We start from the raw sequence: 57,671 nt of genomic DNA, 5'->3' as shown, positions 1-57,671 counted from the left end.
GATGGGAACTGGAACATCCCGTTAAGAATGGGCGCCGGGATAATATCCTTTTCCAGTAAAGTTTGCCGGGACAGATATATTATCTGCCCCGGTGGTTATTTTATACTATAACCGTTCCCGGTATTTTTACTCATATCCGTTTTTCAGCACCAGCACCGCCCCGGGAGCAGCGCTGAGTGAAAGGAATCCATCTTCCGTATTGTGTATTTCAAATCCTTTATTACTGGCGGCGAAGAAAGTTTTAAACGGCAGCTTTAAGCGGGTTTTTCCACCTTTCTCCGCCACTATTTTTACTTCATCCACCTGGCTGCCTTCTTTCCTGGCGCTTACCAGGAAAGCGCCTTCTGCGCGCAGTTTTTCAAATGATACATTATTCCAGGCGGCAGGTATGGCCGGCATGATCTCAATAAAGCCCGCATAGCTTTGCAGCAGCATTTCCTGTAATCCTGCAGCAAAGGCAAAGTTGCCCTCCAGTGTGAAAGGCCGGTACTGGAATTTCGACAGGCCGGATTTAGTTTGATCGCCGTTCAGGTGAAAACTGTTCACAGAACAGAATGCGCGGGCAAATATCTGCAGGTCTTTTGCTGCGCCATCACTGTTTTTCGCCCTTGCTTTGAGATTAGCCATCCAGGCATAGGAATAGCCGCACCAGTAATCAGGTCCTATGCTGTCGGTCAGGTGTATGGTGTTGCTGATAATGGCTTGTGCACGAGGGCCGTCTTCCCATTTGATAAGCCCCAGCGGGTGAATGGCCATCATGTGTGAAAAGTGGCGGTGCGACTGGTTATAGGCCATACTCGGAGCAAACATCAGCTCGTTTCGGGGAGAGAGCGAAAAGTCATCGAATTCTGCCAGTATCTTTTGCCAGTGGGCCGATTCTTTGCTTAAACCTAATTCAGTGGCCAGTTCTGCAGCTTTGCTGAAAGTGAACTTCATCAGGGCCAGGTCGTAGTTGGTGTTTTGAGGGAACCATGCCTCCAGGCGGTTATCATTTATTTCAGGGCTGGAGCTGATGGGCAGTTTACGGTGGGCACGGGCATCTTTTACGGTGATGCTTTCCAGGAAGGAGGCTGCGCCTTTTATCCAGGGGTAGGCCTTTTCTTTCAGGAATTGCCTGTCCATGCTATAACGCCATTGCAGGTAATAGTGCTGGGCCAGCCACGACGATACCGTAGGGGAAAGTGAGTACTGGATCCATCCGCCCATTTCTGTGCCATCGAGGGTAGTAACGCCTGGCACGGCAATGCCTCCTGCGCCGAAATACATTTTCGTATAGCGTTGGTAGTTAGCTTTGTTGGCTTCAAGATGATTGATATAGCCCATGGCTTCGTCGAGATGATTGCCGCTGTAAGAGGGCCAGTAACTGAGTTGGGTGTTAAGATCATGGTGGTAGTCGCCTTTCCAGGGCGCAATGCGGCCGTTATCGGCCGTCCATACCGCCTGCAATGAAATGGGGGGTGCATTTTTCCTGGCGGCAGCGCCAAACTTATATTGCTCAAGGTACCATTGCTTTTCGATCAGCGTATCCGGAACATGAATGGCCGATTGGGCCCAGAACTTTTGCCACCAGCTGCTGTGCGCCAGCAGCTCCCGGTTAAAATCGCTGGCAGCAGCTTTGGCGGTCATCTTTGCAGCAGGCTCGTTCATTGGCTTGCCGGGATATTGGGAGGAAATACTCCATACGCCTTCTACAGTGGTTTTATTTATCTTCTTCCAGCGCACATTGATCTCATAGGTAAATCCGCCCCATCCTTCCTGCCGGTAAGTAATGCTGTTGCCGTTCTGCACAATGCTGCCCTGTTTGTAGCCCAGCCGGGAGAGGTCGTCCCCGCCCACAGGATCGCCGGAGTTTTTTACAGTGCCCTGGTATTGTGGCGCCAGCAGCTGCGGCACAAAATGATCGTCCACGTTTTCAAAACGGAACCAGCCTGCGGGCTTTACAGCATCTACAAAGGTTTTGAGACGGGTGCCACCGGCCCAGGTAACCTCACATAAGGCGTTGGAAAGGGTAAGATGAACTGATTGTACGGCGCCCCAGTTCCTGGTATCAAATTCCAGCGCGCCGCCGGGAATCTTTGATGGCGCTGCTTCCCGGTCGTAGGGGGCATCAAAATATTCCTGTACAGGCTTGTAATCTTTTTTATGCACCTGGTCTGTCACCCATCGATAACTGAACTCTTTACGGTGCAAGCCCTTCATCGGCCGCATGTCCCAGAGGTCGGCCCTGTCCAGCGAAATTCTCAGGTGATCTTCTTTCTGCCATACAAGCGCACCAAGTAAACCATTGCCAAGTGGAATAGCCTCATCCCAGCGGGTAGCAAGGTGGTTGAATTGCAGGTCGTGTTGATACGATTGCCCGGTGCTGTTCAATGCCAGCAGGGAAAGCGACAGCGCCGCAATAAGTTTGTTCATCAGTTCTGTTTAGTAATGAATATAGCAGTAACAATTTACCTTAAAAAGGTAACACTTTATAGCATGTTGAGAAACCCAACAATGCTTTTGTGGCAGATCATAATTATTTCCTGAAAACGTAATGCAATTTTCGCAACTCCTGTTGTTTTTTTCTCCCGGTTCAATATTGCAGTCACCCCATCCGGATAAGGCTGGTATGTACATGAAATCTACAAACCTCAGCACCTGAACCCTGATGGTACAGACCCCGACAAGAACATTGGTTTCCTGGTGAATATGCAGTTGATTGTTGATAACGATGCGAAACAGGATGACCCCTTCTGGCAGCCGGTAATATCACAGGGTGTGATCAGTAATACGTCCATGCCAAAGAATACACTGGATACCACTTTTGAGTTGGAGGAAGATGCAAAGAACGTAAGGCTGCAGCTTACTACTACCGGCCATGGTGCAGCATGGCCCAGCGGAGAAGAGTACACCAGCACGAATTAAAGATAGAAATACCCGATCTCAGCGCCAACGGGGAATATCGTTTAAAAGGATACCTTCTTTATAACTAGGGCAACGAAGTATATAGAATAAAAAAGTGCCGGGTCTTTATACAGTTAAAAATTGCATGAAGACCCGGCACTTTTTATTTAGTTTATGCATCTGCACCATCAAGCACCGGTGCACCGGCCACTTTCTCCACAACGGCTGGCGGCAAATAAGGACGGCCACCAGTAGCAGGCACGCAGGTGCCGGTGAACACCGCTTTCGTCATTACTTTTCCGTTCAGTATAATAGATTGTTTGAAGTGCAACTGCGGCCCGCCAGACGGGTCTGCAAATAAGTTACAGGTAACGGTAAAGCGGTCTCCTTTTCTCAGGGACCTCAAAAACTGGATCTTATAACCCGATAACACCATGTGAACACCATTCCTGGCCTGCTCTTCAAAATCAAATCCCAGTATTTCCCTGATATAATCGTGACGGCAATACTCCATATAGAATGGGTAATACAGGCCGTCCATAATATCCTGGGCATCGATATGTTCTTCTTTTGCGACGTATTCCTTTGTGTATTCCATTATCTCTTTAAATTTAATTATTTCGGATCGCTGTTGCCCGCCCAAAATAGTATTAAATTGTGAATCATAAATGAATACAGCATCTTGAAATTGAAATTCCTGATAATAATTGGATTGTTAACCGCTATCACCAGCACGGCCCGTGCACAGGCCGATAAATGGACCGGTATATGGAAAGCATCCCTTCGCCCATGGGGAGTGGGAACGCCCATCAATATGCAGCTGCATATTGGCGAAGCCCGACAGGGCGTGTTATATCCTGCGGTGATCACATTGGAGTACGGGAAGTTTACCGGCATTTATGAACTGCTGCTGGCAAAGAAAAACGATAAGCAGCTGGGTATAGGGCGTAATAAGTTTCCGTTGAAAGAAACACCTTTTAAGCTCGGTATCTGGATGTGGTATCTTAACGGCACCATGGATTACAACCATGATACGATTGCCCTGAGCCGCATGTGGATCAATAAAGCCAGCTTCTGGATGCGCGGGCTGGATGAAGGCGATGAAATTTATGAACAATCGAAAGTAGCGTTGCGCAACTTTTTGTACAACGGGAATTTCAAACTAACGAAAAGCAGGAACAAGCCTTTGCCGGATTCAAGTATACAAAGGATCATGTACCCTGAAACCAGCCAGATCTATTTTGGTATTTACGACAGCATTGTATCAAAAGACAGCGAAATTCCACTGGAGATCGACGACCAGGAGAAGTATGATGAAGATACCATCACCCTCCTGCACAACGGGAATACTATTTTTGCAAGAGAGCAGATCAACGATCATAACCGGCGCCTGAAAGCCAGGCTGGATACCGGCCGGAATTACTTTGTGCTGTTTGCCGATAACTATGGTGGTCTTCCTCCCAATACAGGCCGTATCCGTACTACCATTAACGGCAGGCCTTACGGTTTTGATTTCAGCGACCGCTCCAATGCCTGGGCCACTTTCCTGGTGGCAAACATTTATCACACAACTATTAATAACAGGGTAGATACTATCACCAGTAATGTGATCAAAAGAACCGCGGTGCCGGTGGCCACCATACCAGTGCGCACGGCAGATATTATACTGGAGCTGAAAGATACCCGGATCCAGGACGGCGACAGTATTTCCCTTCGCCTGAACGGGCAGTGGGTTGTTACCGGTTTCCCTGTAAAAAAAGCGGTGCAGCAGATTGCCATCAAATTACAACCGGGTGAAAATATTTTATTGTTTACCGCTGACAATCTGGGATCCATTCCACCCAACACCGCGGAGCTGCGGATCAGGTTTGGAAAAGAATCGAGAACACTGAATCTCAGCACCGATATGAAAAGAAATAATGAGATCCGCCTGGTGCTGGAGTAAATGAACTACGCATTAAAAAGTTTCATCAGCAGGCTTAACCCTATGCCTGAAATAAAGCAGCGTTCCTTGTTATTCCCCAGCAGTTGTTGTGTCCAGTCGACCAGCCCCCCGTCTGCAATTTCTATTTCATGTTCTCCTGCCTGTATTACCGCTTTGAACTGTATGCCTTTGTAGTAATTGTTTTCCGCCGGCGTTTCATCAGCAATAATTTTATACGGGAGATGAGCAGAAAGATAATCCATTAATGACTGCATCAATGCGCGGCCGTTGGAGTAACCGTTGCGGGGCTGTATTTTAAAGTAAATAATTTTTATGCCGAAGAGCGTATGCAGCAGCGTGTAAATGTGCTGCAACTGTTCTGTGCAGGTGCTCAGCTCAAATTCAAAATTGCCTGTATCCCTTCCTGCTGCCGCCATACAGGCAATTTTGAAATGCGGCGTATAGCCTTTGCCGGGAGGAAGCTGCATAGCCCTAACATGGCTGTGAACCGTGCAGTAGCGTAATAGTTCTCCTGCGCCTATGCCTTGCTGTTTCATATCAGCGATGTGAAGTGCCAGTGAATTGGTGGCATCCGCCAGCACTTCTGTATGCCGTACCGCAGTGATTATTTTCTTCTGGTTAACGGTGCCCACTGCCGCGCAACTGCCAAACTGCGCTACCGGTGATAGTTCTACTGGCTCATACTGCTGCTGTCTTAAGAACCGGAGCAGCTGTAATTCCTTTTCCAGCATTTCGATCATATCGGTATCTGCAGGCTGTACGTAAATATTCTGCCGGTATTGTTGCAGCAGGGCAGCTGCGTGCAGGTCTTCCGATTTCCGCTGGTACACTTCCAGCAGCAGCGATGATAACTCAGAACTGCTGAGTTGTTTGCGCAGCACTTCCACCAAATCTGGGATGCCTGTTTTCCTGGCTGTTTTTTTTGAAATGAAGTCCTCCATATATGACAACAGGTATTGATTGAATAACAATCAAATCTACGCCATATCTGCATATAATGCCGCCAATCTGGTGTGAGTGCTCCAGAAAGGAGGAGGGGTAACGCCTTCGAGATTGGCGATTAAAATGTCAAGATGTGTATGCCAGCCACCGCCCACGCTGCTGCGGGTTTTTGTATCATCGGCCAGTTTGCGGTGAGTGAGTGTCAGTAATACCCTGTCTTCTTTCTCCGTTAATTCCATAGTTACCTCCGATCCTCCTTCCCAGGTAAACGACAGCAGGCGGGGAGGGTCCACTTTCAGGATGGTGCCGGTGAAATGATGGCCATCTTTCATGTCGCGGTATTTCTCCGGGATATTATCAGGAAGGGGACTGAGTTGCTGGTGCATAAAATGCAGATGAACCTTGCCTCCTTCAAAGAGCTCCATATCGCCGCTCGCCAGCCATTTGCCGCGTTTTTCGGACTCTGTAAGATAGGCCCATACCCTGTCAACAGGGCCTGGCAAATTGCGTTCAAAACGAATGGTGCCGGGGGAGAGGATCTGTCCTGTTTTTTCCATGTTTTTTGGTTTTAAATATTTAGTGGGAAGCCACGCCTTTGGGAAATTTATCTGCAATGAGGTTAAGGTCGATATTGTGTTCCAGGTAGGCTTTCAGGCCATCAAGAACAGTGGTGAACCCGCCGGTATTGTTATTGATTTCACGCAGCAGCTCATCGCCGGTCTTGTCGAAGCCATAGTTGTTAATTACCACATAAGTGGAGTTGTCATCTACCGCCTGGAAATTGAAATCGATCGTAGTGGCAGGATCTCCCCAGGTAACGGTTATCTTTTTGTCCGGCACGATTTCCTTTACATTTACTTTTGCAAAAGCCTGGTACATTTCCCATTCCCAGGTAACTGTTTTTCCAACAGCCAGTTTATCGCTGCCTTTGGTAAACCAGAAGTGCCGGGTGATTTCAGGATCAATAAAAGCGTTAAATACAGTTGCAACCGGTTTGCGTATCAGCATTTGGGCATTTACCCAGGGTGTTTCATTGCTTGCCATCGTATAAAATTTTATAGTTAATAAACAACGTTATTCTTCTTCGTTCAATAGTTGTTCCAAAGTATCCAGGCGGTCTGTCCAGAAACGGCGGTACTGTTCCGCCCATTGCGCTACCTCTTCCAACGCTTTGAAACTTGCCGTACAATGCCGTTCCCGGCCTTGTTTTACGATGATCACCAGCCCGCATTCCGTAAGGATACGCATATGCTTTGATATGGCCGGCTGGCTCATGCTAAAGTTTTCCGCCACCGTGTTGAGGGTAAGGGTCTGCTGCGCCAGCAAGCCAATGATGGCGCGCCTGGTAGGGTCTGCGATCGCCTGGAACACATCTCTTCTTGCTTTCATTCTGCTATGATTGTGATACTAAACCATTTGGTTTAGTAAAAGTATGTATAACCGTTTGGTTTAGCAAATATTTTTTTGGGGAGGGGGAAGAGTAAAGGCAATAACTTGATACCTGATGAGATATTATTCTGCTTTTTGAAATGAGTATTTCTCCCGGGAATAATGGTGTATAAGTTTGCCGATGTATCGGGAATTAAGTGTCAGCGCTAAAAAAACGCAATCACGAATATAACGTTGGGGAGCTTCAATGTGTATGAATTAATGGATTACTGAACGAAGTGTAAATGCAATATGATCTTAGACATAAAGCATTTGACGGTGAATTATATTTTTAATTGATAACCTATTATGTAAATGGAAAAATCAAAACAATCACTGATTGTTCCGGAGGAAAAAATCATAAAACGAATAGTAATGCTAAGAGATGAGAAGGTTATACTGGATCTGCATCTTGCAGAGCTATACGGTGTAGAAACGAGCGCCTTAAAACAGGCAGTAAGGCGTAATATGGAACGCTTCCCTGAAGATTTTATGTTCGGGTTGACTGCATAGAAGCTGAGGCTGTATCATAACTAACTTAATAGGTGTGAGAATCGCATATACGAAAATTTCCTCCACCCGGTACCCGAGTAAAATCGGGTAAAAGTTATTTATGATACAGCCTCACAAGAAGTATTTTGGTGGCGCAAAGCCTTTTGCTTTTACTGAAACAGGGGTAGCTATGTTATCTAGTGTGTTGAAAAGTGATGTGGCAGTAGAAATGTCTTTATATCATTACGCAAATTATCTGTTAATTATAATGAGGTAATGAAGGTATTAGAAGAAATGCGGGAGCAGTATGATAAAACCACTCCCTCACTCCCCCTCAATTTAATAGTGTTTATTATTATTGGATGAATCCTAATGTACGCCCGGCTGCTGCCCGCTCCCCGGTTTTCTCCGCTGCCTTCTCTGAAATATGATCCTCGTCAAACGCTATCCGCCCCAAACCTTCATTAATAAATACGCCGGTTCCGCCCTTGCTGTTATCAACATTAATAATTCCAACCCGCACATTTTTCAGGTTGGCTCCTTCTTTGGTACCGGTAAAGATCAGCGCAAATATAGCAGAGTGTGTACCATTTACTGATTTCACTTTACCATATACGGTGAAGTTATTGCCTGAGCCGGAAATAGCGGTGGTAATGCTGGTATCGGCATAGCTCACAAAATTTTTTCCGGTAAGCTTTATGCTGAAATCACTGGCGCTCTGCGCTGAAAAAGTAACGGTAGCATTACTGAAATAAGTTCCGGGTACATCATTCGGAACATTACTGGTATCCAGTTTATTGGGCGCTATGCTGTAAGTTCCTTCTACATTGGGAGGAGTTACACCCTGGTGAACATCCAGTCCAAGTATCTTTAAAGTGTCCAGGTATTTCTGCGGAATAATGTCCGCTATTTTCTTTGTAAGGATCTCCTCGTTGCTGGGGCCTTTGACTTTATCGTCTTTACTACAGGCAAACAAAACAATGGAAATGAGAAAGCTGATGGGTAGTATATGTTTCATAATTAAGATGATGGTTCCAGGTGCAAAAGTATTGCACACGCCATAAGATTAAAATACCTGGAAACAGGTATTTTAATCTTATGGTAATAATGGCTTTGCTATAATACAGAACGCGGCAGAAGCACTGAACTTTCCAAACGATGCCCTGTGCAACAGAACATATATTTTATTACGTTGTACGGCCATCCTGATCATGGAGGCCGACTGGTCAACGCACATTATGCTTCCGGTACTTAACTTACCGGCTATTAACTCCGCCAATAGGCCGGCGCCACATCCGATTCCCAGTAATACAGATGCGGGTTTGGGAGCAATGATATCAGCTGCCCAGGTGAACCGTTCATTTCTTTCCATCTCTTTTTTTTGAAGATGCAGATGTGAATTTACTGATAAATATGACTGAAGCTAACCCTAAGGTTAGTGGTAACCTTTAGCATAGTCCGGTTAAAGCAAATGGAAAGATGGATAGTTTTGCATCATCATCTGCAAAAAAATAGATCATGAAGAAAATACTGGAAATTATTTCAAGCGCAAGAGGTGCTGCATCTAACAGCACACAACTGGCTCATACGATTACTGAAAAATTAAAAACACAATACCCGGGAAGCACAGTAACACAACGCAACCTGGTGCACAAAAAATATCCACACCTGGAAGAGTCGCATCTTACAGCTTTCTTTACCCCTCCGGAAAGCGAAACCGAAGCTTACAGGGCAGCGGTGCAACATTCCGATGAAGCCATCCGGGAAGTGGAAGAGGCCGACATCCTCGTGATCGGCGTACCCGTTTACAACTTTGGTATTCCCTCTGCACTGAAAGCATGGATAGATCATCTGGTGCGGGCAGGCAAAACGTTCAGCTATGGAGCCGATGGCCCTAAAGGATTATTAAAAGATAAAAAAGTATACCTGGCCATTGCCTCCGGTGGCGTTTTTTCTGAAGGCCCGCTGAAGTCAATCGACTTTACAGAACCTCATCTCAAAACGGTTTTCGGATTTATTGGCCTGCACGATGTTACAACGTTCCGGGTAGAAGGAGTAAGTAATCCGGAGCTGCGGGAAACCGCCCTGCAGAGAGGTTTGGAAAGTGTAATGGTCTGACACATATAAACCAGGAATGGCCGGCAGTTATTCCCATCTGCCGGCTATTTTATTTAAACAGGATTAAGCTAACTTTATTTAAAGTTCACCTCATGCTGTTTAAACAAGCGCACCTTGAAGGAATTGTTTCCGGAGAAATATCACTGGCTTTCCGTAAATGGAAGAAGCCGGCTGTGAACAAAGGAAGCCTCATCAATACCAGCATTGGCGTGGTAGCAATCACCGGCATCAAAGAATATCCCGTCAACCGGATCACTGAAACAGATGCTGTCGCCGCCGGTTATAAGGACCTCACAACCTTACATGCGGAGCTCAGTAAAATACCGGAAGGCATTCTTTACAGGATAGAGGTACACTATCACTCCGAAGATCCACGGATTAAATTAAGAGAACAAACATCCCTCACACCGGAAGCCCTTACGACACTAACCGCAAAACTGGCCCGCCTGGATCAGTTCAGTACGCAAGGTAGCTGGACTATCCCCGTACTGGAAGCCATCCGCCGGTATCCCAACCTGAAAGCTGCAACACTGGCCCAACTTCTGGGAAAGGAAAAAGACTGGCTGAAGCTCAATATCCGGAAACTGAAAAATCTTGGTCTCACCATCAGCCAGCTGGAAGGTTATACGCTATCGCCGTTGGGAGAGGAATATCTTGCATCACAATCTTCCTCAAAACAATAATCGACTTCCATTCGTTCATCTACAAATACTGGAAAATTTTAAGAGAAGAATTTGTGTGATATGAAAATTACGTATTTCTACGTATGCAATGGTAGGTAGGAATCATAACTTAACTGAATCACGACTGCAGGAAGATGTTGTGAAATTATTACTGGTGGCTGTTTTCTTCATAAAGGTAAATTTGGTTTACCAGCGCCGCGCAAACGTATTTCCCGCAACATATGCAGTAGAAAAAAATAGTTTTAGAAGATGTAGTGAAGATGCTTGATGGTACTACGTTTCAGATGTCTGTTGCTGTAAAATACAGTTGTGTGAAAATTACATCTTAAAAAAATATTTATTTCCGAATTAAAAAATGTTCTTTACCTTAGTTTCCAAGAACGTTTTGAAAGACCAGAAGAGACAGGTAATTGAACCCCAAAATTTACTGAACCCCAAACCCCTCGTCATTCGTGATAAGTAATGCGCTTACATTGATACGTGATCATTTGCAGGCATTCTTTGCGCTCAGAGGATTTCCTGCCAATAGTGTGATCGTTGAAAACATTGGTTTGCTTGAAACAACGCATGCCAATAATTTCAATGGCAACGTTATCATTTCCCTCGTAAATGTAGAAGAAGAAAGCACGCTGAAAAACAGCAAGGCGTACACCACCTGGCCGGATAACCGCGCCAGGTACCAGCATCCGCCGGTATATCTCAATCTCTATGTATTGTTTACCGCCGTGCTTTTCGGCGATGCTACACACGACTACTACGAAGAAGCATTGCACCGGCTCTCGGCAGTGATCAGCTTTTTCCAGGCGCAGAAAACTTTCAGGAATGCAGACGGATCCCTGGACTTAACCTACTTTTGTATTGTTTGATAAACTATTAGAACCATGTTTTCTCAATTTCCTAAATTGATCCTGATCCCTTCTGCTTTGCTTCTCTTCACTGTTATTGGCGGCAGGAGGTCCTCCCGGTACCGGCAAAACTTTTACCGCCAGCCTGCTCGGAAAATATACAGGCAGGGATGTATATAAAATTGACCTCTCCATGGTGGTGTCAAAATATATAGGGGAAACAGAAAAGAACCTGGAAACATTATTTGCCAAAGCCGCTGATAAAGGATGGATCATTTTCTTTGATGAAGCGGATGCATTGTTCGGTAAGCGCACCAACGTAAGAGATGCACACGATAAATATGCTAACCAGGAAGTATCTTACCTGTTGCAGCGGATCGAAGATTTTAACGGCCTGGTGATCCTGGCTACGAATATGAAAAATAATATTGATGACGCCTTCATCCGCCGTTTCAATGCCATCATACAATTCCAGGTGCCGGGCGAACGGGAGAGGGCCGCTATCTGGCAGAAAACGTTCCCGCCCAATGTCAGTTTCCAGGATGATGAAGATATTCCCGGCAAGGTGAAGAAATATGAGATCACCGGCGGTAATATTATCAACGTGGTGCAATACGCCTGCCTGAAGGCACTGGAACGCAAAACAGCAAAGGTTTCCCTGGATGATGTGGTAAATGGCATCCGCAAAGAAATGAATAAGGAAGGAAGATCGTTTATTGTTTAATATCTCTCCAGTATGTTATCACGGCATACCGGGAATGTTTGTTATCTCCCTTTCAACCGTCTATCCAATTATTCCCCCCTGTTCCCTTATTTTTCCTATTTTCCTTGTTACCAATTCTACGTGTATGATCAACTTAAACCTTAAGGCCAGGGCGCAGCATACCTATGACGCTATTGTAGTAGGCTCCGGTATCAGCGGGGGATGGGCCGCCAAAGAGCTCTGTGAAAAAGGGCTTAAAGTGCTCCTGCTGGAAAGAGGACGGCAACTGGAACATATCAAAGATTATACAACCGCCACCCAGGCGCCCTGGGAAACGCCGCACCGCGGAAGACTTACCCCCGCACAAAAAAAAGAACATCCCTATCTCATACGGGAACGGGTATACTCCGAGTTTAATGAAAGCTACTGGCTGAAAGATACAGACAGCCCGTATACGGAAAAAAAACGGTTCGACTGGACCCGTGCTGATATTGTAGGCGGAAGATCCATTATGTGGGGACGCGGATCGCTCCGGCTTAGTGACCTCGACTTTGAGGCCAATGCCAGGGAAGGCATCGGGATCGACTGGCCCATTCGTTACAAAGACCTGGCCCCATGGTATGATCATGTGGAAGCCTTTGCCGGTATCAGCGGCCAGGCGGAAGGACTGCCACACCTGCCCGATGGCATTTTCCAGCCACCTATGGAAATGAACTGTTTTGAGAAAGCAGTGAAAGCCAGGATAGAAAAAACTTTCCCGGAAAGGCGTATGACCATTTTCCGCACCGCCAATCTTACACAGCCTATCGGCGACAGGGGCAAATGCCAGTACCGCGATCTCTGCGCACGGGGATGCCCATTCGGCGCCTATTTCAGCTCTCAGTCGTCTACCCTGCCCGCTGCGGTAAAAACCGGTAATCTTACCCTGCAAACGGATGCCATCGTGAACAGCATCATCTATGATGAAAGCAAAGGAAAGGCAACCGGGCTACGTGTTATCGACAAACACACCAAAGAGATGACGGAATATTACGCCCGTATCATCTTCTTAAATGCCTCTACGCTGGGCAGTACCTTTGTGCTGATGAACTCTGTATCCAATCGCTTTCCGCAGGGAATAGGCAATGATCACGGCGTGCTGGGCCACTACCTCATGGACCATCACTTCCACGCCGGCGCCAGCGGTATTTCAGATGAGTTCGGTGACAAATATTACTACGGCCAGCGCCCCGCCGGTTTTTATATTCCCCGCTTCAGGAACATAGGCACAGATAAACGCAGCTATCGCAGAGGTTTTGGCTACACCGGTTACAGCAGCCGTACCGGTTGGTCAAGAGGCATCGCTGAGCTGGGAATAGGCGGGGCGTTTAAAGATTATCTCACCGAGCCGGGGCCCTGGCAAATGGGCCTCATGGGCTTTGGAGAATGCCTGCCCTATGAAGAGAACCAGGTGACGCTGGATCACAGCATCAAAGACGCCTGGGGCCAGCCCGTGCTGCAGTTCAACTGCGAATTCAAAGACAATGAGCGGCAAATGCGCAAAGACATGGACCAGGACGCTGCTGCCATGCTGGAAGCAGCCGGTCTGAAAAACGTGACACCATTCAACAGGGATTCCTATCCCGGCATGGCCATACATGAAATGGGTACGGCACGCATGGGACGCGACCCGCGCACATCTGTGCTGAATGAATGGAACCAGGTGCATACCGCCAAAAATATCTTTGTAACGGATGGCGCCTGTATGACCTCCTCCGCCTGTCAGAACCCGTCGTTAACCTATATGGCGCTCACCGCAAGGGCGGCAGATTATGCAGTAAAGGAACTGAAACGGCAGCAGCTGTAGGTTAACTTTCTATTAAGCGGTAGATATGTTCTGTGAATTGATATATTTTCATCCTCTTTATCTCTCTGAAAAAATATAAATACCTGATGAACCGATTATTATTAGCCACATTATGCGCAGGCGCCCTGTCGGTATCTGCACAACAGAAAGAACCGGCAGACGATATCATCAATGAATTTTATCATCACCCGGAACATATTATGGTGGCGGCACACCGCGCCTCTCACAATAAATATCCGGAAAATTCCCTGGCAGCTGTAAAAGAATCCATTGAACAGGGAATTGATGTGGTGGAGATAGATTTACATGAAACAAAGGATCATATCCTGGTGGTAATGCACGATGCCACCATTACCCGCACTACCGGCAAGCCGGGAAAAATAAAGGACTATACCTACCAGGAACTGCTGCAGTTTCCCCTTCTTTTCAACGGGCAGCCTACTACGGAAAAGATCCCCACTTTTGAGCAGGTACTGCAGCTCACTAAAGGAAGAATTATAGTAGATGTGGATTTTAAAGAGGAAAGCGAATCCGCTGCGAAACAGGCCTTTGGACAGATAGCAGCGCACGGGATGGAGAAACAGGTACTGTTCTTTATTTACGATCATCACCAGGCGCCCACCCTGTACAGCTGGAACCCCCGGATCCCTGTAATGCCCCGCGCGCACAGTGTGGAGGAAGTAGCAGAGATACAGCAGATGGCCACGAAACAGGGAAAGTTTCCCGTGATCCATGGAGATGCTTCCTTTTACTCGGATTCCCTCGTGAAAAGCGTTACTACCAGCGGCACACGGGTGTGGATGAACGCTTTGGGCAAATACGATAAACTGGAGTCGGCAAATGAAAATGCCGGGTTTGACCAGCTGCGTAAAGATGCGGCATATGCCAATGTTATCCAGACAGACTACCCGGAAAAACTATTGGCATACCTGCGCAAAAAAGGATTACATAAATAAAAAATTTTACAGCAATCCCTGCTGGGCGGCTATTTTGATCAGTGCCGCCACATTTCTTACCTGGAATTTCTGGATCAGGTTTTTCCGGTGCGTTTCTACTGTGAGCGGGCTCAGGTTCAGCTGCTGCGCAATATCCGGTGTGGTTTTGCCATCTGCTATCAGCTGCAGTATTTCCTTCTCACGTTTGGTTAGCTGGGGAATGCCTTTTAACTCGCTGATAGATGGGCGCGCCATAATTTCTTTGGCGCCCCTGCTGAAAGTGATCATCCCGTTGAGCGCTTCCTGTATGCAGGCTACCAGTTCTTCGGAAGATATATTTTTTAACAGGTATCCCGTTGCGCCGTTCTGGATCATTTGCAGGATCATACTGCGCTCCGAATGATTGCTCAGCGCCAGTACATGCGTTTCCGGTGAAATAGCTTTCACTTCCCTGCACAGCTCTATACCGTTGGCATCCGGAAGCGTGATGTCCAGCAGGAGCACGTCTACTTTATTTTCTTTGAGGAAAGACATGAAAGTCATACCGGAAGTAAAACAGCCGGTAATTTGTATGCTCTTTACATTGTTGAGCAGTTTTTGCAGTCCTTCAAGTACAATCGGATGGTCGTCTACAATGGCCAGTGTGGCGGGATCAGTCAACATGTAATTCAATATTTATAGTGGTGCCTTCATTCACAGCGGAATCGATATCAATTTTCCCTCTCAGGAATCCTACCCTGTTACGGATGTTGCTTAACCCGATCCCTTTTTCATTACCTGCTGCCTCCATGTCAAAACCCTTGCCGTTATCTTCCTGGGTGATAAAGAAGATATGATCGTTCTGGCTGCATTGCAATATAATATTGCTGGCCTGCGCATGGCGGATGGCATTGGACAGCAGTTCCTGCACAATGCGGTAAATGTGGATCTGTACTTCTTCCCGCAGGGTATCTTCAAATCCCAGGTCCTGGAAATCGATCCGGGTATTTTCACTCATCAGCGATTCACAGAGATCTTTCAGCGCAGTTTTTAAGCCGAACTTCAGCAGGTTTACCGGCATCATATTATGCGCAATACGCCGCAATTCTGTAACGGAATGATCCAGCTGCTGGGTGATCTTTTCCAGCTCCGCCCGCTGGTCCTGGGAGTAGGTATCTTCAATTTGCGCGGAGAGATTTATTTTGGCCCCGGCCAGCATGCCTCCAAGGCCATCATGCAGGTCGCGGGCCAGCCTGCGGCGTTCCTGTTCTTCGCCCTGCAATACGGCCTGGCTGAACTGTAATTGCTGTTGTTGCTCAATTTCGTGCAGGTGTTGCCGGTAGCTCAGCTCTTTTTGCGCGGCCAGCTTTTGCTTGCTGCGGTATACAAACAGCGCAAAAAGCAATACCACCAGTAAAATCACGCTGGCGGCGCCCAGCAGCCAGTTCACCAGCCGGGAATTTTTCGCATTTAGTGCGTCCTGTATACCTTTGGCTTTCAGTGCATCAATTTCTTTCTGCTTTTCAGCGTTGCGGTATTTTATTTCCATGGCATGCACATCGTTGTTGAGCTGCGTCCGGGCAAGACTATCGCTCAGCTCACTGTAACGCTTCATCCAGGTATAGGCGGGGCCCATCTGGTGCAGGTTTTCACAGGTAAGCGCCATGCCGTAGTATAACTGTTGCCGGTTGGATACCAGCTGCATCATTTCTTTCTGCTGCATCAGCAGGGTAGCCATTTCCTTTGCCTTTACAAAATTATTGGCATTGAAATAAGCGTAAAATTGCTGCATCTGTAACCGCTGTTCTTCATACCGCATGCCTTTTTTTCTGGCCAGTTGCACGCCTTTGTCAAGGCTCGCAAGCGCTTCTTTAAATTTCCCCTCCAGGGTATAGTACATGCCTTCGGCGGCATAATGGTCCAGCAGGTAATCGGATTCAGGGAACGGCTCCAGTAGTTTCCAGGCGCTGTCCAGCGCGGGGCGGGCTTTGGCATTCCGGGCAGACAATGAATAGTTTTCCGCAATGGTATGATAGGCCGTTACCAGTTCATGAGAAGGGGAGTGCGCATTCCTGAAAATTTCAATGGCCTTGAGAATATAGGTTTCTGCTTTGTCGAACTGCCCTGCATTTTTAAATACAATGCCCACTGCCAGGTAATCCCTTCCGGCAGCCGTTTGGTCGCCCGCCTGCTGGGCCAGTGGTATGGCCTTGTTCAGCAGGATGTCGGCAAATGCCTTGTAGTTGTCTTTCCGCTGTGCAATGGCGCCATAGTCGTACCAGGCTTTAGACCGGAAAGCATATGCTTCTGCCGTTTTGAACTTACTGAGCAACGTATCCGCTTTCATGAAGCTGGCCTGACTTTTATCATAGTTGCCCTTCTTCAGCAAATTTCCTTCATAGAAATAGTAAAGCGCCTGCAGGTAGGAATGCCGGCCACTATATTGTTTACCCTTTTCCAGGTATTGTGATGACTTTAAAGAATCCTTTGCCGCCCAGAATTCCGACAGGGAATAATTTGCCCGGGCACGGACACTGTCGGAGCTGGCCTGTTGCAATATGTTCTCCAGACTGTCGGTAAACGCTTTCTCATTCAGCGGGGGAGCCTGAGCTAAGCACCGGCAGCTTACTGCAAGCAGGAATACCAGGAATGATAATCTTCTCATAAAGGCCAAAATATAAAACAATTGTTTACACCCGATCGTTGCCGGCAAAAATACCTGAAAACAGGTAGAAATAAATCATCAGATGCTGGTATTGTCCAAAGTTCCTGCCCGGAGTACATTTGCGGTAATGCCGATAAAGGTTTTAACCATTTATATTCTGTAAGTTTTATAACAGGGAAGCCGAAAACTGTGCTTTAAAAGAGTAGGCATTTTTACAATTGTCATTTATGAAGATACTTAAAAAGATTTTGTTCCCGGTATTAATGGTAGCTACATTGTTTACAGCCTGCAAAAAGGACGACGACGACAAACCATCACGTACCTCCCACAAAGTAGTTTTTAAAGCGATTGGCTCCAGTGGGGTAACTTTAAGTCATGGCTTGTATGGATGGGATCAATCCGTAACCACGCTCTCCAACCTGACCGGAAACACCTGGACCAGCCCTGAAGTTACTTCACCGGCAGAAGCTATTAACCTGAATGTACTGATTAACGCGCAGGCTACTTCATCTGCTGCTACATTGAAAGTGCAGATTTTCGTGGATGGACAACTGAAAAGTGAAGGTAACTCTGCAGGCACTGTGCTTTCTGCAAGCGCCAACTATAAATTTTAATGCTGAACAACAGTAAAAATAAATCAGCATAATATTGGCAGTTGCCCCGTTTTTGCGAGGAACCTGCTAAAGGAACCTAACTGAAAAGGATATGAAATAATGCAGGCCGGTATCTACCGCCTGGCACGACTACAATTACATAATCAGATTTACTTTGAGTTGATAGCCTTTGAACTGTGCAGTTCAAAGGCTTTTTTTATCAGAATGCGCTTTTGTCTGGCGGCCGCGATACTTTATCCCATAACCTGTTCATCACCACCTGCCGGATAACCGCTTCCCGGTAGTTACGGCTGATGGGGATCTGGTGCGACTGGATACAGATCTCATTTCCCTGGATGCTGTCTATTTTATTTACCGCCACTATGTATGATTTATGCACCCTGATAAACGCCTGGGGAGATAACTGCTGCTCCAGGTTTTTGAGATATAGCAGCGTCATGTATTTTCCCTTACGGGTATAAATGCTTACATAGTTCTGCATGCCTTCCACGAAAAGGATGTCTTCAACCTGGATCTTTTCGTACCGGGTACCGCATTTTATAAAGAAGTGATCTGCGGCATTTTCTGTAAGCGGGGTATCCTTTTTTACAGCAGGGTTTACCAGCTGGTGATAGTCTCTCGCCTTGGTGGCCGACTTAAAGAACCTTTCAAAGGTAATAGGTTTCAGCAGGTAGTCCAGTACATTCAGCTGGAACCCTTCCAACGCATATTCAGGAAATGCAGTAGTGATGATCACCATGGGCGGATGAGGGATCATTTTCAGGAAATCAATACCACTCAGTTTGGGCATCTGTATATCCAGGAACAGCAGGTCGGCAGGCCGTTGCTTCAGAAGGTTTGCCAGCTCCACGGGGTTTTCACAAATACCGGTAAGCGTAAGGAAATCCACTTCCTTCACATAATTGGCGATGCCTTCCCTGGCCAGTGGCTCGTCGTCGGTAATCACACAGTTGATCATGATAACGTCATTTTAGGTAGATAGCAATTGCGGCATCCGGGCGGCTGCCAGTTGTAACTGCAGTCTTATTTCAAAGCTGCCCGCATCATGGAGGATATCCAGTTCGTATTGCCCGGGATATACCAGGTCCAGCCGCCGCTGCACATTTTTTAAACCGATGCCGCCGTAATCAATAATAGGAGCGCTGTATTCATCTGCGGCACTGCTGTTGGCAACGGTAAATACCAGCAGCGATCCCTGAAGCTGCAACTGTATCCTGATCCAGTTAGGCGTGCCCGCGTGTTTGGATACATGCTTGAACGCATTCTCCACAAAGGTCATCAGGATAAAAGGAGCAATGCTTAAATGAGACGCCGGCTGCTGCTGGAAATCAAAAGATACCTCCACGTTACTGTTCATCCGCAGTTTTTCCAGTTCAATAGAATTTTCCAGGTAACCGATCTCCTTGCTGAGGGCAATCTGTTTATCATTGCATTCATACAACTGGTACCGCAGCAGCTCCGAAAATTTCGCCAGCGAAGCGGAAGCCACATCAGGATTTTTATGGATCAGGAAAAAGATCGAATTAATGGTATTAAAAAGAAAATGAGGATTAAACTGGTTCTTCAGGAAGTTAAGCTCTGTTTCCAGTTTTTCTTTTTCCAGCAGCTGCTGCCTTCTTTTTGTTTGCAGCCAGCTCCCGGTGAGCTTTATGCTCATGGCCAGCGTCATACTGGCCAGGGTGGAGGGCAGCGCGTTACCAAAGAAATGCAGGAAACAATAATCTCCCGGTCCGAAAAGCGCTTCGAATGTTTTTCCTGATACTACTGCACACAGGTAATAGCCGCCAACAATAGCACAGGCGGTTGCGCCAATGGTAAGCACCAGCAATGAGATGTAAGCAGTGTACTTTCCTTTTTCAAGATATTTGGGGATCAGGTAATACAAGTTGAAATATACAGCCGCCGCCTGGAAGATCACATAAAATCCAAACTTGATATAGAAAGGGAACAGGATAATAGAGTTCGCAGCTTTCAAAGGATTCCCTATTGCCACTACCCACCAGAGATAATGGTAAAGACACCAGAAGGGGATGTGGTAAAGTTTATATTTCAGCAGCCAGTTCCGGCTTGTGGTCGTATTCAAGATATAACAAATTACCTGTAATTAAAGATAGGCACATTTTGCTGATTCTTTCCCCATACTATACCAATGGTATCAAATAAATGACAACCAGCGTATGGAACCCGGTGAGTGGCGGTATTCCCCTTTTTTAACAGGTTTTGCCGGGAACCAGCCCTTTTTGTGCAGGTGGTCAGTTTCCTGGCACACCTTGTCATTCGGGCTTTTACATCGCTACAGATACCTGTTTATTTGCGGTACAAGTATTACCATATGCGCTACCTTCTTTATTCCTTATTCCTGTTGTTACCTGCTTCCTGCATATATGCGCAGGAGAAAAAAACAGATAGCCTGTCATCCTTAAAACAACTGGCTGAAATAACTGTACGGGCAGGCAGGCCATTGCTCCGGCAACAGGAGTCCGGCGCCGTTATCAATGTGCAAAGCAGTATACTTACAAAGGGAAGCTCTGTGCTGGAAGTGCTGGAGCGCTCCCCGGGCGTGTATATCGACCGGCGCAACAGCAATATTGCCCTTAACGGGAAGAACGGGGTGATGGTAATGCTGAACGGTAAACTGCTGCGTATGTCTGCCGATCAGCTGATGGTGTTTCTCCAGGGTATGAACGCCGCCGATATAGAAAAAATTGAACTGCTCAATACTCCCCCGGCAAAGTATGATGCCGCCGGCAACGCCGGTGTGATCAACATCGTGATAAAGAAAAACCGCAACCAGGGTGATTTCTCTCTTACCGGCGGTTATGGCTACGGCGAAAAAGCCGCCGCCAGCCTTAACTTCGGGCGCAGTATCCGGAACACCGGGGTGTATGGCAATTATTCGTTTTCGCACGACAGGACTTATTACGACTGGTTTGCCCGCGCTACCGATAATATGCAGTTACTGGGAGCCCCCAGCTCATCTGATTTCCTTAGCCTGATAAAACCGGTAAGCAACAGTCATAACCTGTTGCTGGGAGCAGATGTAAACCTCTCTCCGCGAACGGTGGCTGGTGGCAGCATCAGTGGCAATATCAGCCGGGTGGCAGATCATACCATTAATCACGGGGAATACCTCCTCAATATCGGTACCCGCTACAATATGGATGCAGATATCAGGGTAAACAACAACTGGGATAATATAGGCGTATCGCTGTATACAGAAAAAAGAATAAGGGCAGGGGAGCAACTGAACATCGACCTTGATTACCTCTACTATAAGAACAACCGCCCCTCCACCGCAACCAGCGCCTTTGTGGATAGCGCCGGTCATACGCCCGGCACAAACGACACGCTTTTTGCACCGCTGCAAAAAACTTTTTCTGTGTCATCGATGCAGATCGGCGTATTTAAAATGGATTATAGCCGGCAATTATCACCCGGATTAAAAATTGAAACCGGTGTTAAAGGAACCTATACCAACAACAACAGCCGCTCCAGGATAGAAAGTTTTCTTGAAGGGCAATGGGTAAGCAGTTCTGCGGCTGTTAATAACATTATTATGAAAGAAGCGATAGGCGCGGCTTATGGCTCTGTAGATGCACAGCTGCATCCCTCGCTACGGCTGAGCGCCGGCATAAGATATGAATACGCCCATACACAAATGGATGATCTGCAATATAAGCAACGCATCAGCCACAGGGAATCCGGTAAATTCTTCCCGGGCATATTTCTCACCTGGAAAAGAAAGGAAACGGAATGGAACCTGTCGTATACAAAAAGGATCAGTCGCCCCAGTTACAACGACCTGGCTTCTTTTATTACCTATTCAGGGCCTACTTCCGTGGAAACCGGCAACCCGCAGCTGCAACCCACCATCACCAATAATATAAAGCTGGGGTATAACCGGAACGGCTACTCGCTTTCCCTGCTTTACAGCCTGGACGATGCCCCCGTGGCCCGTTACCAGCTTACGCCCAACCCAACAGGAGAAGTGATATGGGTATCTCCCCAAAACCTGGTGTTCCAGAAAAATCTTTCACTGCAGGCATTGCTGCCATGGAAAATCAACGACTGGTGGGAGATGAGCCTGGGGTTTACTGGCGGCTGGCGGCAGTTTAAACTTGATTTCACCGCCAGGCCGGTACAGAAGGATTACCTGGGCTTTAACGCCAACTTCTCCACCGCCGTAAAGTTACCTGCACGGTTTGCCCTGGAAGTTTCCGGGTGGTATAACAGCGCTGTTTACGACGGCTCTAAAAAAGCAGATCCTTTTGGAGCCCTGAATGCCGGCCTCAAAAAAGAGCTTACAAAAAACGGCGGGATCCTCCAGCTAACGGTAACGGATATACTACGTACTGTGCGCATCAATAGTTATTTTGGCACGCTGACCGAAGAGGCATTTAACCTGAAAAGCAAAGTTACCTTTCATCCGGAATCAGGTAAAGCGCAGATAGTGAAGCTCACCTGGGCAAAAACCTTTGGCGCAGGCGAACAGCGGAAGCAAAGGAACCGTACGGTGGAAGAAAGCAGCCGGGTGAGGAAGTAGGGGACGGCAATTGTTTCCCAATGCCTCCATTGCATTCTTCATTTCATAGCCTGGCTTCCCGCCAGGCTTTTTTTCCTTCCCGCTAAATATTTATTCCCCACTGGTACAGTTTATTTACTTTTCTTCTCGTTTTATTTTATTTTAACGCGATGTAGTAACAAAACTGTGCGAACCCATGAGGATAAGACCAGGATCAGTTTATATCATTCCATTCCTGTTAAGTACTATGCTGCTTACAGGATTTAGGAAAAGCAGGCCGATGCCCAAAGACCTGAGGCCCAATATTATTGTTATACTTGCGGATGATATGGGATTTTCAGATGCCGGCTGTTATGGCGGAGAGATCCATACTCCCAACATCGATTTCCTGGCGGCTAACGGTATCCGCTACACGCAGTTTTATAATACCTCCCGTTGCTGCCCCACAAGGGCTTCCCTGCTCACTGGATTGTATAACCAGGAGGCTGGTATCGGGAAGATGACCGATGCGGAGGATGAGCCCGGGTATCTTGGCCACCTTTCGGAGAATGCGGTCACCCTGGCAGAAGTACTGAAAACAGCCGGCTATCAGACCGCTATGTCGGGTAAGTGGCATGTGTCCAATACCAACGGGCAAAGAACAGCTGCTGAACAAATGGCCTGGCTCAACCATCATCAAACATTCGGCGACTTTTCCCCCCTCTCACAATACCCCACCAGCCGTGGTTTTGATCAATTCTTTGGCACTATCTGGGGAGTAGTGGATTTCTTTGACCCCTTCAGCCTGGTGAGCGGAACAACGCCCATTACAAACGTACCGGAGCACTATTATCATACAGACGCTATCAACGATACCGCCGTGGCCTATATCAAAGGCTATGCAGGTACCCAAAAGCCCTTCTTCCTTTATGTAGCGCATAATGCGCCACACTGGCCGCTGATGGCGCTGCCGGAAGATATTGCAAAGTACAGGGACACCTATAGGGCAGGATGGGAAGCCATCCGCAACGCCAGGTATAACAAAATGGTGAAAATGGGACTGATTGACCCCGCTACCACGCCATTGCCCAAACGCTGGAAAAGTGAGCAAACCTGGGCGCAAAACCCCGATACCGCCTGGGATGCCATGGCTATGGCGGTGCATGCCGCTATGATAGACCATATGGACCAGGGCATTGGCCGCATCATAGAAGCGCTAAAAACAACGGGGCAACTGGATAATACCCTCATCCTGTTCCTGTCCGACAATGGGGCCAGCCCCGAAAACTGCGCCAACTACGGACCAGGGTTCGATCGCCCCGATGAAACCCGCGATGGCCGCAAAATTATTTACGCCACCAAAAAACAAGCGATGCCCGGCCCGCAAACCACGTATGCCTCTATCGGGCAAACATGGGCTAATGTAGCCAATACCCCTTATCAATACTGGAAAGCCGAATCGTACGAAGGCGGTATACATACGCCTTTGATCGCCTTCTGGCCCAAAGGCATCACCGCCGGGAAAGGTGGCTTCAGTAATCATACCGGGCATGTAATGGACCTTATGTCTACCTTCGCCGAACTGGCGCATGCACAATACCCCAAGGTGTACAACGGCCATAAGATCCCCGCCACTACCGGTACCAGCCTGTTGCCATCTTTCAGAAATAAAAATACTGCCGGGCACGATCAGCTGTTCAATGAACATTTCGGCGCAAGGTATGCGCGCTCCGGTAACTGGAAACTGGTATCGCTCAGTAACGATACCACCTGGCAATTGTTTAATCTTGCCGTGGATAGAACAGAAACCAATAACCTGGCCGCTCAATACCCCGAAAAGGTACAACAGCTGCAAACCCTTTGGTACCAGTGGGCGCAAACGCACCAGGTGTTTCCAAAACCCGGCAGCCGTAAAACAGTTAAATGAAATTCAACCTTTAATTACTTATATGAACAACAACCGGATTTTACCTAAACTTTTGATGATAGCCCTGCTGGCAGGCAGCATGGCCTGTAATGAAGTAAAACAACCTGAAAAGAAACCCGAATGGATATCCCTGTTCAACGGCAAAGATATCAACGACTGGATCGTGAAGATCCATCACCATGAAGTAGGAGAGAATTTTGGCAATACCTTCCGGGTGGAAGACAGTATCATCAAGGTGCGCTATGATCAGTACGGCGACTTTAACGACCAGTTCGGGCATCTCTACTATAAACAACCCTTCTCACATTATCATCTCAAATTTGAGTACCGCTTTGTTGGTAAATGGTACCCCTCTGCACCGGAATACACCCTGCTGAACAGCGGCATCATGTTCCACTCGCAGGACCCGCGTACCATGCCAAAGGAGCAGGACTGGCCCATTTCCGTGGAAATGCAGCTGCTGGCCGGCCTGGGCGATGGTAAACCACGGCCTACCGGCAACATGTGCTCCCCTGGTACCAACGTGGTATATAAAGGTAAACTGGATGAAACACACTGTATTGAATCCACTTCCAAAACATATGAAGGCGAACAATGGGTAAGGGGAGAACTGATCGTACTGGGCGATTCCCTCATCACACACATCATCAACGGCGACACAGTATTGCAGTATTCCAAACCGCAGATCGGCGGCGGCGTGGTAAAGAATTACGACTCCACTGTTAAAGTAGATGGCAAGCTGCTTTCCAAAGGTTTTATTGCCCTGCAAAGTGAAGGGCAGCCGGTTGATTTCAGAAGGATTGAGATCATGAACCTGGAGCACTAACGGTGACGGATATATTTTAAAAGGGGCGGTTTCCTGAAAAGGGGATCGCTTTTTTTTGAAGCATCATTTCGTACATTAGATACATGAAGGAAACCATTTTAGACAATCCCGCCTGGGAGGCGTTAACCAGCGAACACGCACACTTTGCACAAGGAACAGATCATGCCAAAAGATACCAGCAGGGAATAGTACCATTCGTTGCCTGCAGGCAAACAAATGATAACAGCATTGCCACATTGGATCCCTGGATGAATGCAGGAGAATCATTTTATATCATCGGTGAATTACCAATTCTGCCAGACAACTGGACCAAAGATAATGAACTGCCCTGCGCACAGATGGTGCTGCGGTCTGTGCCGGCGCCGCTCACTGAAAGTGACGTAGCTATGATATCGCTGCTGGGCCCTGAAGATGCGGATGATATGTACACACTCATTAACAGTATTCAACCGGGGTACTACAACCATGGTACCCGCCTGTTGGGCAATTATTATGGAATACGGCACAATGGAACTTTGATTGCTATGGCCGGCGAACGCATGCGCATCACCGGCTTCACGGAACTAAGCGCCATTTGTACTCATCCGGATCATACCGGCCGCGGCTATGCGCGAAAGCTGATCACACAGCTATGTTACCAGCACGCAGGAGAGGGGATCACTTCTTTTTTGCATGTGGCATTGTCGAATGAACGTGCTATACGGTTGTATGCGCATATGGGTTTTGAGCAGAGAAGGGTAATTAGTTTTTATAAAGTAACTACCTCCCATATACCGCCCCTGCAATAAAATACACATTCAGCAACGCATACACCAGCGGCACCACCAGCGATAACCCTCTGTCCAGCCGGCGGCTCTGCTCTGTTTTACCCGCTTTAATAAGTTGCAGCGACCAGGCAGAGGACGTGATCACCACGAAAATAAAAAACAATGTAATGCCATGCAGTGTGTCCACCAGTGTGAAAGTAGTGGAGTCGGGCAGGGAAGAGTCAATGATGTATTTGTTACCAATAGCGGCAAACAGGGAACCCACACCAAGGCCGAACCGGGAATCGATATTGTCTGCATGAATATAAAAGCAGAGATAGGCAATCAGGAAAGAAACATACATGCCCAGGAACATCTTCCAGAATAACTGCGTGGCATCCCGGTCTATACCTATTCTCACAGTAAAATTGCTGTACTCTGTATGCGGGGTTGGAATCTTGTCATCGCCAAAGGCGGTTTCATAGGCTTTAATCCCGGTGTTGATCCTAAAGCTGTCGATATTCCACCCCCGGAGTGTAAAACGGGGATCGAAGTGTTTGCCCAGCGAATCCACCGAAAATACCAGCGAGCCTGCATCAAACTGTGAGTTCTCAATGGAAAACCGCAGTCGTTGCCGGTCGAAGGGGAAGTTGTTAATCCGCCAGGAGTCCTTCATCACGCACTGCAGTTTCATCAGCAGGTAAACCCTGCCGTTGGAAGAGTCGATGGTGGAGTAGGACTTGGTAAACGTTTTGGCCTGCGGGATTTCAAGGTTCTGGATAAAATCGAATGCTTTATTTTTATAGGTAAGCCATAGCCATAAGTTAACGGTATACTCGCTTTGTTTGAAGTCGATATCATGAATGCTGGTTATATAAATGCCGGTTTTAACCGTGTCGGGCGGTTCCTGGCGCGCAACGGCAGGAAGGATCAATAAAATAAGACAGTAGAAAAGCAGCAATGATTTTTTCATTCACATATCCTTTAGCCGTGAGTAGAAGGTTTACGCTTTTTATAAAGATACAATTCTCCCGGCAGTTAACCACTGCAGGATAGTACAGGTTGCCCGGGCAGATTTTTAGTTTTAATATCACGGTATAAAATCGCTGCATTGTTCAGTATGAAAAATACATATTCCCTCTGGCTGCTGTTGGTATTATGCACGGCCACTATCTGTGCGGCGGGGCAGTCGTCTGTATTGCCTGCCAACCTCCGTTGCGAGTACCTGGTGAATCCTCTCGGCATCGATGAGCTGCAGCCCCGCCTCAGCTGGACACTGCTGGCCACAGATACCAACGCCCATGCCCAGCGGCAAACGGCCTATCGCATCCTGGTAGCGGCTACGGCAAAGGAACTGGATGAAAACAAAGGCGCTGTCTGGAATTCCGGCTGGGTGAGCACAGATGATATGCAGCATATTGTTTACAAGGGCAAACCCCTGCAGGATGATCAGTCGTACTTCTGGAAAGTAAGTGTAAAAGATGAGAAGGGGCGCATTTCAGCCTGGAGCCCTGCTGCGGTATGGACTACCGGTATCCTGCAACCGGGCAACTGGAAGGCGGCCTGGATAGGCACGGATGAGATCTTTGATCCCAGGCAACGCAATTGCAATATCTCCGATCCCTGGTTCCGTAAAACGTTTGATCTTAATGCGCAACCACAGAAGGCCAATATTTTTATCGCTTCTGTGGGGTTTCATGAATTATATGTGAATGGAAAAAAAATTGGGGATGGCGTGATGGCTCCGGCTGTAACCAATCACGCGAAAAGGGCGCGTTATGTTACCTACGATATTGCCGCGGCGCTTCGCCCTGGAAAGAATGTGATCACCATCTGGCTCGGCACTTCCTGGTCTGTTTTCGGGCCCTACATTGCGCCGGGTAAACCGCAAACACCTATCGTTGCTGCACAGGCGGCCATCTATAATAACGATGCGGCTACACCGGCACTGTTCCTTAAAACAGACGGCACCTGGCTTACGCATCCCAGCCCGAATAAACTGCTGGGCGTATGGGATTCCAACCGCATGGGAGGGGAATTGTGGGATGCAGGTAAGGAAACAGATAACTGGAACACCATCCAGGCGGATGAAAGCACCTGGCGTGCCGCTACTGAATATCATCCCCACCTGTTGCTGTCAGCCCAAATGACGGAGCCCAATAAAGTGATGAACGAAATAAAGCCCCATTCCATAGAGGCTCGGCCGGATGGCAGTTTTCGTGTAGACATGGGCGTTAACTTCGCCGGGTGGACTGCCATCCGCGTAAAAGGTAACCCCGGCGACCGGATTGATTTCCAGTATTCGGAACGGGAACAGATGGATATGACCTTCGGCTTGCACAGTGCCTATATTATCGGGAAAAGCGGGAAGGGGGAGTTCCGCAATCATTTCAATTACAGCTCAGGGAGATGGATCACCATACGCGGACTGAAATACAAACCTGCCCCCGAAGATATCCGTGGCTGGCTGGTGCGCACGGATTATAAGCCCGCTGCCATTTTTGCCTGCTCCGATTCGCTGCAGAACTGGATCTACGACCGCGTGCGGTGGACCTACGAAAATTTATCGCTGGGTGGTTATATCGTGGATTGCCCCCAACGGGAGCGCCTCGGCTATGGAGGGGATGCACATGCTACCTGCGAAACGGGGATGTTCAATTACCATCTCGGCGCTTTTTATACCAAATGGATGGAAGACTGGCGCGATGTGCAGGGCACAGAATCCATTGTAGGCAACATGTACGATACCGCCTGGGCGCATAAAGGCATCATGAGCGGCCGTCATCTTCATAAAGGGATACTGCCACATACAGCCCCCACTTTTATGGGCGGAGGCGGACCGGCATGGGGCGGCATCTGTGTGTCGCTGCCCTGGTTCCTGTACCAGCAGGAGGGCGACCGGAGAGTGCTGGAGAAGAATTTTGAGATGATAAAGAACTGGCTGGCTTTCCTGGATACACAAACTGAAAATCATCTGCTCAAAAGGTTTGGAGGCCCCTGGGATTTCCTGGGCGACTGGCTCTGGCCGGGCGCTACAGCGGAAGGCATGAACAATAATAAGCCGCAAACGGTTTGCCTGAATAACAGCTACCGCGTATTTAATTTACGTACCGCCGCAAAGATCGCCAGGGTGCTGGGAAAAAATGCCGATGCCCTGCAATGGGAGCAACAGGCCGCAGATGCTGCTAAAGCCATCAACGCCAGGTTCTACAACGCAGCAGACCATAGCTATTCTGATAGCTCCATGGCCAACCTGGCAGCGGCTTTACTGGCAGATGTGCCACAGCCCGCAGAACGCGCAGCCGTGATGAAAAGACTGGAAACGGAGATCCTCGTAAACCGTAAAGGCCATATTCATGTAGGTATTACCGGGGGCGCGCTCCTGTTCAAACTGCTGCGCGATGAAGGCCGCGATGATCTCATTTACAGTATGACCTCCCAAACCACCTATCCCGGCTGGGGCTATATGAAAGCCAACGATGCCACTACCATTTGGGAAATGTGGGAGAAAGACCTGCCAGGACATTCCCTGCTGCATAGTTCCTATTTGTACCCGGGCGCCTGGTATATCAACGGCGTGGCAGGTATCCGCCAGGATCCGCAATCGGGCAAAGGATTCCGGCATTTCGTGGTACGTCCCCCGTTGCTCACGGAGGCACAGCTGAAATGGGCGCATGCCACCTTCAACGCTTCTGCCGGGGAAATTAAAACGGCCTGGCAGCGGGAGGGAAACAGGCTTACCCTCGAAGTAAGCGTGCCGCCCAATTGCACCGCCACCGTGGAACTACCGGAACAGGAAGCCGCCCGTGTAAAAGAAAGCAGTGGGTATATGAAAAAGAAAGGTACCAGGAACGGCTATACGCTTTTTGAATTGCCCGCAGGAAAATATACGCTGCGCACAATATAATCTCCCGAAAAAAAACGCAGCAGGATATCAATGCTGCGTTTTTTTATCTCCCGGCGAAAGCTTTAGCGCTTTTACTATCCAGGGTAAAGAAATGCCCTGGCCGATCAGGGTGATCAGTACCACCACCACTGAAATAAACAGGATGGCATTCCGTTCAGGGAAAGGCGCATTGTCTTTCAACGTGAGCGGCAGGTTAATAGCGATAGCCAGGGATACTATGCCCCGCATGCCCGACCAGCTGATGATCAGGCTGTTCTTAAAATCCAGCAGGGCATTTTCAGTAATTCGTCCTTTCCCTTTTTTGAAAGCCTGGTCCAGGTTGATCTGTTGAAGGAATACCCTCCCCATGCGCAGCAGCAGTGCTGCTACCGTAATAATAAACCCGTAACCGATATAAGGCCAGATCTGCTCACCGGGGATGCTTTTGATGACATAGGGAAATTGCAGCCCGATGAGAATGAAAATAAGGCCGTTTAACAGGAAGATGATGATATCCCATATATTCCTCGATTGCTGCTTTAATTTTTCAGGGAACACTTTTCCGCTGAACCTGGAAATCAGCAGCCCCAGCATCACTACGGCAATCACGCCGGAAACATGCAGCTCTTCTGCCATCAGGTAAGTAACAAAAGGCATCAGCAGCATAAAGCTGATCGTTACCAGGTCGTTTTTATGCACCACTTTCAGGATCACTGCCAGGATCCTGCTCATCACCATACCGGCCAGTACGCCGCCTGCCATCAGTATTGCAAATTCCAGGGAAGCTTTCCAGAACACAAAGGCTGTACCCATGGCCGCTGCAATGGCAAAGTGATAGGTTACCAGTGCGGAGGCGTCATTGATAAGGCTTTCGCCTTCGAGTATGGTTGCAGTTTTATGGGAAAGCCCCAGTCCTTTGGTAATGCTCATGGCCGCCACGGCATCGGTGGCCGACAGGATAGCGCCCAGCACAAAAGCCAGTGGCCAGCCCATACCGGGAATGAGGTAATGCGCGATCACCGCAATGGCGGCCGCTGTCATAAACACCAAACCAATAGCCAGCGTGCCAATGGTATTGAAATTGGTTCTGAATTCCTGTGGAGAGATATTAAACGCAGCGTCGTACAGCAAGGGCGGAAGAAATATCAGGAACACAATATCCGGGTTCAGCGTGATATTTGGCAAGGCGGGAATAAATCCGATACCTATTCCCGCAGAGATCAGCAGCACCGGGTAAGGTAGCTTTATTTTGTCTGCCATGGCAGACAGGATGATCATGATAGCCAGTATAAAAATGACGATGCTGTAATTCTCCATACCATTTGTTTGTTTGCAAATGTATAGTTTTAATGAAATAAGCAGCATCTGCCGGGCCGCGGGTATCAGGAAGCTTTACTGATCTGTTGTTCCCGCCATTTAATAAACATGATATGATAGGCAAATTCAAGATACAGGTGATCGTCCAGCATTTCCAGCACCAGCATTTTCCGCTGCGCGCGGTCCCCGTTGTTTTGTCTGATGCGATCATATTGCGCCAGCTGATCCTGTAACGCAGCTTCCATTGATTTTACCAACGCCGGGAATGCCGTAATAGCCGTGCCGGTAATGTGCTTTCCCTTGGCGGTTGCCTTCAGCTCCTGGATCTTCTGATGGGTCAGTTCCGGCATTTTTATGCCTGGAAGATGAAAAACATTATTGGGTTGTGTCGCCATGCTTCACAGAATTGGGTTAGTTAAAAATGAGGGGAGTTGACAGACCCTCTACTTATTAGAGTATAAAAATTCCGGATGGTTACAAAAACTTAGAAGTTTTTGTAACTTCCTTCCAGAATAACCATCCTAATGAAATCATAATGACTACACTGCAACAAACAGACACTGAAATAGACAATGACCTTATCAAGAGAGTGCTGGCCGGAGAACCTCAACTGTATGAACAGCTGATGCGCCGTCACAACGCCCGCCTGTTCAGGATCGGGATGACAATGCTGGACAACGATATGGATGCGGAAGACGCCATGCAGACCACCTATATCAATGCCTATGTTAATCTTGATAAGTTCAGGCAGGAATCCTCCTTTGGCACCTGGCTTACCAGGATACTGGTCAATGAGTGCAGCCAGCTGCTGAAGAAAAGGAACAGGCTGCCAAGTGAAGATATCTCCGTACTGGATGATCATCACCCTTCAAATGCTGCGGGCATAAAAGAATCGCCGGTATCAAAAGTCATCAACAAGGAATTGGGAAGGGCACTGGAGCTGGCCTTGCTGCAGGTACCGGAAAAATACCGGCTGGTGTTTGTAATGAGGGAGATAGAGGGGTTGAATGTGGCTGCTACGGCAGCTGCGTTGAACATCTCCACGGTAAACGTAAAGGTAAGATATATCAGGGCCCGGCTCATGCTGCGCGGGAAGATCGCTGATTACTATAAGAACGACCTGGTGTTCCCGTTCCATCTTATCCGCTGCGACAGGGTGGTTTTTTATGTGCTGGACAAACTTGGCCTCAGGTAATAATATTAAGAACAAACGGCTGATAGTTACTATCAGCCGTTTGTTTAAAAGTGGTTTATTTTTTTTCGTAGTGCATACACACCACACCGCTGGATGCAAACGCCGTGGAGGCCACCAGCTTTAAGTTAACCCGCTCCCGGATACCTTTGAATAATGGTATGCCTTCGCCTATTAGTACCGGGTTTATAAACAGCCAGAATTCATCTACCAGCTGGTGCTGCATCAGCGACTGTGTAGCGCGGGGACTGCCAAAAATGATGATCTCTTTTCCGGGCAATTGTTTCAACGCGCTTATCTTCCCATGGAAATCATCGCTGAGCACCGTGGTCTTATCTTTTTGCAGCCCTTTGAGGGTGTTGGACAAAACGATCTTGTCTACCTGATTATACCAGGTGGAATGCTCAATGTCGTGTTTGGAAGCATTGGGCTTATCGGCGGCGGTAGGCCAGTAGCTTTCCATCAGTTCATAAGTAACCCTTCCGTATAGGGCGGTGTCGGACTCGTTGGTGCGTTGTGCGGCAAAATCAAATATTTCATCATTCACACTGATCCAGTCCATTTCCCCGGCAGGTCCGGCTACAAAACCGTCCAGGGATACGTGCATGAAGGAAACTATTTTTCTCATAATGATATGTTTTTAAGTGCGATACAAACATAGCCCGTAAAGCTGATACGGTTGTGGTGCAATCCTGACATTTATAGGGGAGATTCCGTCATACATACCGGGCTACTCCCCGGTTGGCCCATATATCACCCATATATACGCCATTGTTTCGCCATTGTTGTCTTGTATCTTTAAGATATGGCTTATCTGTTGCCTGTGTAGGCAGATGTATATCTTACCCTTAGCTGGTAGTGGCCTTGGATATAAAGCAACAAAGCCTCCCCACCGGGGAGGCATTTGTTTTATATGTTGTCAGTATTGCCTAGATTAATTTCAGCACTTCTGCTCCCATCGCATGGGTACCCAGGATCTTATCGGCCGGGGTCTGTTTATCGGCGATATCACCGGTGCGGAAACCGGCTTTCAGTACCCCGTCTACAGCGCTGATCACTGCTTCCGACTCGGCTTTCATGCCAAAGGAAATATCCAGCAGCAGGGCGGCCGACAGCACAGAGGCCAGCGGGTTGGCTACACCTTTGCCGGTAATATCGTGTGCGGAACCATGAATGGGCTCGTACACGCCGGTACCGTCGCCAATTGAGGCGGAGGCCAGCATACCCATGGAACCGGCTATCTGTGAAGCTTCATCTGTGAGGATGTCGCCAAATAGATTGGCGGTAACCACTACATCGAAGCGGCGCGGATCCTTGATCAGCAGCATGGCAGTGGCGTCTACGAACTGGTGTTCCACTTCCACATCCGGATAGTCTGCCGCTACCTTCTGTACTACTTCGCGCCAGAGGCGGGAGGTTTCAATGACGTTGGCTTTGTCTACAGAGCAGAGCTTTTTCCTGCGGGTACGGGCGGCTTCAAAAGCTTTGCGCGCAATGCGTTCTACTTCGTAGCGACTGTATTCTGCAATATCGTAGGCGGTATCGCCATTGTTTTTCCTGCCTTTTTCACCGAAGTAAATGTCGCCGGTCAGTTCCCGGAAAAACAGGATATCGGCGCCTTTCAGTATTTCAGGCTTGATGCTGGAAGCGCCCAGCAGCTCATCAAATAATTTGATGGGGCGGAGGTTGGCGTATAGTCCCAGTTCCTTGCGCATTTTCAGCAGGCCTTGTTCAGGTCTTACCTTGGCGGATGGGTCGTTATCGTATTTAGGATGTCCTACAGCGCCAAACAGCACTGCGTCGGATTTGCGCATCTTTTCCAGCGATTCGTCCGGTAAGGGGTTACCGGTAGCTTCAATGGCTACGTGGCCTATCAGCGCTTCATCGTATGTAAAGGTATGTCCGAATTTTGCAGCGATCTTGTCTAATACCTTTTTTCCTACTGCAGTTACTTCCTGTCCGATTCCATCTCCCGGAACAATTAAAATATGTTTGGTAGCCATTCAGTTGTTATTGATAGTTTAGATTAGGTTCAGCATTTTTTGGGTAGCCTTGATCGCGGATACTGTTTGGTCGCTGTCCAGTCCCCTGGTCTTGAATTCCTTGTTATTCAGGCGCCAGGTGATGATGGTTTCGCAGAGAGCATCGCTTTTACCGCCGGGAGGAATGCGCACGGCATAGTCGGTCAGCGGGGGCAGTTCCTTTTTGAGCTTCTTGTATACTTTCTTCAGTGCATTCATGAATGCATCGTACTGGCCGTCGCCCTGCGAGTGTTCCTCGTATACTTCCCCGTTAACTGAGATCTTCAGGGTAACGGAAGGGTTCAGGTTTTTGGAGTGGGTGAGCACATAATTTTCTATGGTCACCTTTTCCTCGATGCGGTTGCTGTCCAGCACATCGGAAATAATATAAGGCAGGTCTGCCTGTGTAAGCACCTCTTTCCGGTCGCCCAGTTCAATGATGCGCTGGGTTACCTTTTTCAGATCGGGGTCCGACAGTTTGATGCCCAGCTGTTGCAGGTTGTTTTCTATATTGGCTTTACCGCTGGTTTTGCCGAGTGCGTATTTGCGGGTGCGGCCAAAGCGTTCAGGCATCAGGTCGCTGAAATAAAGTTTGTTTTTCTTGTCGCCGTCTGCATGGATGCCGGCTGTTTGTGTAAATACGTTTTCCCCTACAATAGGTTTGTTTACCGGGATGCGGAAGCCGGAGAATGTTTCCACCAGCTTGCTTACGGTATACAGTGATGTTTCCGCCACAGATGTTTTTACTTCCGGCAGGAAATCGTTCATCACTGCAATAGCGCTGGCGAGGGAGGCGTTACCGGCTCTTTCGCCCATCCCGTTGATGGTAAGGTGAATGCCGTGTGCGCCGGCCTTAACGCCCTCCAGTACATTGGCAGTACCGAGGTCGTAATCGTTGTGCGCGTGGAAATCGAAGTGGCTTTCCGGGTAGCGCTGCACGATCTCTGTAACAAATTCCCTTACTTCATCGGGGGTAAGCACGCCCAGGGTATCCGGCAGCATGATGCGCTTTACGGGCACCGTTTGGAGGAAGTCGAGATACTGGAATACATAGTCCCTCGAATGGCGCATTCCATTGCTCCAGTCTTCCAGGTATACATTGCATTCCAATCCTTTTTTCCTGGCCAGTGCTATCACGGCGGCTACTTCCGCAAAATGTTCAGCGGGCTTTTTCTTTAACTGGTGTGTTAAATGATTCAGCGAGCCTTTGGTGAGCAGGTTCATTACCCTGGCGCCGGCTTTCAGCATCCATTCTACAGATACATCACCATCCACGAAGGTGAGCACTTCCACTTTATTCAATAAGCCGTTGGTTTTGGCCCATTTGGTAATTGCCTTTACCGCAGCAAACTCGCCTTCGGAAACCCGGGCGGAGGCAATTTCAATCCTGTCCACTTTTACTTCCGTCAGTAAAAGTTGGGCAATGGTTAGTTTCTCTGAGGGCGAAAAGGATACTCCGCTGGTTTGTTCACCGTCACGGAGTGTGGTGTCCATTATTTCAACGTGGCGCTGGGTCACTGGCATAATACTTATGGAATATTTTAGTAGAGGCTCTTGTCGGCGAACGCTTTTATTTCGTCTTTCATAGCCTGCAGGTAATCGATATCATCATAGCCATTCATCAGGTTATGCTTTTTATAGCTGTTGATGTCAAAAGACTCGCTTTCACCGGTAGCGGGAATGGTGATGGTTTGTGCTTCCAGGTTCACTTCCAATTCTGCTTTAGGATCGGATTCTATGGCGGTAAATATTTTATCGAGGAACTCAGGGCTTACCTGTACGGGTAAGATACCGATATTTAAAGAGTTGTTTTTGAAGATGTCGGCAAAGAAGCTGGACACCACGCAACGGAACCCGTAGTCGTAGATGGCCCAGGCGGCGTGCTCACGGCTGCTGCCGCTGCCGAAGTTTTTGCCTGCTACCAGTATTTTACCGGAGTAGATCGGGTTGTTTAAAACGAAATCTTTTTTTGGTGTGCCGTCTGATTCATAGCGCCAGTCGCGGAACAGGTTATCGCCAAAGCCTTTGCGCTCGGTTGCTTTCAGGAAGCGGGCGGGAATGATCTGGTCGGTGTCCACATTTTCAATGGGCATGGGTACTGCTGTACTCCTTAATATCGTGAATTTATCGTAAGCCATTTTTCGTTGATCGTTTATAAATATTGTAAGAAGGGGGTGATTAGGCAATCAGTTCTCTCGGGTCGGTCACTACGCCGGTTACTGCTGCTGCAGCAGCTACCAGCGGGCTTGCCAGCATGGTCCTGGAACCGGGTCCCTGTCTGCCTTCAAAGTTCCTGTTACTGGTGCTCACAGCGTATTTACCGGCAGGCACCTTATCATCGTTCATAGCCAGGCAGGCAGAACATCCGGGCTGACGCAGCTGGAAACCTGCTTCTGTCAGGATATCGAGGATGCCTTCATCTTTGATCTGCTGTTCTACAATGTGCGAACCGGGAACGATCCAGGCGGTTACATGATCTGCTTTCTTTCTTCCTTTTACAATAGAGGCAAATGCGCGGAAATCTTCAATACGGCCGTTGGTACAGCTGCCAATGAATACATAATCCACTTTTTTACCCAGCATGGCTTCTTCTTCATGGAAGCCCATGTACTGCAATGATTTTTCGTAGCTGGTTTTGCTGTCGCCTGCCAGCGCAGAAGGGATATGTTTGGTGATACCCATGCCCATACCTGGGTTGGTACCATAAGTGATCATCGGCTCAATGTCTGCCGCATCAAAGGTGTATTCCTTATCAAATACAGCGCCTTCGTCTGTCCGCAGTGTTTTCCAGTAAGCCAGGGCTTTATCCCATGCTTCTCCTTTAGGCGCTTTCTCACGGCCATTAATATAATTGTAGGTGGTTTGGTCCGGGGCAATAATACCGCCGCGGGCGCCCATCTCGATGCTCATATTACAAACGGTCATACGGCCTTCCATGCTCATGTTTTCAAACACATCGCCCGCATACTCTACAAAATACCCGGTAGCGCCGGCGGCTGTAAGCTTAGAAATAATGTACAGCGTTACATCTTTTGGTGTAATGCCTTTACCCAGTTTACCTGTTACGTTGATGCGCATTTTCTTGGGCTTGGGCTGCATAATGCACTGGGAGGAGAGCACCATTTCTACTTCAGAGGTACCGATACCAAATGCAATGGCTCCGAAAGCGCCATGGGTAGAGGTGTGGGAGTCGCCGCACACAATGGTCATACCCGGCAGGGTAATACCGTTTTCCGGGCCTACCACGTGCACAATACCATTTTTCGGGTTACCCAATCCCCAGTGGGAGATACCATATTTGCTGGAATTCGTTTCCAGTGCTTTCAGCTGGTTGGCGGAAAGCGGGTCCTGCACCGGCAAATGCTGGTTGATGGTTGGCGTATTGTGATCGGCTGTGGCAAAGGTCTTTTCAGGAAACATTACCTTTAAACCCCTGTTTTCCATTCCAAGAAAAGCCACAGGGCTGGTTACTTCATGAATAAAGTGGCGGTCGATAAAAAATACATCCGGACCATCTTCAATTTTCCTCACAACATGTGAATCCCATACTTTGTCAAATAAGGTAGCGGGTTTATTGCTCATTTTTTAAAATTTTAAAAGTAGCTACTTGATTGTTCAAATTTATTCATAAAATCTATTTTATTTCAATATTTTTTCTAAGGATACGGCTTAAAAGACCCTAAAATAGCAGTGGCGACGGGCATTTGGGCTTGTTTTACAATGTATTGAGCTGATAGTCAGTACTTTGTAATTTTTCGATGTTTCACTTGGAAACCCGCATATTTTGGGTAGCTGTGCGCGGATAGTAATATGTTAAGGAGATATATACTGGATAAAAGTATAATATGATTGGGGTTTGGGGGAACTGTGTTTTGTCATGGTCGTTTGAGAGTAGCTCACCATTAAATTTATAAAAAACGGTCAGTAAATGGATCACCCTTTCCTGGTCGGTAGCTGTCATCATGTTAATGATAGATGGATAAACCTCATACGTAATATATTTTTTAGTCAGTTTAAGGTTACCCTTTTCCGATAGTGCATAAGGAATTTCAGAACAGCCAACTCTTCAATCGACTGTAATATCTGTTGAGGAGGCAAAAGATTGGTTGTCCGCCGGGCTTTCAGGTTTGCAGGCAGTGTTTAAACATCGCGATCCTGGAACCCGCTGTAACTAAACTTTAACTTTAAACTTAAATTTCCGGATATGAGAAGATTGATTAACCTTGTTCTTGCCGGTTTCTTTTTCATTTTAACTGCCAGCGCACAACAAAGCAACACACCTGGAGAAAAAGGGGCAGAGCAACTGTATAAAGTTTTGAGTAAAAACCTTAGGTATCCGCAAAAACTTTATGACAACAAATCAACATCACTGTTTTCTGTTAAGTATCTCATTTCCCCGGAAAATAAACTGGAAGATATTATTCCTTCAAAATATACACCAAACGAAATGAAGGATAAACTAATAGATAAAACGCTATATGGTGACATTGACTGGCAATCATTTTTTAACAGGAAGATCAGACAGGGAGACTATGTAATACTTCCCTAAAGTACATCTCTTTTGTTAATTATGATTTCTCTTATTCTCAGCTTGTTTTCCTGTAATTAAATATAGCCCAGCCGTTCAGCACTATGGCAAATAAGCCGAGGTACAGCAGCTCCATGTACACATCTGCAAAACCGCTGCCTTTTAGTACGATCATCCTGATCACCCGGATAAAATGGGTGACCGGTGTTAAATTGGCGATCAGTTTTGCCCAGGGCGGCATGCTGTCTACTGAAGTGAACAGCCCGCTCATCAGCATAAAGATCATCACAAAAAAGAACGCCACAAACATGGCCTGTAACTGGTTGCTGGTATAGGTAGATATCAGCAGCCCAAAGCCTAGTAGTGCGACCATGTATACGGCGGCAAATACATATAGCGTTACAAAGCTTCCCACCGGCCATATACCGTATACGCCCCAGGCTACCAGCAGCCCAATTGTAAACACAATCATGCCCACCACCCAGAACGGGATCAGCTTACCAAGTATGAACTCCCACTTTTGAATAGGGGTTACATTGATCTGTTCAATGGTGCCCACTTCTTTTTCGCGTACAATATTTAAAGCCGACATCGACCCGCCGATCAGTGTAAGCAGCAGCACCAGTATAGCCGGCACCACATAAAACCGGTATTCTGCCAAAGGATTAAACCAGTTGGAATAGGCAATATCTATCATGCCCGCCGGCGCGGCCATGTTCCTGCCCATGTTCACCGGGATGTCTTTATTAAAGTCTGCGATCACCATGAGAAGATAGTTGCCGCCAATGGCCGCCTTGGTACCATTGATGGCATCCACGGATACGCCTATACGCTGTTTCCCCTCCCTGATAAGATGGCTTTCAAAGTTGGGAGGGATCTCCAGCAGCACATCGGCCTTTTCTGTTTCAATATACCTGATGGCGCTCTGGAAGGAAGGCTCTGCCGCCACTATTTTGAAATAACCGGAAGCGCCTATCTTTGCCACCAGCTGCTGCGAATAAGAGCTATGATCATTGTCTACCACTGCGATGTTCACGCTCTTCACATCAAAGTTCATAGCCAGCGGAAAAATGATCAGCTGTATGGTAGGCATGGCAAACATCATGGCCAAGATGATTTTATCCCGGAAGATCTGCCTGAACTCTTTTTTAAGCAGGTAACGCAGCACCCTCATGATAAGCGTGTTTTAAAATTTTTAAGTGCAATGAAAAGCAGCGCGACGGTCATACCCAGCAGTACCAGCGTTTCTTTCCATACATATTCAAATCCAAGTCCTTTCAGCATTACCGATTTTATGATCAGGAAATACCAGCGGGAAGGAATAATATCGGAGATGATCCGGAACACCAGCGGCATATTTTCTATGGGAAACATAAAACCGGTAAAGATCATGGTAGGGATCATCATGCCCATCATCGACAGCAGCAGTGCGGTTTGCTGGGAGTTGGTGGTATTGGAGATCATCAGCCCGAACGATAAACAGGTAATGATGAATAACATACTTTCCATGAACAGCAGCAGGATGCTGCCTTTAATGCCCACATCCAGTACAAACACTGCCAGCACCAGGATCAGGATAAAATTAGCCAGCGATAATATCAGGTAAGGAATGGCTTTAGCCACCAGTACCATCAGCGGTTTAAATGGAGATACCAGTAATATTTCCATGGTGCCCAGTTCTTTTTCCCTTACTACCGATACCGAGGTAAGCGCCGTGCATACGATCATGAGCACCAGCGCCATTACACCGGGGATGAAGTTCAGGGAGCCATTGCCTTCTTCATTATACAGCATCCGTGTTTCAGGAATGATGGTATAGGGCAGCTGTTGGGCCGGGCTGATCTCCTGCTGGTAAGCCGTAGTGATAGCAGTGATGTAATTGACCACGGTTTTGGCTGTATTGGGATCGGAGCCGTCTGCTATGATCTGCAGCTGCGCCGTACCGCCATGCTGCAGGTCGTTGCCAAAGCCGGCCGGGAAGATCAGCGCGCATTTGGCCTTTCCTTTTTTAAAGGCATCTTCTATATCGTTGTAGTCGATAGAGCTTTCATTAACGACGAAATAGGACGATGATTTTATTTTACGGATCAGTTGCTGCGTGTTTACATCCCGCGAATTATCAATTACTGTAAGTGTTATATTCTTTACCTCGCTGGTGAGCGCAAAACCAAACAGCACGATCTGCACCACCGGTAGTCCGAACATGATCAGTAAGGTCCGCCTGTCGCGGAATACATGGAAAAATTCTTTCCTGATAAAAACAAAAAGCTGTTTCATATAAATGTTTTAATCGCCCGACCTTTTAGCCCCGCGGGCCAGCCGGTAAAATACTTCGTCCATATTATCTGCCTTGAACTGCGCTTTCAGGTTGGCGGGAGAATCCAGCGCTTCCACTTTCCCGTCTACCATAATGGTGATGCGGTTGCAATACTCCGCTTCATCCATATAGTGCGTGGTTACAAAGATGGTGATGCCACTTGCCGCCGCTTCGTAGATCATATCCCAGAACTGCCGCCTGGTAACGGGGTCCACGCCACCGGTAGGCTCGTCCAGGAATACAATGCGCGGCTGGTGGAAGATAGCCACCGAAAATGCCAGTTTCTGTTTCCATCCTAACGGCAATGCCCCAACGAGTTTCTTTGCTTCCGCGGTAAGCCCTAATTGCTGTACCAGGTTATCGCTTCGTCTGCGGATCTCGGCATACGGAACGCCGTACACACCGCCAAAGAATTCGATGTTCTCCAGTACCGTGAGGTTCTCATACAGGGAGAATTTCTGGCTCATATAGCCGATATTCTTTTTGATCTCCTCCGCCTGTTTGTATACGTCGAAACCGGCCACCATAGCCTCCCCGGAGGTGGGGTGGGAGAGCCCGCAGAGAATGCGCATGGCCGTGGTTTTACCGGCGCCGTTAGCACCCAGGAAACCAAAGATCTCTCCTTTATCTACCTCAAAGGAAATTTTATTAACGGCATAAAAATCGCCGAACCGCTTGGTGAGATCCTTACATACAATCACTTTTTCTTCCATGATACCTGTTTTAGGCCTGGTTCATTAACCGGATAAAACTATCCTCAATGCCGGGATGAATTAATTTTATATCTACATGTGTATGCCCTTGCTGTTCTACCTTTTGACGGAGCGCTTCAATGTTGTCATCTTTCAGCGTAATGTGTATGTACTCCCCGAAAGCAAAGCTGCTGTCTATTTCCGGCATACCTCTCAATGCTGTGAGCAGTTTATAAATATTGTCCGCCTTCATGGCGTACAGTTTTACGGGGAAGGCGGCCATGATGTTAGCCGGCGTATCTACCGACATAATTTTACCATTCTGTATCAGTGCAATCCTTTCACAAAGCATGGCTTCATCCATATAAGGGGTAGATACTATGATGGTAATACCCTGTTGTTTCAGGCGTTTCAGCATCTCCCAGAATTCTTTCCTCGATACTACATCCACTCCAGTGGTAGGTTCATCCAGGAATAATACTTCCGGTTTGTGGATCAGCGCGCAACAGAGGGCCAGCTTCTGTTTCATGCCGCCGCTGAGCTTACCGGCGCGACGGTCATTAAAAGGCTTTATCTGTTCGTAGATATCTTTTATCAACTCATAGTTGCCTTCTATGGTGCTGCCAAAAAGAGTGGCGAAGAAATCGAGGTTCTCCTTTACCGTCAGATCCTGGTACAGGGAAAATTTCCCGGGCATATAGCCGATCCGTTTACGGATCTCTTTATAATCTTTCACGCAATCATACCCGCGTACGGTGGCGCTGCCTTTATCCGGCAGCAGCAAGGTGGTGAGGACGCGGAAAAGGGATGTTTTGCCTGCGCCATCGGGGCCAATGAGGCCAAACAGCTCGCCTTCCTCCACCTGCAGTGTAATATCATCCACTGCCAGCACCTTACCTTCATCGTAGGTTTTAGTGATATGATCAAGGGTTACCGCGCTCATTTGGAATCTTTATTGATCAGCATTTCACCATACATGCCTATTTTCAGGTAGCCATCGTTCTTTACCCTTACCTTGATGGCATATACCAGGTTGGCCCGCTCATTTTTTGTTTGAATGGTTTTAGGCGTAAACTCAGATTTACCGGAGATCCAGGTAATTTCACCGGGATAGGCCTTATAATCTTTTTTACCCTGGTCGATACGCACCTGTACCTGTTGCCCCAGTTTGATCTGCGGGAGGGTAATACCGGTTACATAGGCCTTCAGGTAAAGCGTATCAATGTTGGCGATCTTATAGAGCGGCTTTCCGCTGGTGGCCATTTCTCCCTGCAGTGCATATCTTTGAAGCACAACGCCGCTGATGGGATTTACAATCTGTCCTTTTCGGATCTGTTCTGCAAATTGCGCCAGTGATTTTTCCAGCGGCGCTTTTTCACTTAGAATGCTGCGGTTTTGTGTGGAGATATTGGAATTGTTAAGCTGCAACTGTTGCCGCGTAACATTTAGCTGTCTTTCCATTTGCACAATAAGGGCATTGATATCATCCAGCTGTTTCTGTGTGGCGGCATCGCTTTTTACCAGGTTTTCGGTGCGTGTTCTTTCCCGGTACTGCTGCTGCAGCTGCGCTTCCTGTACCAGCAGTTGCCGGCGTACCAGTTCCCTTTCCGGCACGGGGTCCTGCGTTTTCTCCTGCAATGCTTTTATAGATGCCTGTACCTGTTCCTTCTGAAGGGTGGGGATGGCCACGTCTATTTGCCCAACCGTTTGGCCTGCGGGGAGCTTGTCGCCTTCTTTTACGGTGAACGATTGTATCTCGCCGTTTTGTTCTGCAGATACGATCACTTCATCTGCTTCAAAGTTACCGGATGCATCGTAGTCGTTACTGCCTTTTCCGCAGGCATTGATCATCATCACAACGGCTATAGCAAGTATCATGTTGTATTTCATATGCAATAGTTAATCAGTTCCCGGAGGTATTTTTATGATTGTATTGAGCCTGTAGTAATTGTATGCTGTGAAGAATTCGTGATTGTTTCGCCAGGTTTTCTGCATTCAGCTGGGAGATGTATTCATGCACGGTGATCACGCCATTGTCGAGCTGCGCCTGGGCCGATTTCCGTACGGATGAACGTAGTGCGATGGCACTGTCGTCCTGGTCTATCAGCACGGCAAACTTATCGATGTCCTGGTATTGCTGCTGCAGGCTCATGCTGGTATTGAACAGGAATGTTTCCTTGCTTATATCCAGGTTTTGCCGGTTAATGTCCAACAGTTGCCGGTTGTTTTTCAGGGAGTAGAGGCTGCCGAGGGACCAGCTGAGCCGAACGCCGCCAAGCCACCAGGCGCCGGCTTTATTGTCGACGATGTTTAGGGTGGGGCGGCCGTAAGCGCCCTGGATAAAAGCGTTCAGCTTGGGAAGATAGCCTGACTGCAGTTGTTTCTTCTGTACGTCCAGCGCTTTTTTCTGGATATCATAGTAAGTAATTTCAGGCCGATGTATCTCCTGTTGTGGCGTCACGGGTGCGGGCCATGCCAGGCGGGTGCTGTCGCTCAGCGGCTGATGCAGGAAAGCCGACAGCATTTTCATATAGGCTTTCCTGTTAGCCATGAATTCGGTGGTCATCATATCGGCGTTCATGATCTCTGCTTTAAGCTCATCTACATTGCTGCGATAGGCTACGCCGTTGTTAAGGGCCGCCTGCATTTTATCCGTGGCGCTTTGCAGGTCTGCCTTTCTCAGGTTGTTCTGCTGCAGTTGCGCATCCATGAGCAGTATGCCGAAATACAGTTGTGTTACCTGCTGACGGATGGCGTAGAGGTTTACTTCCAGCTGTTGCTGTTGTATGGCCTCATTGGCGCGACTGCTTTCCTTCTGCAGTTTGCTTACTCCTCCATCATAGATCTGCTGGGAGATCTCCGCCTGTATCTTATACTGGTCTTTGCTCAGCGAAGGGAATTCCACACCGGGCATAGGAGGGATCACTTCACTGAAGTTGATGGTTTGCGACTGGTAGGTGGCCTGCCCGCTTACACTGAGCTGGGGCAGGTAGAGTTTACCTGCATTTTCCACGGAATACCTGCTGCTGCGTTTAATAAGATCATACTGTCTGATCAGCGGGTAATTTTGCCGGGCCAGGGTATAACACTCTTCTATGGTAAGCACGGAATCTTGTCCTCTGGCCTGTTTTGCCGGCACTCCCAATAATATGAAACAACATAATGCCTGAAGTACTTTCATATTTGAATTGTTGTTTTGAAAAGTTGTTCAATTTTCAGGTAAAAAAAAGCAGCTATTTCAGCATGCCTTTTATCCACATGGGAATAAGTTTTCTCCGCTCTTCCATCATAGCCACGAATTCAGTTGATTTCAACACTTTGTTTCTTTCCAGCAGTGGCCGGGCCAGGAAGGGCATCACTACAAAGCCGATCAGGCTCAGCATTAACTGGATAGGGTGTATGCTCAGTTTACCTTCTTTTTGCAGGGCGGCCAGTTGCTTGAAGAAATGAGACTGGAAGATAGCGTGATTACGGTTGTTTTTCAACAGCACATCACTGCCCGCAAAAATCTCGTTTATCATAAACAAAGGGAAATCCGGGTTTTTCAGTAACATGTCTATGTAGTGGTCTGCCAGTTGTTCCACCTTTTGCTGTATGCTGAGCTGTTCATTATTGAGCACCTGCGCAATCCTGGTGAACAATTTTTCCACCACTTCAGCCATTACATACTGAAACAGCTTTTCCTTGCTGCGGAAATAATAGTTGACCAGCGACAGGTTAATGTCGGCCTCTGCGGCAATATCCCTTACTTTCGTGGCCTGGTATCCTTTCTTGGTGAATACTATCCTGGCGGCCGCTTTAATCCGTTCCTCCGTGGAGTCGTCCATTTTTACTTTCTTCTCACTTACCGGCATAATCATCCTTTTGACAAAGATACAAAATTGAACAACTTTTCAAAACATTTGTTCAATTTATTAAAAAGACAGGTTTGATGTATCTTTAATACAGATCTGTACCTATATGAAGTTACCCGTTATACATGGTTACATAGACCGCCGCATCCTGGTGAATTTTACCGTGGATCCCGAAGTCATTCAGCCCCTGCTGCCGGCTCCTTTCCGGCCAAAGATCTATAAAGGCAAAGCCATTGCAGGTATCTGCCTGATAAGATTAAAACATATAAAGCCCAAAGGCTGGCCTGATTTTACCGGTATCTCTTCAGAAAACGGGGCGCATCGCATTGCCGTGGAGTGGGAAGAGGAAGGAGTTACGAAAGAAGGCGTGTATATTCCGAGGCGGGATACTTCATCGCGGTGGAACGCACTGGCAGGTGGGCGGATATTTCCGGGGAAGCATCACCTGGCGCGTTTTGATGTAAAGGAGGAGAACGGGCATTATCATATTGGTTTTACCAGCACAGATCATACCTCTCTTACCGTGGATGCCCGCAGTACCAATGAGTTCCCGGCTACCTCTGTTTTCAGAACGCTGGAAAATGCGTCTGCATTTTTTGCGGGCGGAGCCGTTGGTTATTCTCCCAACCGGCGGCAGTCGCTCGATGGGCTGAAACTGCAAACCTACCAGTGGCTGGTAAGCCCGTTACAGTTGTTGCAGATGAGTTCGAGTTTTTTTGAAGATACTACAGTATTTAAAGAAGGATCCGTTGCATTTGATAATGCCTTGCTCATGACGCGCATTGAGCATGAATGGCATACACTTACCGGCTGTCCTCAACCATAGCCGTATATAATGTATAACAAACACATAACAGGAGGCACCATTGCATTCTTTGAGAATGTTTTCTATTTTGTTTGATGAACAATGTTTGCTGAACAATGCAGAAACCCACTCAATCTGATTATAAATGGACTCACGCAGAGAATTTCTGAAAAAATCTTTACTACTATCTGGTGCCGCAGGCTTATCTACCATGATGCCTGCCTCTATTCAACGGGCGTTGGCAATAGATCCTGCTCCCGGCAGCACTTTCCTCGATGCGGAACATATTGTGATCCTTATGCAGGAGAACCGTTCTTTTGATCATTGCTTTGGCACTTTACAGGGTGTTCGCGGTTTTAATGATCCACGTGCTGCATGGATGCCGGATGCCAAACCGGTATGGTTTCAAACTAATGCACAGGGCGATACCTATGCCCCTTTCCGTCTTAATATTAAAGACACCAAAGCCACCTGGATGGGCGCATTGCCGCATTCAAGGCCAAGCCAGGTAGATGCTTACAATAAAGGGCGCTACGATAAATGGCTGATCGCAAAAACACCGGGCAACAAAGAATACGCGGCTATGCCTTTAACAATGGGCTATTATACCCGCGAAGATCTTCCCTTCAACTACGCCATGGCGGATGCTTTCACGGTATGCGACCAGAACTTCTGCTCAGCCATGACCAGTACTACGCCTAACCGCTCTTTTTTCTGGACAGGAAAAATAGTGCATGAGGTGGATGGATTGCCAAAAGCGCATATCCGGAATGATGATTACAGCTATGGAAAACTTCCCTGGAAAACCTTCCCTGAATTGCTGGAAGAAAATAATATCGCCTGGAAATTTTACCAGAATGAGATCAGCTGCGGTGGCGGATGGAAAGGAGAAGAAAGGGCCTGGCTTGCCAACTTCGGCTGTAACCTGCTGGAATTTTTCGCGGCATATAATGTGAAGTTTTCTGAACGCTATGTAAACGGGTTGCTGAAACAGGTGGAAACCTTACCCGATGAAATTAACAAGCTCCAGGAAGCCAGTCCTTCCTCTGATGCTGCGGCCGCAAAGATCCGTGCTGATATCTCTAAAAAACAGGCAGTACTTGACAATGCCACACAGGAGCTGGCGAAATGGAACAAAGAAAGCTATGAGCAATTAACGGATCACCAGAAATCGCTTTACCAGCGGGCTTTCGTGGTAAATAAAAATGATCCTTCCTACCGCAGGGTAACAGAAGTGAGTTATAAAGACGGATCAACGGAGCGTACTATTACCGTACCAGCCGGCGATGTGCTGCACCAGTTCCGTAAAGATGTGAACGAAGGCAAACTGCCGCAGGTATCCTGGCTGGCAGGCCCGCAGAATTTTTCCGACCACCCCAGCGCTCCCTGGTATGGCGCATGGTATGTATCTGAAATACTGGATATCCTTACACAAAAACCGGAAGTATGGAAGAAAACTATTTTCATTGTTACTTACGATGAAAATGATGGCTACTTCGATCACGTAGTACCATTTTCTATTTGCGATAATAATAAACCCGGTACGGGAAAATGTTCCGCCGGAATTGATACGGAAATTGAACAGGTGAGGCTGGCACATGAACTGAAACAGGGCATAAGTGAGAAGCAGGCAAGGGAGGCCCCGGTAGGACTGGGTTTCAGGGTTCCCCTTATGATCGCATCTCCATGGAGCAGGGGAGGAAAGGTATGCTCGCAGGTATTTGAACATACTTCCACCCTCCAGTTCCTGGAAACATTTTTTAATAAGAAACTGAACAAAAAACTGCACCTGGAAAATATCAGCCAGTGGCGACGCACTATCAGCGGGGATCTTACAGCAGCTTTCAGCCCCTTTAACACATCCACACCCGACAAAAAGATTTTCCTGGACCAGCGCCGCGTAGTGGAGAACATCAACAACGCCCGCTTTAAATCCGTGCCCACCGGCTTCAATAAGATCACCCCGGAAGATGTAAAAGCATTTACTAACGGAAAAGGCACTACGATTTTACAACAGGAGAAAGGTACCCGCCCTTCCTGCGCATTGCCGTATGAACTGCTGGCAGACGGGCAGTGGAAAGCAGACGGGGAGTTGTTGTCGCTGAAAATGAAAGCAGGCAGGCAATTGTTTGGCGACCGTGCGCATGGCGCGCCTTTCACGGTGTACACCCATCTTCCTTACAAGGATGAATCAACCGGTGAAACAGAGCAGGGAAGAACCTGGTCCTTTGCCGTAGCCGCAGGGGATACCATCACTTATGAATGGCCGGCCAAAGCCTTTACTGATAACCATTACAGGCTGCACCTGCTTGGGCCGAACGGGTTTTACCGTGCCTTCGAAGGCTCCCCGCAGCATCCGCAGCTGGATATTGCGGTGGACTATGAAACAAACGGTAAGCTGAAAAAGAAGGCCACCGGCAACCTGGTACTGCGTGTAACCAATACCGGTAGCAGCCCCCGGGATATCAGCATCACAGACAATGCTTATCATGGAAAGTTGATCCGGCGTAGCATTGCAGCAGGGGCCACACTGGAGCTGGTATTACCGTTACAGAAAAGTCGTGGCTGGTACGATTTTACCGTGAAGGCAGCAGGCTTTGATACATTTAGCCAGCAGTATGCAGGAAGGGTGGAAACAGGAGAAGAGGGGATCACAGATCCTTTTATGGGAAGGGTATAATTTAAAACCCGGTAGGATGCCAGGCGGTATCCTACCGGAAATATATTATTGCAGTATTTCTTTCACAGGTTTACCTACACAGCCGCTGGGCATTTGTATATGCAGCATGGCAGCCAGGGTAGCGGCAATATCTGTCATATGCACCGTTTCATTGGAGGCGCCATGTTTTACATGCCATCCCATAAACACCAGCGGGATATGGATATCGAACGGGTTCCAGTTACCATGGGTAGTTCCTTTCAGTGAACCTTCAAACCATCCCGGTTCAGGGATCACGATCACGGAACCGGTGCGTTTACGGTTGTAACCATTAATGGCCATGGTGTTCAGTGGTTCCGGTAAAGGGTTCGTTCCGATATTATCCAGGTCGGCGGCAAACTGGATACCCGGTTGCGCCTCAAAGTATTTCACGGTTTCTTTCTTCACCGCATCATAATCCAGTTTGGACGCAGCAATTTTTGCTTTGTCGAAGCTCACGTGGTAGTTCATAAAAGACAATACCAGTTTGCTCACGCCGAAGCGGGCATTCAGCGTACTATCCAGGCCTGCCACCAGTTTCCGGCTTTCAGTTTGCCCGGATGGCAGTTTATGTTCTTCCATGAATTTAAGGGCGTGGGCAGCGCCATGATCGGCTGTAAGGAATACGAGGTAGTTGCCTTTTCCCACGCGTTGGTCGAGGTAAGAGAAAAAGGCCGACAGGTCTTTATCCAGGCGCAGATAGGTATCTTCCACTTCTATGGAGTTAGGGCCGTATTTATGGCCTACATAATCGGTAGAAGCGCAGTTGATAGTGAGGAAATCCGTTACGGTGTTATTACCGAGGTCATATCCTTCAATGGCCGTTTTTGCGAAATCCAGTGTCAGCGTATTCCCGTTGGGAGTAGATCTCAGGCTGCCGGGGTCTTTTTTATAAACGTCTTTCAGCGCATGGGGGAAAACAGGCGCTTTTTCGCCGGGGAAAGTACCTTCCCAGGGAGCGTTGTCTTCACTGCTCTGTACATAGGTGTTGATAGGATATAGGGTTTCCCATGGTTTGGACATCAGTTGCTGTGGCACTTTGCGGTCGTTGAAGCGTTTTACCCATCCAGGCAGTTCCTTCATATACCAGGTGCTGGTCACAAAGCTGGCGTTGCTGTCGTCCAGCCAGAATGCGCCATTGGCCGTATGCCCGGCAGGAAGGATAGAGGCGCGGTCTTTCAGCGATACGCCCACTACCTTTGAGCGGAAGTTGGTGGCCAGTTTCAGTTCATCGGTGATAGTGGAGGCCAGCAGGTTGCGTGGCGACATCCTGCCTGCGGAGCTACTGGTGCCAACAGGTTGTACGGTAGTGTCTTCAGTGCAATACCATTTTCTCCCGCTGAGCTGATCGGGCCAGTCGTTGCCCGTAATACCATGAATAGCCGGTACACTGCCTGTATAAATAGTGCTGTGGCCTACGGCTGTAAAAGAGGGAAGGTGGCTGATAAATGTGTTCTCACATGAAAAACCATCACCCAGCATGCGTTTGAAGCCGCCGGCTTCATAACGGTCGTAATACCGGTACAGGTAATCCCAGCGCATCTGGTCTACCACGATACCTACAATCAGCTTTGGCTTTTCATTGGATTGAGCTACTGCGGTGAGCCCCTGTAACGCCGTAAAGGCGCCCAGGAATGCAGCGGCAACAGATTTAGTCATTCCATTCATAATGCAGATTTTTTTCATTTCTTAAGTTCACGCCCCAAAACGGGAATCGACAAACGTAACAAAAAAATAATAAAACCCTGCACCTTTTCGTTGAACGGAAGCCCGCAACCAGTGGTTTTAAACAAAACATAAATTATTTGCGTTTTCCGAAAGATATGCATCTTTGCAACTTCTATTAAAGCGGAAACTACATGCTGAGGAAAAAATACTTATTGACAGGACTCTTTTTAAGCAACCTTTCTTTGTATGCGCAACAGCAGGTGGTAGCGGATTACCTGGGGCGGTTCGATGGGCAGCTGGCGCCGGTGATGATTAACCGGCAAAAGCAATGGCTGCATCTTTCAGGAGCCGTGCTGGTAGATAAACTGGAGAACCAGGGCTATTTCAAAACCATCATAGCGGTAAAACATAATGCCTATGGAGCCATCAGTAACAGCGGTAAAATTATAGCCCCCTTTAAGTATGATGAGGTTATCCTGGCCGATGAAAAAGACGACACGGATTCCTCGAAGAACTATTGCTTTGTGATCACCCGGCTCAATGGAAAATATGGCGCCGCTGATACACTTGGCAATGAGATTTGCCCGCCTGTATACACACAGGCAGAACCTATGACGCCGCATGTGCTGAAAATGAAAAAAGATGGCCGCTGGGGATGGATAGACATTAAAACAGGAAAGGTATTACAGGCACCCCTATACGAAGATGCAGGCAAAAGTTATGTACGCAATTATACCATAGAAATAAAGAAGGCCGGGAAAGTAGGACTGGCAGCGGAAGACGGTACCATCATTGTGCCCGCGGAATATGAGTCGTTTAACTACCTCAGTAGCAACAACACTTATTTTGGGTTTACCTCCAAAGGCAAATCGGGCGTGATGGATCACGACGGCCGCATTGTAGTACCAGCCGTTTATGATAAATGCAGCCTTGGGCCGGGGAATGATCTCTTTGCCGTTACACAAAACGGGAAAACCGGGGTCGTAGACGCACATGGCCAAACGCTGCTGCCGCTGCAATATACCGAAGCATCCCTGATGGGCACTGTAATGAAAGTAGGCAAGGGTGGTAAGTACGGAGTGGTGAATGCAGCGGGTAAGGAGATCATTCCACCGCTGTATAGTGACATCAAAGCTGTTAACGCGGAAGGAAGGGAAGTATATGACGCTCCTGCAGTAATGGCGCCGGGCGGTAAGGGAATACCCGTATTGGCCATACCGCTGGTATTCCTGGTAAGCAAAGGAACTGCCACAGGGATATTTGATACCAGTGGCAAACAGTTGTTGCCATTTGCATACAGCCGTATAACACCCTTCTTACGGGAAAATACACTTTACCTGGAGGCGGAACAGCAGGGCAAAACAGGCCTGCTTGGAATAGACGGTAAAATTATTGTTCCCCTGGTATATGACGGTTTAGTAAATGGTTATAACAGCAGCTTTTCCTATCTCGATGATCTCGCAGGAGAAGATAAAAAAAATTACCAGGCCTTTCTGAAAGGAGAGCAGCTTGGTTTGTTCAATACCGCTACCGGGAAAGAGATCCTGCCCGCAAAGTACAGCTGGATGCAATGGCAGAACAATCAATTGCTGTTCCTCCGCAACGGCGATACCACTTCGCTGGCCGATGCCACCGGTAAGATCATCCGGGGCGGAAAACAATACGGGTTCTTTACAGCGGTAGATACCAACCGTATAGTGGAAACCCAGTATAACAACGACGGCACCACCACCTGCACTCTCTCCGATATAGCCGGCAATGTTTTATATAGCAGCAACCGCTGGGAGTTTAAAGAAGACAGGGTTACCAGGCTGCTGATGCCGGAAAGCAGCAAAAAAAGAAATGCACAGTTCAGTAATGGGCTGTTAAAAGTTTGGGGAAGTTACAGTAGCAGCCGCAGCAACCTGTTCCTGGATACCAACGGTAAAGAGGTGGTTTTTGACGACTACAGCTTTGTGGGAGATTTCTGGAACGGCCTGGCCCTGGCAGGCAAAGATATCAGCCCCAACCAGACATTGTATGGTATTATCAACCGTAATAAAGAGGTCATTTATCCCATTACAGCAGACGATATTAACACCCTGGAAGATCTGCTCCTGGTAAAGAAAGGCGATCTTAAAGGATTGATCACCAGGGAAGGGAAAGTGCTGCTCCCTGTAGAGTACAGCGAAATAAGCAGTTTATACGGCGCGCCCTTTTTTAAAATAGGCCGTAACAGGAAATACGGCATAACGGATACTCTTGGCAGGATGATCCTGCCTGTGGAATTTGACGATATCAGTTACCGGGAAGATAATAAACTGTTTGAAGTAACCCGTGAAGGCAAAAAAGGTATTGCGGGCATTAACGGCAAAATGATCATCCCTGCTATCTATGATGAAATGGAAATCAACCAGGGATATGAAAGGAATATTTTCCCTTTACTGGTGAAACAGGGAGAGTGGTATTTTTATCTTGATGCACAGGGAAAACCATTCCCGTATAAATCAAAGAAGAAGAAAGGATATGATGACTAAAATAGTAACAGCAAAGCATATACGTTATTTGCTGACAGGTGCACTGCTGCTGGCGGCCCGCACTTTACCGGCCCAGCAGGCATCTATATTCAGCAATGGGTTTGCCCGTGTGGTGGACGGGGAGAAAAGCTGGTATATTGATCCTTCTGGTAAGAAGGCATTCGACCAGTTACTGGCCATGTATCACCCGGTTACTACTACACCCGTTGATGAGAACGGTCACTCGCTGGTTGTTCCCGATAAGGAGTTAACTATGCTGCTGGTGGCCAGCAACGGTAAAACAGGAATCATGGGCAATGACGGGAAATGGGTGCTGCCTGCTGAATATGATACCATTGAAATGAAATGGAAAACCTACCTGGTATTGCGCCGGGACGGAAAAATGACCTATGCAGACACCTACGGCAAACTGCTGCTGCCTATGCAGTTTGAAGATGCAGGGATATTGGACGATCAGCACTTTGATGTGAAGACCGGCGACAAATGGGGTATTTACAGCACGGCGGAAAACAAACTGCTGATACCGGCTGTGTATGAATCATTCGACTATTGCGGAGGCTGCGGCAGGAAAGGAGATTACCTGTTTGCACAGAAGAATGGCAAATGGGGGATCATCGACTTTAATAACAATATACAGATCCCCTTTGAATATGAGCACGAGCATTATTTTATGCGCAGTGACAACTGGGTGATGAGCTTAAAAAAGAACGGGCAGGATGTAACCATCAACCTGCAAAATAAAAAAGAATATGCTGCTCCGGAATATACAGATATGACCATCATCAATAACGGTTCTCTCAGGGCAAGAAAGAATGGTAAGTATGGACTGGTAGGGGAAGACGGTACGCTGATAGCAGATTTTATTTATGAAGATATCACGGACGCATACGATGAACAGGGTTACGGCCCTTACCTGCGGATCACACAAAACGGGAAAACAGGTATCCTCCGGGAAGATGGTAAAGTAATTATTCCACCTGTATATGAAGGTGATGTAGTGGCCGCCGGTGAATATTTTATCATCCCGGTAAATGGTAATTACAACCTGGCAGATAGTACCGGCAAAAAGTTACTGTCAAAAGATTATACCGCTATAACGCTGATGGATAAACGCTCCGCAGCACCTCTTTTCAAGCTGAAACAAAAAGCGCTGTACGGCTTTTATAATCCTGCAACGGGCAAGCTGACAGGGCCAGCTTTTTTCGACATCGATGGCACTGATGTCACTGCTCCCGGTATGGAATTGCTGGAAGTAAGTTACCAGGAGATGTATGGATTGTTTAGCACATCAGGGGAGCAGGTATTGCCCATGGAGTACCAAAAAGTGGAAGGCCTTGCGCCGGGATTGGCAGCTGTTAAGAAAGAAACCGGCGCAGGTGTGTACGACATACTGCATAAGAAAATGCTGATCCCCGCCATTTACTATAATGTAGGTATATCATCGGTAGATACCAGCCTGCTGATAGCCACCCGGAAGGAGGATTACACGGAGGCATGTTTTAATTTTAAAGGTGTAAAAGTGCCGGCCCCCAAAGAAAAGCTGTTACCGCCGGCAGCGAAATCCCGTTTACTGGAAAAGAAAATAGCCGGCAGTGAATACCCGCTGTATGGATATACCGACAGCATCGGTAAAATAATCATAGCTCCCATTTACGACCGCCTCCTGGTGGAAAAGAACGGGCGTGGATTCCTCGCGCAGAAAGGGTCGGAATTTACAGTGCTGAATACAGCAGGTAAGCCCGTAAGCGAACAGGCATTTGATGATGTGATGCTGGAAGAAACGCCCGGCTACGGGGTTACAGACGTGCAGTACAGCTTCCCCTTACTTTGCAGGGTCGGCGATGACTTGCAGTACCTCACCGCGGAAGGGACCTTTCTCCCGCTTAAAGTGAATGGCGTAGTTGCTTTTAGTCCGTATGGAATATATGGCATTCCCGAATTGCAGTAATTTTTTTGGTGGCTGCTATTAAAACCCTATTTTAGCGGCCACTAACCATTTAAAAGTACCAGAATCCCCCCGGTTGTCATATAACATCAGTAGTACTTCTAAAAACTGATCGGCTATATGCGCAAGTCTTTATTATTGTTTGTCGTGTCACTGACACTGGTTTTCCTGTTGATGGTGGTATTGTTTTTTTCAGGTTACAATATCCACCGGCGAAGCACCCAGCAGCTCCTGCAGGCTACAGACACCCTTATGACGGAGCACCCGTTTGTTCATTTAATGGATTCTGCATTGTTTACTCTCAATGATGCAGAAAACAATTTCCGCCTGTACACGGTGTTGTATCAACGTAAATATCTCGAAACATTTTCAAAGGATCTTGGTAACGTGTTATCCATGATAAACACTATCAGCGGTTCTCTGAATACCACTTCCTCACTGGCCGGCCTCATGAAGGAAAAGGAAGATCTGTCCGGGAAGATTGCCTCATTGAAACAGGCCACCGATTCCATGCTTGCCCGTTCCATCAGGAACGAAATGATTGACCAGCTGCTGAACGGTATCCCGGCCTATAATATGAAGCAGATCAAAAAAGAAAAAGTGACCATTGATACGGTGAATAACGTACAGCAGCCAAAAACAGGGAAGAAGGGCCTCTTCAAAAGAATTGGTAATGCGCTCTCCAATAAAAAAGATACGGTGAAGGCACAGGTGAGCATTGTGGTGAGAACCAGGAGCGGGCAGGTGATCGACAAGGAAGCCTATGATGCCATGCAGCTGAAGAAGGTAGTTAGCGACATCAACAGTTACTATAAGGATATCCTGAAACAACAGCTCAGCAACCGTATGCAGCTGAATGAAACAGAATCTTCGCTGGCCGGCACTAACATCGCTATGATGGAGGATTTGAAGGGACTATTGATTTCACTGCGGGAGCACGCCGCTATGCAGGCCCGGGCAGAAAAGAGAGCAGCCGGTGATGTGGTGGGCAATAGTACTGCAAAAATGAGGAGTATTGTTTTGGCGGGTTTGCTTGCGCTCCTGGTTTGCCTGGCAGTGATAGCCGCTGCCGCCTGGATCATCCGTAAAAATAACCGCCGGCTGAAAGCTGCTAAGCTGGCGGCGGAAGAGCAAACCCGTATGCGTACCGACTTTCTCAATAATATGAGCCATGAAATGCGCACACCGCTTACTTCCCTGGCGGGTTTTACAGAACAGTTGTCTTACACTCCGCTGAATCCTGTGCAGAAAGAGCTGGTAACCTCTATGGATTCAGCAGCCAACATGCTGGTACAGGTAGTGAACGATGTGCTGGATTTTTCAAAGCTGGAGCACGATTACATGTCGCTTACCCTGCAACCTTTTGTATTGTACCAGGTATTTAACGAGGTAATGAATATAATGAGGATACAGGCGCTGAAGAAAAACCTGGAGTTTAACGTAACCTTTGAAGGCAACCGCAACGGGCAGGCGAATGGCGATGTTTTCCGGCTGAGGCAGGTGTTGTTAAACCTGGTGAGCAATGCTATTAAGTACACTGATAAAGGCACGGTAACGGTAACGGCTATACTGGAATCAGCCGGGGAAAAACAATGGCAGTTCCGGCTCACAGTGGCCGATACCGGTGAGGGTATCAGCGCGGAAGCGCAGCAACATCTTTTTGAAAGATTTTTCCAGGCTGGTAATGCCAGAAGCCATTTAAATGGTACCGGCCTGGGACTGGCTATCACCAGGCGCCTGGTTACTTTACAGGGCGGGGATATTTCGGTGGAAAGCGAGCTGCGGAAAGGCTCCCGCTTTATGTGCCGTATCCCTTATGAAAAAGTGAATGTACCGCTGATGGTACCTGCGCATACCCATGAAGGAAAAGAAATGGTGGGCGCGCATATGGAAGGACGTTATGTGCTGGTTGCGGACGACCAGGAAATGAACCTGCTCCTGCTCAAGATGATCCTTACCCGCTGGAAATGCCGGTTCGATATGGCCACCGACGGGCAGGCCGCGCTGGAGCTGTTTCAGCAATACAGCTACGACCTTGTGCTGCTGGATCTGCACATGCCGAAGCTGAACGGTATTGAGGTGATGGAGCAGATCCGCAAAAACAGTGATCCCGGAAAGGCAGGAGTGATAACACTGGCGTTAACAGCCAATATT

At 47.8% G+C, this 57,671-nt stretch carries 51 protein-coding genes (2 of these 51 only partly in view); 23 read left to right on the top strand and 28 right to left on the bottom strand.

Annotated features, from left to right (window positions below):
* Positions 1–59, top strand: partial view of a peptidase associated/transthyretin-like domain-containing protein gene (locus FN124_RS23965; protein ID WP_142687295.1) — the final stretch only. The gene continues 712 nt to the left of window position 1, outside the view; 59 of the gene's 771 nt are visible here — the last part of the coding sequence; the start codon falls outside the window, past its left edge; it ends in the stop codon at positions 57–59.
* A 67-nt stretch (positions 60–126) separates the two neighbouring features.
* Here the strand turns inward: FN124_RS23965 and FN124_RS23960 are convergent, their stop codons facing one another.
* Positions 127–2,412, bottom strand: a complete 2,286-nt coding sequence (locus FN124_RS23960) for a glycosyl hydrolase family 95 catalytic domain-containing protein (protein WP_142687294.1) — start codon at positions 2,410–2,412, stop codon at positions 127–129.
* A 276-nt stretch (positions 2,413–2,688) separates the two neighbouring features.
* On the opposite strand from FN124_RS23960, the gene FN124_RS23955 reads away from it, so the two are divergent.
* Positions 2,689–2,904 carry a peptide-N-glycosidase F-related protein gene (locus FN124_RS23955; protein WP_142687293.1) on the top strand — a complete coding sequence of 72 codons (216 nt, stop codon included), beginning with the start codon at positions 2,689–2,691 and terminating at the stop codon, positions 2,902–2,904.
* Between the two features lie 151 nt (positions 2,905–3,055).
* Here the strand turns inward: FN124_RS23955 and FN124_RS23950 are convergent, their stop codons facing one another.
* Positions 3,056–3,481, bottom strand: a complete 426-nt coding sequence (locus FN124_RS23950) for an acyl-CoA thioesterase (RefSeq protein WP_142687292.1) — start codon at positions 3,479–3,481, stop codon at positions 3,056–3,058.
* 84 nt (positions 3,482–3,565) lie between these two features.
* Between FN124_RS23950 and FN124_RS23945 the strand changes: the two genes are divergently transcribed.
* Positions 3,566–4,828 carry a hypothetical protein gene (locus tag FN124_RS23945; protein ID WP_142687291.1) on the top strand — a complete coding sequence of 421 codons (1,263 nt, stop codon included), beginning with the start codon at positions 3,566–3,568 and terminating at the stop codon, positions 4,826–4,828.
* Between the two features lie 5 nt (positions 4,829–4,833).
* Here FN124_RS23945 and FN124_RS23940 read toward each other — a convergent pair whose 3' ends face one another.
* The 4 genes from FN124_RS23940 to FN124_RS23925 are packed head-to-tail and all read right to left on the bottom strand — an operon-like array spanning position 4,834 to position 7,159.
* Complete coding sequence (locus FN124_RS23940) at positions 4,834–5,769, bottom strand: hypothetical protein (protein ID WP_142687290.1); 936 nt, start codon at positions 5,767–5,769, stop codon at positions 4,834–4,836.
* A 36-nt stretch (positions 5,770–5,805) separates the two neighbouring features.
* Positions 5,806–6,327 carry an SRPBCC family protein gene (locus FN124_RS23935; protein WP_142687289.1) on the bottom strand — a complete coding sequence of 174 codons (522 nt, stop codon included), beginning with the start codon at positions 6,325–6,327 and terminating at the stop codon, positions 5,806–5,808.
* Positions 6,328–6,346: 19 nt separating this feature from the next.
* A complete protein-coding gene (locus FN124_RS23930; RefSeq protein WP_209858346.1) occupies positions 6,347–6,814 on the bottom strand; it encodes an SRPBCC family protein in 468 nt (155 codons plus the stop codon).
* 30 nt (positions 6,815–6,844) lie between these two features.
* Complete coding sequence (locus FN124_RS23925; RefSeq protein WP_142687288.1) at positions 6,845–7,159, bottom strand: ArsR/SmtB family transcription factor; 315 nt, start codon at positions 7,157–7,159, stop codon at positions 6,845–6,847.
* A 354-nt stretch (positions 7,160–7,513) separates the two neighbouring features.
* On the opposite strand from FN124_RS23925, the gene FN124_RS23920 reads away from it, so the two are divergent.
* The gene (locus FN124_RS23920) at positions 7,514–7,711 is read left to right on the top strand and encodes an ORF6N domain-containing protein (protein ID WP_142687287.1); all 198 of its coding nucleotides are present in this window, start codon (positions 7,514–7,516) and stop codon (positions 7,709–7,711) included.
* 334 nt (positions 7,712–8,045) lie between these two features.
* Here the strand turns inward: FN124_RS23920 and FN124_RS23910 are convergent, their stop codons facing one another.
* Both FN124_RS23910 and FN124_RS23905 read right to left on the bottom strand, forming a co-directional pair.
* Positions 8,046–8,708, bottom strand: coding sequence for a hypothetical protein (locus FN124_RS23910; protein ID WP_142687286.1), 663 nt, complete (start codon positions 8,706–8,708; stop codon positions 8,046–8,048).
* A 78-nt stretch (positions 8,709–8,786) separates the two neighbouring features.
* Positions 8,787–9,062, bottom strand: coding sequence for a methyltransferase domain-containing protein (locus FN124_RS23905; RefSeq protein ID WP_142687285.1), 276 nt, complete (start codon positions 9,060–9,062; stop codon positions 8,787–8,789).
* A 146-nt stretch (positions 9,063–9,208) separates the two neighbouring features.
* On the opposite strand from FN124_RS23905, the gene FN124_RS23900 reads away from it, so the two are divergent.
* The 6 genes from FN124_RS23900 (at position 9,209) to FN124_RS23875 (ending at position 14,841) form a co-directional block, all read left to right on the top strand.
* Complete coding sequence (locus tag FN124_RS23900; RefSeq protein ID WP_142687284.1) at positions 9,209–9,808, top strand: FMN-dependent NADH-azoreductase; 600 nt, start codon at positions 9,209–9,211, stop codon at positions 9,806–9,808.
* A 92-nt stretch (positions 9,809–9,900) separates the two neighbouring features.
* Positions 9,901–10,491 (top strand): ASCH domain-containing protein, encoded by a 591-nt coding sequence (locus tag FN124_RS23895; protein ID WP_142687283.1) that lies wholly within the window; start codon positions 9,901–9,903, stop codon positions 10,489–10,491.
* A 452-nt stretch (positions 10,492–10,943) separates the two neighbouring features.
* Positions 10,944–11,357, top strand: a complete 414-nt coding sequence (locus tag FN124_RS23890) for a Pvc16 family protein (protein WP_142687282.1) — start codon at positions 10,944–10,946, stop codon at positions 11,355–11,357.
* Between the two features lie 76 nt (positions 11,358–11,433).
* A complete protein-coding gene (locus tag FN124_RS23885; RefSeq protein ID WP_260607570.1) occupies positions 11,434–12,060 on the top strand; it encodes an ATP-binding protein in 627 nt (208 codons plus the stop codon).
* 124 nt (positions 12,061–12,184) lie between these two features.
* Entirely contained in the window at positions 12,185–13,885 is a 1,701-nt protein-coding gene (locus FN124_RS23880) for a GMC oxidoreductase (RefSeq protein ID WP_142687280.1), read from the top strand.
* An 86-nt stretch (positions 13,886–13,971) separates the two neighbouring features.
* Entirely contained in the window at positions 13,972–14,841 is an 870-nt protein-coding gene (locus FN124_RS23875; protein WP_142687279.1) for a glycerophosphodiester phosphodiesterase family protein, read from the top strand.
* 6 nt (positions 14,842–14,847) lie between these two features.
* Here FN124_RS23875 and FN124_RS23870 read toward each other — a convergent pair whose 3' ends face one another.
* Both FN124_RS23870 and FN124_RS23865 read right to left on the bottom strand, forming a co-directional pair.
* Positions 14,848–15,483 (bottom strand): response regulator transcription factor, encoded by a 636-nt coding sequence (locus tag FN124_RS23870; protein ID WP_142687278.1) that lies wholly within the window; start codon positions 15,481–15,483, stop codon positions 14,848–14,850.
* On the bottom strand, positions 15,473–17,464 hold the full coding sequence (locus FN124_RS23865) for a tetratricopeptide repeat-containing sensor histidine kinase (RefSeq protein WP_142687277.1): 1,992 nt from the start codon (positions 17,462–17,464) through the stop codon (positions 15,473–15,475). Before FN124_RS23865 ends, FN124_RS23870 begins: the two co-directional genes overlap by 11 nt.
* Positions 17,465–17,691: 227 nt before the next feature.
* Here FN124_RS23865 and FN124_RS23860 point away from each other — a divergent pair, with 227 nt between their 5' ends.
* Positions 17,692–18,078 carry a hypothetical protein gene (locus FN124_RS23860; RefSeq protein WP_142687276.1) on the top strand — a complete coding sequence of 129 codons (387 nt, stop codon included), beginning with the start codon at positions 17,692–17,694 and terminating at the stop codon, positions 18,076–18,078.
* Between the two features lie 199 nt (positions 18,079–18,277).
* On the opposite strand, the gene FN124_RS23855 is transcribed toward FN124_RS23860, so the two are convergent.
* Positions 18,278–19,036, bottom strand: coding sequence for a LytR/AlgR family response regulator transcription factor (locus FN124_RS23855; protein WP_142687275.1), 759 nt, complete (start codon positions 19,034–19,036; stop codon positions 18,278–18,280).
* 12 nt (positions 19,037–19,048) lie between these two features.
* Positions 19,049–20,161, bottom strand: coding sequence for a sensor histidine kinase (locus tag FN124_RS23850; protein ID WP_260607569.1), 1,113 nt, complete (start codon positions 20,159–20,161; stop codon positions 19,049–19,051).
* A gap of 249 nt (positions 20,162–20,410) precedes the next feature.
* Between FN124_RS23850 and FN124_RS23845 the strand changes: the two genes are divergently transcribed.
* The 4 genes from FN124_RS23845 to FN124_RS23830 all read left to right on the top strand — a co-directional run bounded on the left by FN124_RS23845 (position 20,411) and on the right by FN124_RS23830 (position 26,120).
* The gene (locus FN124_RS23845; RefSeq protein WP_142687273.1) at positions 20,411–22,621 is read left to right on the top strand and encodes an outer membrane beta-barrel family protein; all 2,211 of its coding nucleotides are present in this window, start codon (positions 20,411–20,413) and stop codon (positions 22,619–22,621) included.
* Positions 22,622–22,796: 175 nt separating this feature from the next.
* Positions 22,797–24,506, top strand: coding sequence for an arylsulfatase (locus FN124_RS23840; protein WP_142687272.1), 1,710 nt, complete (start codon positions 22,797–22,799; stop codon positions 24,504–24,506).
* Positions 24,507–24,528: 22 nt separating this feature from the next.
* Positions 24,529–25,332, top strand: a complete 804-nt coding sequence (locus FN124_RS23835; protein ID WP_142687271.1) for a 3-keto-disaccharide hydrolase — start codon at positions 24,529–24,531, stop codon at positions 25,330–25,332.
* An 83-nt stretch (positions 25,333–25,415) separates the two neighbouring features.
* A complete protein-coding gene (locus FN124_RS23830) occupies positions 25,416–26,120 on the top strand; it encodes a GNAT family N-acetyltransferase (RefSeq protein ID WP_142687270.1) in 705 nt (234 codons plus the stop codon).
* Here the strand turns inward: FN124_RS23830 and FN124_RS23825 are convergent.
* Entirely contained in the window at positions 26,092–27,051 is a 960-nt protein-coding gene (locus FN124_RS23825; RefSeq protein WP_142687269.1) for a ligand-gated ion channel, read from the bottom strand. The genes FN124_RS23830 and FN124_RS23825 overlap by 29 nt on opposite strands.
* A 147-nt stretch (positions 27,052–27,198) precedes the next feature.
* Here FN124_RS23825 and FN124_RS23820 point away from each other — a divergent pair, with 147 nt between their 5' ends.
* Positions 27,199–29,985 (top strand): family 78 glycoside hydrolase catalytic domain, encoded by a 2,787-nt coding sequence (locus tag FN124_RS23820; RefSeq protein WP_142687268.1) that lies wholly within the window; start codon positions 27,199–27,201, stop codon positions 29,983–29,985.
* 27 nt (positions 29,986–30,012) lie between these two features.
* On the opposite strand, the gene FN124_RS23815 is transcribed toward FN124_RS23820, so the two are convergent.
* Complete coding sequence (locus tag FN124_RS23815; RefSeq protein WP_142687267.1) at positions 30,013–31,281, bottom strand: Na+/H+ antiporter; 1,269 nt, start codon at positions 31,279–31,281, stop codon at positions 30,013–30,015.
* Between the two features lie 65 nt (positions 31,282–31,346).
* On the bottom strand, positions 31,347–31,676 hold the full coding sequence (locus FN124_RS23810; protein ID WP_142687266.1) for a hypothetical protein: 330 nt from the start codon (positions 31,674–31,676) through the stop codon (positions 31,347–31,349).
* Between the two features lie 140 nt (positions 31,677–31,816).
* Here FN124_RS23810 and FN124_RS23805 point away from each other — a divergent pair, with 140 nt between their 5' ends.
* Positions 31,817–32,476: a sigma-70 family RNA polymerase sigma factor gene (locus FN124_RS23805; protein WP_142687265.1), complete on the top strand. Its 660-nt coding sequence runs from the start codon at positions 31,817–31,819 to the stop codon at positions 32,474–32,476.
* A 55-nt stretch (positions 32,477–32,531) separates the two neighbouring features.
* On the opposite strand, the gene FN124_RS23800 is transcribed toward FN124_RS23805, so the two are convergent.
* The 5 genes from FN124_RS23800 to leuC all read right to left on the bottom strand — a co-directional run bounded on the left by FN124_RS23800 (position 32,532) and on the right by leuC (position 38,076).
* The gene (locus FN124_RS23800) at positions 32,532–33,101 is read right to left on the bottom strand and encodes a dihydrofolate reductase family protein (RefSeq protein WP_142687264.1); all 570 of its coding nucleotides are present in this window, start codon (positions 33,099–33,101) and stop codon (positions 32,532–32,534) included.
* A 301-nt stretch (positions 33,102–33,402) separates the two neighbouring features.
* The gene (gene leuB, locus FN124_RS23795) at positions 33,403–34,476 is read right to left on the bottom strand and encodes a 3-isopropylmalate dehydrogenase (RefSeq protein WP_142687263.1); all 1,074 of its coding nucleotides are present in this window, start codon (positions 34,474–34,476) and stop codon (positions 33,403–33,405) included.
* A gap of 18 nt (positions 34,477–34,494) precedes the next feature.
* Complete coding sequence (locus FN124_RS23790; RefSeq protein ID WP_209857965.1) at positions 34,495–36,018, bottom strand: hydroxymethylglutaryl-CoA lyase-like TIM-barrel protein; 1,524 nt, start codon at positions 36,016–36,018, stop codon at positions 34,495–34,497.
* Positions 36,019–36,035: 17 nt separating this feature from the next.
* Positions 36,036–36,632, bottom strand: a complete 597-nt coding sequence (leuD, locus tag FN124_RS23785) for a 3-isopropylmalate dehydratase small subunit (protein ID WP_142687262.1) — start codon at positions 36,630–36,632, stop codon at positions 36,036–36,038.
* A gap of 40 nt (positions 36,633–36,672) precedes the next feature.
* Positions 36,673–38,076, bottom strand: coding sequence for a 3-isopropylmalate dehydratase large subunit (leuC, locus tag FN124_RS23780; RefSeq protein WP_142687261.1), 1,404 nt, complete (start codon positions 38,074–38,076; stop codon positions 36,673–36,675).
* A 622-nt stretch (positions 38,077–38,698) separates the two neighbouring features.
* Here leuC and FN124_RS23775 point away from each other — a divergent pair.
* Positions 38,699–39,043 (top strand): hypothetical protein, encoded by a 345-nt coding sequence (locus FN124_RS23775; protein WP_142687260.1) that lies wholly within the window; start codon positions 38,699–38,701, stop codon positions 39,041–39,043.
* Between the two features lie 37 nt (positions 39,044–39,080).
* On the opposite strand, the gene FN124_RS23770 is transcribed toward FN124_RS23775, so the two are convergent.
* Genes FN124_RS23770 through FN124_RS23740 form a run of 7 tightly spaced genes read right to left on the bottom strand, consistent with a single transcriptional unit; the run spans position 39,081 to position 45,885 of the window.
* Entirely contained in the window at positions 39,081–40,196 is a 1,116-nt protein-coding gene (locus FN124_RS23770; RefSeq protein WP_142687259.1) for an ABC transporter permease, read from the bottom strand.
* Positions 40,193–41,299 carry an ABC transporter permease gene (locus tag FN124_RS23765; protein ID WP_142687258.1) on the bottom strand — a complete coding sequence of 369 codons (1,107 nt, stop codon included), beginning with the start codon at positions 41,297–41,299 and terminating at the stop codon, positions 40,193–40,195. The genes FN124_RS23770 and FN124_RS23765 overlap by 4 nt, the downstream gene beginning before the upstream one ends.
* Positions 41,300–41,308: 9 nt before the next feature.
* On the bottom strand, positions 41,309–42,052 hold the full coding sequence (locus FN124_RS23760; RefSeq protein WP_142687257.1) for an ABC transporter ATP-binding protein: 744 nt from the start codon (positions 42,050–42,052) through the stop codon (positions 41,309–41,311).
* A 10-nt stretch (positions 42,053–42,062) separates the two neighbouring features.
* The gene (locus FN124_RS23755; RefSeq protein ID WP_142687256.1) at positions 42,063–42,974 is read right to left on the bottom strand and encodes an ABC transporter ATP-binding protein; all 912 of its coding nucleotides are present in this window, start codon (positions 42,972–42,974) and stop codon (positions 42,063–42,065) included.
* Entirely contained in the window at positions 42,971–43,921 is a 951-nt protein-coding gene (locus tag FN124_RS23750) for an HlyD family secretion protein (RefSeq protein ID WP_142687255.1), read from the bottom strand. Before FN124_RS23750 ends, FN124_RS23755 begins: the two co-directional genes overlap by 4 nt.
* Before the next feature lie 13 nt (positions 43,922–43,934).
* The gene (locus tag FN124_RS23745) at positions 43,935–45,212 is read right to left on the bottom strand and encodes a TolC family protein (RefSeq protein ID WP_142687254.1); all 1,278 of its coding nucleotides are present in this window, start codon (positions 45,210–45,212) and stop codon (positions 43,935–43,937) included.
* A gap of 52 nt (positions 45,213–45,264) precedes the next feature.
* Complete coding sequence (locus FN124_RS23740) at positions 45,265–45,885, bottom strand: TetR/AcrR family transcriptional regulator (protein WP_142687253.1); 621 nt, start codon at positions 45,883–45,885, stop codon at positions 45,265–45,267.
* Between the two features lie 106 nt (positions 45,886–45,991).
* Here FN124_RS23740 and FN124_RS23735 point away from each other — a divergent pair, with 106 nt between their 5' ends.
* Positions 45,992–46,711 carry a DUF2071 domain-containing protein gene (locus tag FN124_RS23735; RefSeq protein WP_142687252.1) on the top strand — a complete coding sequence of 240 codons (720 nt, stop codon included), beginning with the start codon at positions 45,992–45,994 and terminating at the stop codon, positions 46,709–46,711.
* Between the two features lie 124 nt (positions 46,712–46,835).
* Positions 46,836–49,370 (top strand): phosphocholine-specific phospholipase C, encoded by a 2,535-nt coding sequence (locus FN124_RS23730; RefSeq protein WP_142687251.1) that lies wholly within the window; start codon positions 46,836–46,838, stop codon positions 49,368–49,370.
* A gap of 45 nt (positions 49,371–49,415) precedes the next feature.
* Here the strand turns inward: FN124_RS23730 and pafA are convergent, their stop codons facing one another.
* Positions 49,416–51,056 (bottom strand): alkaline phosphatase PafA, encoded by a 1,641-nt coding sequence (gene pafA, locus FN124_RS23725; protein WP_142687250.1) that lies wholly within the window; start codon positions 51,054–51,056, stop codon positions 49,416–49,418.
* 191 nt (positions 51,057–51,247) lie between these two features.
* Between pafA and FN124_RS23720 the strand changes: the two genes are divergently transcribed.
* The 3 genes from FN124_RS23720 to FN124_RS23710 all read left to right on the top strand — a co-directional run.
* Positions 51,248–53,572 (top strand): WG repeat-containing protein, encoded by a 2,325-nt coding sequence (locus FN124_RS23720; protein ID WP_142687249.1) that lies wholly within the window; start codon positions 51,248–51,250, stop codon positions 53,570–53,572.
* The gene (locus FN124_RS23715; protein WP_185937345.1) at positions 53,562–55,520 is read left to right on the top strand and encodes a WG repeat-containing protein; all 1,959 of its coding nucleotides are present in this window, start codon (positions 53,562–53,564) and stop codon (positions 55,518–55,520) included. Before FN124_RS23720 ends, FN124_RS23715 begins: the two co-directional genes overlap by 11 nt.
* 117 nt (positions 55,521–55,637) lie before the next feature.
* Positions 55,638–57,671, top strand: partial view of an ATP-binding protein gene (locus FN124_RS23710; RefSeq protein ID WP_142687247.1) — the 5' portion only. Its footprint extends 111 nt past the window's final position; 2,034 of the gene's 2,145 nt are visible here — the first part of the coding sequence; it begins with the start codon at positions 55,638–55,640; the stop codon falls past the right edge of the window.

It is taken from the genome of Chitinophaga polysaccharea (assembly GCF_902150045.1).
GTDB classification, from domain to species: Bacteria; Bacteroidota; Bacteroidia; order Chitinophagales; family Chitinophagaceae; genus Chitinophaga; species Chitinophaga polysaccharea_A.
This window is presented reverse-complemented; position numbering and strand designations above follow the sequence as displayed.

What these genes read in the sequence shown, in the direction of transcription:
- FN124_RS23960 (WP_142687294.1), bottom strand. Translation starts at nt 2,412, where the DNA reads ATGAACAAACTTATTGCGGCGCTGTCGCTTTCCCTGCTGGCATTGAAC.
- FN124_RS23955 (WP_142687293.1), top strand. Translation starts at nt 2,689, where the DNA reads ATGCAGTTGATTGTTGATAACGATGCGAAACAGGATGACCCCTTCTGG.
- FN124_RS23950 (WP_142687292.1), bottom strand. Translation starts at nt 3,481, where the DNA reads ATGGAATACACAAAGGAATACGTCGCAAAAGAAGAACATATCGATGCC.
- FN124_RS23940 (WP_142687290.1), bottom strand. Translation starts at nt 5,769, where the DNA reads ATGGAGGACTTCATTTCAAAAAAAACAGCCAGGAAAACAGGCATCCCA.
- FN124_RS23935 (WP_142687289.1), bottom strand. Translation starts at nt 6,327, where the DNA reads ATGGAAAAAACAGGACAGATCCTCTCCCCCGGCACCATTCGTTTTGAA.
- FN124_RS23930 (WP_209858346.1), bottom strand. Translation starts at nt 6,814, where the DNA reads ATGGCAAGCAATGAAACACCCTGGGTAAATGCCCAAATGCTGATACGC.
- FN124_RS23925 (WP_142687288.1), bottom strand. Translation starts at nt 7,159, where the DNA reads ATGAAAGCAAGAAGAGATGTGTTCCAGGCGATCGCAGACCCTACCAGG.
- FN124_RS23920 (WP_142687287.1), top strand. Translation starts at nt 7,514, where the DNA reads ATGGAAAAATCAAAACAATCACTGATTGTTCCGGAGGAAAAAATCATA.
- FN124_RS23910 (WP_142687286.1), bottom strand. Translation starts at nt 8,708, where the DNA reads ATGAAACATATACTACCCATCAGCTTTCTCATTTCCATTGTTTTGTTT.
- FN124_RS23905 (WP_142687285.1), bottom strand. Translation starts at nt 9,062, where the DNA reads ATGGAAAGAAATGAACGGTTCACCTGGGCAGCTGATATCATTGCTCCC.
- FN124_RS23900 (WP_142687284.1), top strand. Translation starts at nt 9,209, where the DNA reads ATGAAGAAAATACTGGAAATTATTTCAAGCGCAAGAGGTGCTGCATCT.
- FN124_RS23895 (WP_142687283.1), top strand. Translation starts at nt 9,901, where the DNA reads ATGCTGTTTAAACAAGCGCACCTTGAAGGAATTGTTTCCGGAGAAATA.
- FN124_RS23880 (WP_142687280.1), top strand. Translation starts at nt 12,185, where the DNA reads ATGATCAACTTAAACCTTAAGGCCAGGGCGCAGCATACCTATGACGCT.
- FN124_RS23875 (WP_142687279.1), top strand. Translation starts at nt 13,972, where the DNA reads ATGAACCGATTATTATTAGCCACATTATGCGCAGGCGCCCTGTCGGTA.
- FN124_RS23870 (WP_142687278.1), bottom strand. Translation starts at nt 15,483, where the DNA reads ATGTTGACTGATCCCGCCACACTGGCCATTGTAGACGACCATCCGATT.
- FN124_RS23865 (WP_142687277.1), bottom strand. Translation starts at nt 17,464, where the DNA reads ATGAGAAGATTATCATTCCTGGTATTCCTGCTTGCAGTAAGCTGCCGG.
- FN124_RS23860 (WP_142687276.1), top strand. Translation starts at nt 17,692, where the DNA reads ATGAAGATACTTAAAAAGATTTTGTTCCCGGTATTAATGGTAGCTACA.
- FN124_RS23855 (WP_142687275.1), bottom strand. Translation starts at nt 19,036, where the DNA reads ATGATCAACTGTGTGATTACCGACGACGAGCCACTGGCCAGGGAAGGC.
- FN124_RS23845 (WP_142687273.1), top strand. Translation starts at nt 20,411, where the DNA reads ATGCGCTACCTTCTTTATTCCTTATTCCTGTTGTTACCTGCTTCCTGC.
- FN124_RS23840 (WP_142687272.1), top strand. Translation starts at nt 22,797, where the DNA reads ATGAGGATAAGACCAGGATCAGTTTATATCATTCCATTCCTGTTAAGT.
- FN124_RS23835 (WP_142687271.1), top strand. Translation starts at nt 24,529, where the DNA reads ATGAACAACAACCGGATTTTACCTAAACTTTTGATGATAGCCCTGCTG.
- FN124_RS23830 (WP_142687270.1), top strand. Translation starts at nt 25,416, where the DNA reads ATGAAGGAAACCATTTTAGACAATCCCGCCTGGGAGGCGTTAACCAGC.
- FN124_RS23825 (WP_142687269.1), bottom strand. Translation starts at nt 27,051, where the DNA reads ATGAAAAAATCATTGCTGCTTTTCTACTGTCTTATTTTATTGATCCTT.
- FN124_RS23820 (WP_142687268.1), top strand. Translation starts at nt 27,199, where the DNA reads ATGAAAAATACATATTCCCTCTGGCTGCTGTTGGTATTATGCACGGCC.
- FN124_RS23815 (WP_142687267.1), bottom strand. Translation starts at nt 31,281, where the DNA reads ATGGAGAATTACAGCATCGTCATTTTTATACTGGCTATCATGATCATC.
- FN124_RS23810 (WP_142687266.1), bottom strand. Translation starts at nt 31,676, where the DNA reads ATGGCGACACAACCCAATAATGTTTTTCATCTTCCAGGCATAAAAATG.
- FN124_RS23805 (WP_142687265.1), top strand. Translation starts at nt 31,817, where the DNA reads ATGACTACACTGCAACAAACAGACACTGAAATAGACAATGACCTTATC.
- FN124_RS23800 (WP_142687264.1), bottom strand. Translation starts at nt 33,101, where the DNA reads ATGAGAAAAATAGTTTCCTTCATGCACGTATCCCTGGACGGTTTTGTA.
- leuB (WP_142687263.1), bottom strand. Translation starts at nt 34,476, where the DNA reads ATGGCTACCAAACATATTTTAATTGTTCCGGGAGATGGAATCGGACAG.
- FN124_RS23790 (WP_209857965.1), bottom strand. Translation starts at nt 36,018, where the DNA reads ATGCCAGTGACCCAGCGCCACGTTGAAATAATGGACACCACACTCCGT.
- leuD (WP_142687262.1), bottom strand. Translation starts at nt 36,632, where the DNA reads ATGGCTTACGATAAATTCACGATATTAAGGAGTACAGCAGTACCCATG.
- leuC (WP_142687261.1), bottom strand. Translation starts at nt 38,076, where the DNA reads ATGAGCAATAAACCCGCTACCTTATTTGACAAAGTATGGGATTCACAT.
- FN124_RS23775 (WP_142687260.1), top strand. Translation starts at nt 38,699, where the DNA reads ATGAGAAGATTGATTAACCTTGTTCTTGCCGGTTTCTTTTTCATTTTA.
- FN124_RS23770 (WP_142687259.1), bottom strand. Translation starts at nt 40,196, where the DNA reads ATGAGGGTGCTGCGTTACCTGCTTAAAAAAGAGTTCAGGCAGATCTTC.
- FN124_RS23765 (WP_142687258.1), bottom strand. Translation starts at nt 41,299, where the DNA reads ATGAAACAGCTTTTTGTTTTTATCAGGAAAGAATTTTTCCATGTATTC.
- FN124_RS23760 (WP_142687257.1), bottom strand. Translation starts at nt 42,052, where the DNA reads ATGGAAGAAAAAGTGATTGTATGTAAGGATCTCACCAAGCGGTTCGGC.
- FN124_RS23755 (WP_142687256.1), bottom strand. Translation starts at nt 42,974, where the DNA reads ATGAGCGCGGTAACCCTTGATCATATCACTAAAACCTACGATGAAGGT.
- FN124_RS23750 (WP_142687255.1), bottom strand. Translation starts at nt 43,921, where the DNA reads ATGAAATACAACATGATACTTGCTATAGCCGTTGTGATGATGATCAAT.
- FN124_RS23745 (WP_142687254.1), bottom strand. Translation starts at nt 45,212, where the DNA reads ATGAAAGTACTTCAGGCATTATGTTGTTTCATATTATTGGGAGTGCCG.
- FN124_RS23740 (WP_142687253.1), bottom strand. Translation starts at nt 45,885, where the DNA reads ATGCCGGTAAGTGAGAAGAAAGTAAAAATGGACGACTCCACGGAGGAA.
- FN124_RS23735 (WP_142687252.1), top strand. Translation starts at nt 45,992, where the DNA reads ATGAAGTTACCCGTTATACATGGTTACATAGACCGCCGCATCCTGGTG.
- FN124_RS23730 (WP_142687251.1), top strand. Translation starts at nt 46,836, where the DNA reads ATGGACTCACGCAGAGAATTTCTGAAAAAATCTTTACTACTATCTGGT.
- pafA (WP_142687250.1), bottom strand. Translation starts at nt 51,056, where the DNA reads ATGAATGGAATGACTAAATCTGTTGCCGCTGCATTCCTGGGCGCCTTT.
- FN124_RS23720 (WP_142687249.1), top strand. Translation starts at nt 51,248, where the DNA reads ATGCTGAGGAAAAAATACTTATTGACAGGACTCTTTTTAAGCAACCTT.
- FN124_RS23715 (WP_185937345.1), top strand. Translation starts at nt 53,562, where the DNA reads ATGATGACTAAAATAGTAACAGCAAAGCATATACGTTATTTGCTGACA.